General features: G+C 67.6%; 50 protein-coding genes (1 of these 50 running past the window's edge). 29 read left to right on the top strand and 21 right to left on the bottom strand.

Going from position 1 to position 56892, the window contains the following annotated elements; all coding sequences use genetic code 11:
- Positions 1 to 1552 carry the 3' portion of a BCCT family transporter gene (locus tag G578_RS0115780; RefSeq protein ID WP_028795061.1) on the top strand. It extends 71 nt beyond the left edge of the window, so only the last 1552 of its 1623 coding nucleotides appear in the window; its start codon lies beyond the left edge, outside the window; its stop codon occupies positions 1550 to 1552.
- Between the two features lie 85 nt (positions 1553 to 1637).
- Here the strand turns inward: G578_RS0115780 and G578_RS0115775 are convergent, their stop codons facing one another.
- Together G578_RS0115775 and G578_RS0115770 are read right to left on the bottom strand one after the other, a co-directional pair.
- Positions 1638 to 3623, bottom strand: coding sequence for a TRAP transporter permease (locus G578_RS0115775; RefSeq protein ID WP_028795060.1), 1986 nt, complete (start codon positions 3621 to 3623; stop codon positions 1638 to 1640).
- Between the two features lie 33 nt (positions 3624 to 3656).
- Positions 3657 to 4814, bottom strand: a complete 1158-nt coding sequence (locus G578_RS0115770) for a TAXI family TRAP transporter solute-binding subunit (RefSeq protein ID WP_051244913.1) — start codon at positions 4812 to 4814, stop codon at positions 3657 to 3659.
- Positions 4815 to 4936: 122 nt separating this feature from the next.
- Between G578_RS0115770 and G578_RS0115765 the strand changes: the two genes are divergently transcribed.
- Positions 4937 to 5818 (top strand): beta-keto acid cleavage family enzyme, encoded by an 882-nt coding sequence (locus G578_RS0115765; protein WP_028795058.1) that lies wholly within the window; start codon positions 4937 to 4939, stop codon positions 5816 to 5818.
- Here G578_RS0115765 and G578_RS0115760 read toward each other — a convergent pair whose 3' ends face one another.
- Positions 5819 to 6223 carry a RidA family protein gene (locus G578_RS0115760; RefSeq protein ID WP_038015128.1) on the bottom strand — a complete coding sequence of 135 codons (405 nt, stop codon included), beginning with the start codon at positions 6221 to 6223 and terminating at the stop codon, positions 5819 to 5821.
- Positions 6224 to 6387: 164 nt separating this feature from the next.
- On the opposite strand from G578_RS0115760, the gene G578_RS0115755 reads away from it, so the two are divergent.
- The 4 genes from G578_RS0115755 (at position 6388) to G578_RS0115740 (ending at position 10884) form a co-directional block, all read left to right on the top strand.
- Positions 6388 to 6957 (top strand): TetR/AcrR family transcriptional regulator, encoded by a 570-nt coding sequence (locus G578_RS0115755; protein WP_084618951.1) that lies wholly within the window; start codon positions 6388 to 6390, stop codon positions 6955 to 6957.
- 122 nt (positions 6958 to 7079) lie between these two features.
- Complete coding sequence (locus G578_RS0115750; protein WP_028795055.1) at positions 7080 to 8084, top strand: zinc-dependent alcohol dehydrogenase family protein; 1005 nt, start codon at positions 7080 to 7082, stop codon at positions 8082 to 8084.
- A gap of 76 nt (positions 8085 to 8160) precedes the next feature.
- Positions 8161 to 9369: a 3-oxoadipyl-CoA thiolase gene (gene pcaF / locus G578_RS0115745; RefSeq protein ID WP_028795054.1), complete on the top strand. Its 1209-nt coding sequence runs from the start codon at positions 8161 to 8163 to the stop codon at positions 9367 to 9369.
- A gap of 3 nt (positions 9370 to 9372) precedes the next feature.
- The gene (locus G578_RS0115740; protein WP_028795053.1) at positions 9373 to 10884 is read left to right on the top strand and encodes a 3-hydroxyacyl-CoA dehydrogenase; all 1512 of its coding nucleotides are present in this window, start codon (positions 9373 to 9375) and stop codon (positions 10882 to 10884) included.
- Here G578_RS0115740 and G578_RS28565 read toward each other — a convergent pair.
- On the bottom strand, positions 10881 to 12167 hold the full coding sequence (locus G578_RS28565; protein ID WP_051244912.1) for an adenylate/guanylate cyclase domain-containing protein: 1287 nt from the start codon (positions 12165 to 12167) through the stop codon (positions 10881 to 10883). The genes G578_RS0115740 and G578_RS28565 overlap by 4 nt on opposite strands.
- 101 nt (positions 12168 to 12268) lie before the next feature.
- Between G578_RS28565 and G578_RS0115730 the strand changes: the two genes are divergently transcribed.
- From G578_RS0115730 to G578_RS0115675, 12 genes are all read left to right on the top strand, one after another.
- Positions 12269 to 13177: a DMT family transporter gene (locus G578_RS0115730; protein ID WP_028795052.1), complete on the top strand. Its 909-nt coding sequence runs from the start codon at positions 12269 to 12271 to the stop codon at positions 13175 to 13177.
- 23 nt (positions 13178 to 13200) lie between these two features.
- Complete coding sequence (locus tag G578_RS0115725) at positions 13201 to 13530, top strand: hypothetical protein (protein ID WP_028795051.1); 330 nt, start codon at positions 13201 to 13203, stop codon at positions 13528 to 13530.
- Entirely contained in the window at positions 13527 to 14909 is a 1383-nt protein-coding gene (locus G578_RS0115720) for a metallophosphoesterase family protein (RefSeq protein ID WP_028795050.1), read from the top strand. Before G578_RS0115725 ends, G578_RS0115720 begins: the two co-directional genes overlap by 4 nt.
- Positions 14910 to 14948: 39 nt before the next feature.
- Positions 14949 to 15839 carry a phytanoyl-CoA dioxygenase family protein gene (locus tag G578_RS0115715; RefSeq protein ID WP_028795049.1) on the top strand — a complete coding sequence of 297 codons (891 nt, stop codon included), beginning with the start codon at positions 14949 to 14951 and terminating at the stop codon, positions 15837 to 15839.
- 121 nt (positions 15840 to 15960) lie between these two features.
- A complete protein-coding gene (locus G578_RS26635) occupies positions 15961 to 17610 on the top strand; it encodes an FAD/NAD(P)-binding protein (protein WP_051244911.1) in 1650 nt (549 codons plus the stop codon).
- A gap of 96 nt (positions 17611 to 17706) precedes the next feature.
- Positions 17707 to 18837, top strand: a complete 1131-nt coding sequence (locus G578_RS0115705) for a M14 family metallopeptidase (RefSeq protein WP_028795048.1) — start codon at positions 17707 to 17709, stop codon at positions 18835 to 18837.
- Positions 18834 to 19190, top strand: a complete 357-nt coding sequence (locus G578_RS0115700) for a Spx/MgsR family RNA polymerase-binding regulatory protein (protein WP_028795047.1) — start codon at positions 18834 to 18836, stop codon at positions 19188 to 19190. Before G578_RS0115705 ends, G578_RS0115700 begins: the two co-directional genes overlap by 4 nt.
- A 10-nt stretch (positions 19191 to 19200) precedes the next feature.
- The gene (locus G578_RS0115695; RefSeq protein WP_028795046.1) at positions 19201 to 20298 is read left to right on the top strand and encodes an NAD(P)/FAD-dependent oxidoreductase; all 1098 of its coding nucleotides are present in this window, start codon (positions 19201 to 19203) and stop codon (positions 20296 to 20298) included.
- A gap of 10 nt (positions 20299 to 20308) precedes the next feature.
- Positions 20309 to 20953 (top strand): LysE family translocator, encoded by a 645-nt coding sequence (locus G578_RS0115690; protein ID WP_028795045.1) that lies wholly within the window; start codon positions 20309 to 20311, stop codon positions 20951 to 20953.
- Positions 20950 to 21240, top strand: coding sequence for a (2Fe-2S)-binding protein (locus G578_RS0115685; protein WP_028795044.1), 291 nt, complete (start codon positions 20950 to 20952; stop codon positions 21238 to 21240). The genes G578_RS0115690 and G578_RS0115685 overlap by 4 nt, the downstream gene beginning before the upstream one ends.
- Complete coding sequence (locus G578_RS0115680) at positions 21240 to 22631, top strand: NAD(P)/FAD-dependent oxidoreductase (protein ID WP_028795043.1); 1392 nt, start codon at positions 21240 to 21242, stop codon at positions 22629 to 22631. Before G578_RS0115685 ends, G578_RS0115680 begins: the two co-directional genes overlap by 1 nt.
- A gap of 165 nt (positions 22632 to 22796) precedes the next feature.
- Entirely contained in the window at positions 22797 to 23588 is a 792-nt protein-coding gene (locus tag G578_RS0115675) for a DUF1194 domain-containing protein (protein ID WP_028795042.1), read from the top strand.
- Positions 23589 to 23597: 9 nt separating this feature from the next.
- Here the strand turns inward: G578_RS0115675 and G578_RS28560 are convergent, their stop codons facing one another.
- Positions 23598 to 25313 carry a hypothetical protein gene (locus G578_RS28560; protein ID WP_028795041.1) on the bottom strand — a complete coding sequence of 572 codons (1716 nt, stop codon included), beginning with the start codon at positions 25311 to 25313 and terminating at the stop codon, positions 23598 to 23600.
- 151 nt (positions 25314 to 25464) lie between these two features.
- Here G578_RS28560 and G578_RS26625 point away from each other — a divergent pair, with 151 nt between their 5' ends.
- Positions 25465 to 26487, top strand: a complete 1023-nt coding sequence (locus G578_RS26625) for a DUF6635 family protein (protein ID WP_156907354.1) — start codon at positions 25465 to 25467, stop codon at positions 26485 to 26487.
- Positions 26488 to 26569: 82 nt separating this feature from the next.
- Positions 26570 to 27595, top strand: a complete 1026-nt coding sequence (locus tag G578_RS0115660) for an isopenicillin N synthase family dioxygenase (RefSeq protein WP_051244910.1) — start codon at positions 26570 to 26572, stop codon at positions 27593 to 27595.
- Between the two features lie 9 nt (positions 27596 to 27604).
- Here G578_RS0115660 and G578_RS0115655 read toward each other — a convergent pair whose 3' ends face one another.
- Positions 27605 to 28795, bottom strand: coding sequence for a benzoate/H(+) symporter BenE family transporter (locus tag G578_RS0115655; protein ID WP_028795039.1), 1191 nt, complete (start codon positions 28793 to 28795; stop codon positions 27605 to 27607).
- A 97-nt stretch (positions 28796 to 28892) separates the two neighbouring features.
- Between G578_RS0115655 and G578_RS0115650 the strand changes: the two genes are divergently transcribed.
- Positions 28893 to 29576 (top strand): GntR family transcriptional regulator, encoded by a 684-nt coding sequence (locus G578_RS0115650; protein WP_028795038.1) that lies wholly within the window; start codon positions 28893 to 28895, stop codon positions 29574 to 29576.
- 154 nt (positions 29577 to 29730) lie between these two features.
- Positions 29731 to 30270 (top strand): peroxiredoxin, encoded by a 540-nt coding sequence (locus G578_RS0115645; RefSeq protein WP_028795037.1) that lies wholly within the window; start codon positions 29731 to 29733, stop codon positions 30268 to 30270.
- A gap of 72 nt (positions 30271 to 30342) precedes the next feature.
- On the opposite strand, the gene G578_RS0115640 is transcribed toward G578_RS0115645, so the two are convergent.
- From G578_RS0115640 to fliF, 10 genes are all read right to left on the bottom strand, one after another.
- A complete protein-coding gene (locus G578_RS0115640) occupies positions 30343 to 31059 on the bottom strand; it encodes an HAD family hydrolase (protein ID WP_028795036.1) in 717 nt (238 codons plus the stop codon).
- Between the two features lie 24 nt (positions 31060 to 31083).
- Entirely contained in the window at positions 31084 to 32805 is a 1722-nt protein-coding gene (locus tag G578_RS29905; RefSeq protein ID WP_169400866.1) for a hypothetical protein, read from the bottom strand.
- Between the two features lie 276 nt (positions 32806 to 33081).
- On the bottom strand, positions 33082 to 33876 hold the full coding sequence (locus G578_RS0115625; RefSeq protein WP_093152916.1) for a MinD/ParA family protein: 795 nt from the start codon (positions 33874 to 33876) through the stop codon (positions 33082 to 33084).
- A 20-nt stretch (positions 33877 to 33896) separates the two neighbouring features.
- Positions 33897 to 34856, bottom strand: a complete 960-nt coding sequence (locus G578_RS26620; protein WP_051244909.1) for a flagellar biosynthesis protein FlhF — start codon at positions 34854 to 34856, stop codon at positions 33897 to 33899.
- Between the two features lie 80 nt (positions 34857 to 34936).
- The gene (flhA, locus tag G578_RS0115615; RefSeq protein WP_028795032.1) at positions 34937 to 37072 is read right to left on the bottom strand and encodes a flagellar biosynthesis protein FlhA; all 2136 of its coding nucleotides are present in this window, start codon (positions 37070 to 37072) and stop codon (positions 34937 to 34939) included.
- 124 nt (positions 37073 to 37196) lie between these two features.
- Positions 37197 to 38624 (bottom strand): sigma-54-dependent transcriptional regulator FlbD, encoded by a 1428-nt coding sequence (gene flbD / locus G578_RS0115610; protein ID WP_028795031.1) that lies wholly within the window; start codon positions 38622 to 38624, stop codon positions 37197 to 37199.
- Between the two features lie 26 nt (positions 38625 to 38650).
- Entirely contained in the window at positions 38651 to 39508 is an 858-nt protein-coding gene (locus tag G578_RS0115605) for a motility protein A (protein ID WP_028795030.1), read from the bottom strand.
- Between the two features lie 65 nt (positions 39509 to 39573).
- On the bottom strand, positions 39574 to 39945 hold the full coding sequence (gene fliN / locus G578_RS0115600) for a flagellar motor switch protein FliN (RefSeq protein WP_028795029.1): 372 nt from the start codon (positions 39943 to 39945) through the stop codon (positions 39574 to 39576).
- A gap of 12 nt (positions 39946 to 39957) precedes the next feature.
- A complete protein-coding gene (locus tag G578_RS0115595; protein ID WP_028795028.1) occupies positions 39958 to 40815 on the bottom strand; it encodes a FliH/SctL family protein in 858 nt (285 codons plus the stop codon).
- 122 nt (positions 40816 to 40937) lie between these two features.
- On the bottom strand, positions 40938 to 42623 hold the full coding sequence (fliF, locus tag G578_RS0115590; protein ID WP_028795027.1) for a flagellar basal-body MS-ring/collar protein FliF: 1686 nt from the start codon (positions 42621 to 42623) through the stop codon (positions 40938 to 40940).
- Positions 42624 to 42912: 289 nt separating this feature from the next.
- Between fliF and G578_RS0115585 the strand changes: the two genes are divergently transcribed.
- Positions 42913 to 44472: a tetratricopeptide repeat protein gene (locus G578_RS0115585; protein ID WP_028795026.1), complete on the top strand. Its 1560-nt coding sequence runs from the start codon at positions 42913 to 42915 to the stop codon at positions 44470 to 44472.
- Between the two features lie 121 nt (positions 44473 to 44593).
- On the opposite strand, the gene sciP is transcribed toward G578_RS0115585, so the two are convergent.
- From sciP to G578_RS0115565, 4 genes are all read right to left on the bottom strand, one after another.
- Positions 44594 to 44917, bottom strand: coding sequence for a CtrA inhibitor SciP (sciP, locus tag G578_RS26615; RefSeq protein ID WP_084618949.1), 324 nt, complete (start codon positions 44915 to 44917; stop codon positions 44594 to 44596).
- Between the two features lie 269 nt (positions 44918 to 45186).
- Positions 45187 to 46476 carry a flagellar hook protein FlgE gene (locus G578_RS0115575; RefSeq protein ID WP_028795025.1) on the bottom strand — a complete coding sequence of 430 codons (1290 nt, stop codon included), beginning with the start codon at positions 46474 to 46476 and terminating at the stop codon, positions 45187 to 45189.
- A 114-nt stretch (positions 46477 to 46590) separates the two neighbouring features.
- Positions 46591 to 47259, bottom strand: coding sequence for a flagellar hook assembly protein FlgD (locus G578_RS26610; protein ID WP_051244908.1), 669 nt, complete (start codon positions 47257 to 47259; stop codon positions 46591 to 46593).
- Between the two features lie 11 nt (positions 47260 to 47270).
- On the bottom strand, positions 47271 to 49061 hold the full coding sequence (locus tag G578_RS0115565; protein WP_028795024.1) for a flagellar hook-length control protein FliK: 1791 nt from the start codon (positions 49059 to 49061) through the stop codon (positions 47271 to 47273).
- Between the two features lie 454 nt (positions 49062 to 49515).
- Between G578_RS0115565 and G578_RS0115560 the strand changes: the two genes are divergently transcribed.
- Positions 49516 to 50346, top strand: coding sequence for a flagellin (locus G578_RS0115560; RefSeq protein ID WP_028795023.1), 831 nt, complete (start codon positions 49516 to 49518; stop codon positions 50344 to 50346).
- A gap of 298 nt (positions 50347 to 50644) precedes the next feature.
- Positions 50645 to 51475: a flagellin gene (locus G578_RS0115555; protein WP_028795022.1), complete on the top strand. Its 831-nt coding sequence runs from the start codon at positions 50645 to 50647 to the stop codon at positions 51473 to 51475.
- 50 nt (positions 51476 to 51525) lie between these two features.
- Here G578_RS0115555 and G578_RS0115550 read toward each other — a convergent pair whose 3' ends face one another.
- On the bottom strand, positions 51526 to 53289 hold the full coding sequence (locus G578_RS0115550) for a tetratricopeptide repeat protein (protein ID WP_038015126.1): 1764 nt from the start codon (positions 53287 to 53289) through the stop codon (positions 51526 to 51528).
- A 175-nt stretch (positions 53290 to 53464) separates the two neighbouring features.
- On the opposite strand from G578_RS0115550, the gene G578_RS26605 reads away from it, so the two are divergent.
- From G578_RS26605 to G578_RS28550, 4 genes are read left to right on the top strand one after another with little or no spacing between them, the layout of a single operon-like run.
- Positions 53465 to 53902: a flagellar biosynthesis repressor FlbT gene (locus G578_RS26605; protein ID WP_051244907.1), complete on the top strand. Its 438-nt coding sequence runs from the start codon at positions 53465 to 53467 to the stop codon at positions 53900 to 53902.
- 17 nt (positions 53903 to 53919) lie between these two features.
- Positions 53920 to 54363 (top strand): flagellar biosynthesis regulator FlaF, encoded by a 444-nt coding sequence (gene flaF, locus G578_RS0115540; RefSeq protein WP_038015221.1) that lies wholly within the window; start codon positions 53920 to 53922, stop codon positions 54361 to 54363.
- Positions 54364 to 54376: 13 nt separating this feature from the next.
- Positions 54377 to 54802, top strand: coding sequence for a hypothetical protein (locus G578_RS28555; RefSeq protein WP_028795019.1), 426 nt, complete (start codon positions 54377 to 54379; stop codon positions 54800 to 54802).
- Complete coding sequence (locus G578_RS28550) at positions 54802 to 56721, top strand: hypothetical protein (RefSeq protein ID WP_028795018.1); 1920 nt, start codon at positions 54802 to 54804, stop codon at positions 56719 to 56721. Before G578_RS28555 ends, G578_RS28550 begins: the two co-directional genes overlap by 1 nt.
- The last annotated feature ends 171 nt before the right edge of the window (positions 56722 to 56892 follow it).

Below are 56892 nucleotides of genomic sequence, written 5' to 3'. Positions count from 1 at the left end.
GGACAACATTCAGAAGCAGGTTGGGCCGTTCGGCCTGGACATCCACAACCCGGTGTTCCTGATCTCCGGGCTGGTGATCGTTGCCTTCACGTTTCTGACCCTGATCCTGCACGACCAGGCCGCTGCGGCGTTCGGCGCCCTGCGCGAGACACTGACCTCGACCTTCGACTGGTTCTTCATCGGAGCCGCGAACGTCTTCGTGATTCTTTGCGTCGTCCTGATCGTCACCCCGCTCGGCAAGGTGCGGCTCGGAGGGCGGGACGCGAAGCCCGACTACTCCTATAGCGGTTGGTTCGCGATGCTGTTCGCGGCCGGCATGGGCATCGGGCTGATGTTCTATGGCGTCTCAGAGCCGATCTCGCACTTCAACTCGTCGCTCGCGGAAGGGGCCGGCTCCCCGGAGAGCTGGGCGCCGTTGGCCGGTGCGGCTGGCGATGTGGAGGGCGCGAAGGCGCTTGGCATGGCGGCGACGATCTTCCACTGGGGGCTACACCCCTGGGCGATCTACGCGGTCGTCGCCCTGGCCTTGGCCCTGTTCTCCTATAACAAGGGCCTGCCGCTGACGATCCGCAGCGTCTTCCATCCGATCTTCGGCGATGCGGTGTGGGGCTGGACCGGTCACGTCATCGATATCCTGGCGGTGTTCGCCACGCTGTTCGGCCTGGCCACCTCGCTCGGCCTCGGGGCGACCCAGGCCAATGCCGGTCTGGAGTTCCTGTTCGGGACGCCGGTGAGCGATGCCTCTCAGGTCCTGCTGATCTGCGGCATCACCGGCTTGGCGCTGCTTTCGGTACTGGCCGGTCTCGATGCCGGCGTGAAGCGCCTGTCCGAGATCAACATGGTCCTGGCCTTCCTGCTGCTGATGTTCATCATCATCGTCGGGCCGACCATGGCGATCGTGACCGGGTTCTTCTCGAACCTGTTGGCGTATCTCGAGTATCTGCCGGCGCTGTCCAACCCGATCGGCCGCACCGATGCGAATTTCAGCCAGGGCTGGACGTCGTTCTACTGGGCCTGGTGGATCTCCTGGTCGCCGTTCGTGGGCATGTTCATCGCCCGGGTGTCGCGGGGCCGCACGGTGCGGGAGTTCATCACCTGCGTGCTGCTGATCCCGTCGCTGGTGTCGGTGCTTTGGATGACGGCTTTCGGCGGCACGGCGATCAGCTTCGTCGAATCCGGCGTGGTGGCGATCGCCGATGCCGATCTGCCGGTGAAGCTGTTCGTGATGCTCGAGCAGATGCCGTTGGCGCAGATCACGTCCTTCATCGGCATCCTGCTGGTGATCGTGTTCTTCGTGACCTCGTCGGATTCCGGCTCTCTGGTGATCGACACGATCACCGCCGGGGGCAAGACCAACGCCCCGGTGTCGCAGCGGGTGTTCTGGGCCTGCTTCGAGGGGCTGGTGGCGATTGCGCTGCTGCTCGGCGGTGGCCTGACGGCCCTGCAGGCCATGGCGGTCTCGACCGGCTTTCCGTTCACCATCGTCCTGCTGCTGGCGTGCTACGCCATCGTGAAGGGGCTGATGAGCGAGCCGCGGTCGGATACGGCCTGAGGCCGGCGCCCATATCATTGAAAAGGGGAGGCCTCGGCCTCCCCTTTTTTTGTTCAGGGTCTGCTGGAAATGACCGGGGGCCGGTTCACCCCGGAGCCAACTTGCGGGTCAGCAGGCCGAAGCCGAGCCCGATCGCCGCGATGACGGCACCGGCAAGCACCGCGTCCCAATGGCCGATGCCCATGTCCTCGCTGCCGGGAAAAGCGAACAGTACGCCGCCGGCGAAGACGATCACGCGCACGGCCATGGCCATCGCCCCGTCGCCGAAGGTGCCGTAGCCGATCAGGTAGCCCTGGGTGGAGGAGGCGATCAGCAGTACCCCGGCCAGTGCACTCGCCAGCACGACGGCGATCTGCATCGGCGCCCCATTCAGGATCAATGCCGGCTCCAGCACGAAGAAGAACGGGATGAAGTAGATGATCGACCCGAGCCGCATGGCCGAGAATCCGGCCTGCATCGGCGTCGCCCCGGAGATCGTCGCCGCCGCGAAGGCACCGAGCGCCACCGGCGGTGTGATATACGACAGCATTCCCCAGTACAGGATGAACATGTGCACGGCCATCGGGTCCAGGCCCGCCGTCACGAGCGACGGAGCCAGCACGATGGCGAGGAACACATAGGCCGCGGTGACCGTCATCCCCATGCCGAGGATGAAGCTCGTCGCCGCGCCCATCAGCAGCAGGGCATAGACGTTGCCGCCGGCCAGCAGCACCAGATCGGTGGCGATCGAGCCGACCAGGCCCGTCACCGAGAGCGCGCCGATGATCAGACCGATGGCGCCCAGAATTGCCACGAGTTCGGCCAGCACCTGACCGGTCTCGTACAGGAAGTGCTTGAGATCGCTCCAGCCGAGCCGCTTTCCGAAGATCTGATTGGCGATCAGCAGCACCGCTGTCGCGTAGTACGGCGCCAGCGCCTCCTGCTTCATGTAGAGCAGGAGATAGACCAGCAGCACCAGCGCGAAGAGATAATGCCAGCCGCGCCGGAACACGGCGCCGAGCTTCGGCAACTCCTCGCGCGGCAGGCCCTTGAGACTCTTGCGGGCGGCATAGGCGTCGATCTGCAGGAACAGGCCGAGATAATAGAGCAGCGACGGTATCACCGCGGCGACGGCGATCTCGATGTAGGGGACGTTGAGGAACGAGGCCATGACGAAGGCCGTGGCCCCCATCACCGGCGGCATCAGCACGCCGCCCGTGGACGCGCAGGCCTCCACCGCGGCGGCGGTCTCCTTGCCGAAGCCCGTGCGCCGCATCGCCGGAATGGTGAGCCGGCCGGTGGTCAGAACGTTGGTGATCACCGAACCGCTCATCGAACCCAGCAGGCCGGATGAGAAGATCGCGACCTTCGCACCGCCGCCGCGCACGTTGCCGAGCAGGGCGAAGGCGAGGTCGATGAAGAAGCGTCCGGCGCCGGTATGCTGCAGGGCGACGCCGAAGATCACGAAGCCGATCACCAGCTTGCCGAAGGCCCGCATGGGAATGCCGAAGATCGCTTCCGACGAGAACAGGTAATACTGGCTGACCTCCCAGAGCGACTGCTGCGCGCCCTGAAGGGGGCCGGGCATCGATTCCGCGAAAGGCGGGTAGAACGAGAAGATCAGCACGATGATGGTGAGCGCGAGACCGCCGGTGCGGCGCACGGCCTCGATCATCAGCGCCCACAGCACGAAGCCGAGGATGCGGGCAGAGGCGGGCGCGAAATACTCCCAGCCGCCCTCGACCGCGGGCACCGCGATCCAGGCCAGGTAGCATCCCAGCACGAAGGTGCCGGCGAAGAGCGCGAGGTCGTAGATCGGTGGCGTCCGACGGTTCTTGTCGCTCGGGCGCATGGGGAACACCAGGAACACGATCGGCAGCAGCAGCGCCACCATCAGGTCCAGGTAGGACAGGTCCAGGATCACCCAGCCGACCATCGAGCCGATGTTGAACAGCTGGTAGATCGACAGCAGAACGGCGGCGGCTGTCATCGCCATGATCACCACGGTCCAGCCGGGCGTGAGAACGCGGTGACGGATGGTATCCGTCACCGCGTCACCCCCGGCGGAGGTGTTCATGATGGGCTCGCTCATCTGCGAGCCTTTCTCTGTAAGTTGCGCCCTAGATCAGCGGATCACCGGATCGAAGCCGGCGGCTTCGAGTGCGGCGACCCGGGCCTTGGCCCAGCCTTCGACGAAGGCGTCCTCATCGGACGGCGCGTCCTTGCTGTAGGAGGTCCAGGCATCGATCAGGACCTTCTGGCGGGCGACCAGCGTATCGTTGTGCGCCTGCATGGCGTCGGTCCACACGCCGGCACCCTTGAACGCCGCGATTGCGCCGTCGTGATACGGCACGGCCCATTCGAACGTCTGGTTGGCCAGCGCCCAGCCGGCGGCACCCGGCGCGCCGTCCTTGAACATGTCATAGGTCTCGAGCATCGCCTCGGTGATCGATTGCGCCAGTTCATCGGTCATGTCCGAGCGCACGGTCAGAATCGGATACGGATAGGCCTGCCCGTCGATCCCTTCCTTCGGAATGTTCGTGCCGGCCGAGACCGTGTTCTTGGTGTAGTACGGGGCGACGGCCATCATCCGCTTCCAGCCTTCGGTATCGTCGAAGGGCAGGGCCGGCCAGACCAGGCCGCGAGGGCTTGACGCGACCGACTTGGTGGAGCCGGAGACCGTGATCGCGAAGGCGGCATCAACCTGGTCGTTGGTCATGCCTTCCCAGGACGCACCGAAGCCGGCGAACTCGACCTTGGTCACGTCGTCCCAGGTCAGCCCGGCAAAGGCCAGGATCGCGGTGACGTTATGGTTCAGGGCCGGAGCGCTCTTCACCCAGGCAACCCGTTTGCCTTTGAGATCCTTGTATTCCTTGACGCCGGTGTCCTCGGCGACGCCGACCATCAGGCCGGCACTGCCCTTGGAGGACATGAGCAGGCGCAGGGGTTGCGGACCCCAATCCGGCTTGTCGAAGCCGAATACGGCTTCCTGGGCGAAGTAGGTGCCGACGCCGTTGGCGACCGCCTCGACCTTGCCGACCTGCAGCGGGCGCAGACGCGAGACGTCGTTCTTGCCCGGCAAAATCCGGAGATTGACGTCGTACTTCTCCTTGAATGCCTTGCCGATCGCAACCGACTGGGCATGCCCCGAGGAGCCTGTGTCGTAGGCGGTCCAGGTCAGGGTGCTGGGCAGTTTGGTTTCAGCGGCGGCCACACCGGCAAAGGTGAGGGCGGCAACGCCAGCCATCGCGGCGACCGCGCGGGTCCGCAGTGAAATCTCCATCGTTTCCTCCGTCTGTTCTTTGATCGGGTCGGGTTGTTTCCCAACTCCTCCTCGGGGGAGTATGCCGATTGAGAGATGGTATACAAGCGCGCGCATAACAGGCGCCGATTCGGGAGGATGGGATGAACGAGAAGACGGTGATCACCTGCGCGCTCACAGGCGGTTTCGACACGGTGGACAAGAATCCCGCGGTTCCGGTCAGCCCGGAACAGCTCGCCACCTCCGCGCTGGAAGCGGAGCGGGCCGGTGCGGCGATCGCCCATATCCATGTGCGCGATCCGGCCACCGGCAAGCCGTCGATGGACCCGGCCCTGTACCGCGAGACGGTGGAGCGGATCCGCGACGCCGGCTCCAAGCTGGTCCTCAACCTGACCACCGGCCCCGGTGCGCGCTACATCCCAGGTACCCAGGACCCGATGGTGCCGGCCCCTGGCACCACGCTGAAATCGCCGCAGGAACGGGTCGACCACATCGACCAGCTCCGCCCGGAAGTGTGCACTCTGGACATCGCGACGATGAATTTCGGCGAGCACGTGTTCATGAACACACCCGCCCATCTGCGCGAGATGGCGGCCCGCATCCGCGACAGCGGCGTGAAGCCGGAACTGGAAGTGTTCGACGCCGGCCACGCCCGACTGGCGGCCCAACTGGTCAAGGAGGGGCTGGTCGACGCGCCGCCGATGTTCCAACTTTGTCTCGGCATCCCCTGGGGCGCGCCGGCAACGGCGGAGACCATGACCTATCTCGCCAGCCTGCTGCCGGACGGCGCGATCTGGTCCGGCTTCGGCATCAGCCGCATGCAGTTCCCGATGGCCGCCCAGGCGGTGATCCTGGGCGGCCATGTGCGGGTCGGGCTGGAGGACAATCTCTACCTCGACCGCGGCGTGCTGGCCCCGTCCAACGCGGCGCTGGTGGAGCGGGCGGTGACCATCGTCGAGGCGCTCGGCTCCAAGGTCGCCACGCCGGACGAGGCGCGGGAGATCTTCTCCATCAAGGGGCGGTGATCAGGAGGCCCGGGCACTCTCGGGCAGGCGGGCGATGACCTTGATCTCGAAATCGAAACCCGCCAGCCAGGTCACACCGACTGCCGTCCAGGCCGGGAAGGGTGCTTCGGGAAAGACGCGCGCCTTAGCGGCCATGACGTCGTCGAACTGCGTCTCCGGGTCGGTGTGGAACGTCGTCACGTCGATCACGTCGTCGAAGGTGCAGCCGGCGGCTTGCAATACGGCGCCGAGATTGTCGAAGGCCTGACGGAGTTGCTGTTTGAACTCCGGCTCGGGCGTGCCGTCCGACCGACTGCCGACCTGGCCGGAGACGAAGAGCAGATCTCCGGATCGGATCGCGGCGGAATATCCGTGATTGTCGTACAGGGCGTGGCGATCGGCGGGGAAGATGGCATCGCGGGGCATGGCAGACGTCCTTTGCAAGGTGGAGGAAAGGCGTTCCCGGTGGCTTGGAATTTGGGATACGCTTCGTATGTGAATTGGTGATATACGTACCGTATGTCAATTGAAATACGCAACGTATGTGAAAATGGAGGCACAGATCCGTGGCTACTCGTCGGATCGAGACGATGGAGAAGAATCGGGCGGCGCTGATTGCGGCGGCCCGCAAGGCCTTTGCCGAGAAGGGATACGCCGCCGCGTCGATGGACGATCTGACGGCGGCGGCGGGCCTGACGCGGGGCGCGCTCTATCACAATTTCGGTGATAAGCGCGGGCTGCTCGCGGCGGTGGTCAGCCAGATCGATACGGAGATGGCGACCCGGGCGAAGGACATCGGCGCCCGCGAGGCGACCGGGTGGAATGCGCTGCTCGCCGAGGCCGAAGCCTATATAGAGATGGCGCTCAACCCGGAGGTCCGGCGGATCGTCCTCCTCGACGGACCAGCGGTTTTGGGCGATCCCTCCCAGTGGCCGAGCCAGGACACGTGTCTGCAGGTGACACTGACGGCAGTGGAGCAACTCATCGCCGAGGGCGTGATGAAACCCGTGGATCCGGAAGCGGCGGCCCGGCTCCTCAGTGGCGCTGCACTCAACGCGGCGCTGTGGATTGCGGCCAGCGAGGACCCGCCGGCAGTCCTGCCGCGAGCCGTCGACACGTTCCGCCACCTCGCCACCGGGCTGCTGGCCGATCCGACGTGAGGGCCGCGGGTGCGTTGACGGCTGCAGGGTGAATGCTGAATGCTCGCGCCAAACTGAACTGACGGCTCGTATGGCCGCCGCCCTGTTCAGGGGCGGATCTCCCCCACTGAAGGATAGTGATCATGAAAGCCTGGCAGATCGTTTCAGACGGCGGCGTCGACGCGCTCAACCTCGCCGACGTCGCCACGCCGGAGCCCGGCCCGGGCGAGGTGCGGGTGAAGATCGCGGCCTCTTCGATCAACTTCCGCGACCTGATGACGATCAAGGATCCCAAGGCCCGCAACCTGCCCTATCCGCGCATCCCGAATTCCGACGGCGCCGGCACGATCACCGCCGTCGGCGCGGGCGTGACCAAGCTCAAGGTGGGGGATCGGGTCGCCTCCTGCTTCTTCCAGGACTGGCCGGCCGGGCCGTGCTCGGTGGATGTGATGAACAGCGCGCTGGGCGGCGCCCTGGACGGGGTGCTGGCCGAAGAGGTGGTGCTGAAGGCCGGCGGCGTGATCCCGGTTCCGGCGCATTTCTCGCTGGAACAGGCGGCGACGCTGCCCTGCGCGGCGCTGACCGCGTGGCACGCCCTGGCCGAGGTCGCCGCGGTGAAGGCGGGCGAGACCGTGCTGCTGCTCGGCACCGGCGGGGTGTCGATCTTCGCGCTGCAGTTCGCCAAGATCATGGGCGCGCGGGTGATCCTGACTTCGTCCAGCGACGAGAAGCTGGAGCGGGCCAGGGCCATGGGCGCCGACGAGACGGTCAACTACCGCTCCACGCCGGACTGGCAGGACGCGGTGCTGGACCTGACCGGCGGTGTCGGCGCCGACACCACGGTGGAGGTCGGCGGGGCCGGCACCCTGGCGCGCTCGATCGCGGCGACCCGGGTCGGCGGGTCCATCGGCCTGATCGGCGTGCTGACCGGCGGCGAGATCAACCCCACCCTGATCATGCGCAAGTCCCTGAAGGTACAGGGCATCTATGTCGGCTCGTCGAAGATGTTCGCCGACATGAACGCGGCGATCTCCCTGCACAGGCTGGAGCCGGTGATCGACCAGACCTTCGCCTTCGACGATGCGAAATCCGCCTATCGCGCCATGGAGGCGGCCGGTCATTTCGGCAAGATCGTCATCACTGCGTGAATCCCCGGTCAATTGACCGTCCCCCACCTGCATGGCACATCAAGGGTCGAAAAAAGACCCGCTCCCGGAGGAAACCATGACCGAGGCCTTCATCTGTGACGCCGTCCGCACGCCGATCGGGCGTTACGGCGGCGTGCTCGCCCAGGTTCGTACCGATGATCTGGCGACCGTCCCGCTGAAGGCTCTGATGGAGCGCAATCCGTCGGCGGATTGGGAAGCGCTGGACGAGGTGTTCTACGGCTGCGTCAACCAGGCCGGCGAGGACAACCGCAACGTCGCCCGCATGGCGCTGCTGCTGGCCGGCATCCCGGCCAGCGTGCCGGGCGTCACCGTGAACCGGCTCTGCGCCTCGGGCATGATGGCCGTCGCCGACGCGGCGCGGCAGATCAAGACGGGTGAGGGCGACTTCGCCATCGCCGGCGGGGTGGAGAGCATGACCCGCTCGCCCTTCGTGATGGCCAAGGCCGGCACCGCCTTCGCCCGCACCGCCGAGATGCACGACACGACCATCGGCTGGCGCTTCGTCAATCCGGAGATGGAAAAGCGCTTCGGCACCGACAGCATGCCGGAGACCGGCGAGAACGTGGCCGAGAAGTATCAGGTCCGCCGCGAGGATCAGGATCTCTTCGCCTATCACAGCCAGCGCAAGGCCGGTGAAGCCATCGCCCGCGGCCGGATGGCCAAGGAGATCGTCCCGGTCGAGATCAAGGGCCGCAAGGGCGATGTCACGGTGGTCGATACCGACGAGCATCCGCGCCCGGACACCACCCTGGAGAAGCTGGCCAAGCTCGGGACGCCGTTCCGCAAGGAAGGCGGTTCGGTGACCGCCGGCAATGCCAGCGGCGTCAACGACGGGTCGGCCGCCATGCTGATCGCCAGCGAGGCCGCCGCCAAGAAGCACGGCCTGACCCCGCGCGCCCGGATCATCGCCGCGGCGGCTGCCGGCGTGGAGCCGCGGATCATGGGCATTGGCCCCGCCCCGGCCTCGCAGAAGGCGCTGCGCATCGCCGGCCTGTCGATCGACGACATGGACGTGATGGAGTTCAACGAGGCCTTTGCCAGCCAGGTGCTCGCCAGCATGCGCGAACTGGGCCTGAAGGACGACGATCCCCGGGTGAACGTGAACGGCGGCGCCATCGCGCTGGGCCATCCGCTGGGCGCCAGCGGCACCCGGCTGATCCAGACCGCGACCGAGACGCTGGTGGAGACCGGTGGCCGCTACGCCCTGTGCACCATGTGCGTCGGCGTCGGTCAGGGTATGGCCGTGATCATCGAGAGGGTCTGACCGATGGTGGATGTGACCTCCCGCGACCTCGTCATCGGCGTCGTCGGCTGCGGCGCCATGGGCCAGGGCATCATCCAGGTCGCGCTCCAGGGCGGCATGAAGGTGGTCGCCCATGACGCCATGGTGGGCGGCGCCGAGGCCGGCGCGAAGAAGGTGATCGCCCGGCTCGACCGGCTGGTGGAGAAGGGCACGCTGGAGGCCGATGCCGCCGCCGCGATGAAGGACAAGCTGGTGGTGTCGAACGGCATCGAGGACCTCGCCCCCTGCGGCGTGGTGGTGGAAGCCGTGTTCGAGGACATCGAGGTCAAGCGCGACCTGTTCACCGCCATCGAAGGCGTGGTGGCCGAGGATGCGATCATCGCGTCGAACACCTCGTCCCTGCCGATCGGTTCGATCGCCCGGGTGTGCAAGCATCCCGGGCGCATCGCCGGCCTGCATTTCTTCAATCCGGTGCCGCTGATGCGGCTGGTGGAGATCATCCAGGGTCCGGCGACCGACGACGCGGTGATCGAGAAGCTGGTCACCGTCGGCGAGCGCTTCGGCCGCACGCCGGTGGTGGTTAAGGACAGCCCCGGCTTCCTGGTCAACCTCGGCGGCCGGGCCTTCACCACCGAGGGCCTGCATCTGGAGCACGAGGCCGTCGCGACCCCGGCCCAGGTCGATGCGGTCATGCGCGACTGCGGCCATTTCCGCATGGGGCCGTTCCAGCTCATGGACCTGACCGGGATCGACGTGAACTATCCGGTCTCGATGATCGTGTTCGAGCAGTTCCTCAACGACCCGCGCCTGCGCACCACGCCGTTGCACCGCGCGCTGGCCGAGGCCGGGCGGTTCGGCCGCAAGACCGGCCAGGGCCATTTCCGCTACGACGACAAGGGCCAGGTGATCGACCCGCCGAGCCCCGACCACGTCACCGATGCGGCCCCAGCGACCACCGTCGCCGTCGCCACCGAAGGCGACGAGGCGCTGGCCGAACTGCTGGAACGCGCCGGGCTCAACGTGCGTAACGACGACGGCACGATGCCCGTCGTCGCCGCGCTGTACGGCGAGGACGCCACCGGCTTCGCCGCGCGCACCGGCACCGACCACACCCGCCTGGTGGCGATCGACACCACCGGCGACACCTCCAAGCGCATCACGCTGATGACCGCGCCGGCGGCCGATCCGGCGCATCGCGACGCGGTGGCGGCGGCGTTCGCCAAGGCCGGTGTCGCGCCGACGGTGATCCAGGACAGCCCCGGCTTCATCCTGCAGCGGATGCGGGCGATGATCGCCAATCTCGGTTGCGAGATGGCGCAGATCGCGCTGGCCACGCCGTCGGATATCGACACGGCGATGAAGCTCGGCCTGAACTACCCGCTCGGCCCGCTGGAGATCGCCGAGCAGATGGGGGTGAAGCGGACCTACGAGATCCTCTCGGCGATCCACGACGCGACCCGGGACCCGCGCTATCGTCCGTCCCTATGGCTGCGCCGCCGGGCGCTGCTGGGACTGGGAGCGCATCAGACGGCTTAGAGGCCGCCGAACACCCGAACGCCGGCCGCATGGCCGCGGACGGAAACCTCGCCCAGATCCCGAAGGCCGCCGGCACCCCCGGCGGCCTTCGCCGTCTCGGCGCTGACCATCAGCCGGGTGTCGTGCTCCTTGTTGAGTTCCTCCAGCCGGGCGGCAACGTTCACCGTGTCGCCGTAGACCGTGTAGGTCTGGCGCTCGCGGCTACCGGCGATGCCGGCAACGACCTCGCCGGTATGGACGCCGATGCGGATGCCGATGCGCTCGCCGTTGAAGGTTTCCGTCTCGATCGCCGCCAGCAGCGCGGTCGCAGTTTCCAGCGCCGCCGCCGCGTGGTCCGGCACGTCGGCCGGCGCGTTGAAGGCGATCAGCAGCCCGTCTCCGTGGAAGTTGACGATAACCCCACCGCGCTGGGCGGCGATGGCGCCGACCCGCTCGAAATAGGTGTTCAGCAGGGCGAGCACCACGTCCGGCGTCCGGCTCTCCGACAGGCTGGTGAACCCTTCGATGTCGGTGAACAGCACCGTCGCCTCGCGCTTGCTCGGCTCCAGGGTGGCGCCGCTCTCGGCCAGTCGGGCGACCACCTCCGGCGGGGCGAAGCGGCCGAACAGGCCGGTGATCCGCTGTCGCCCGGTTTCCGAGCGGATCCAGAGCGCCACCACCCGACGCGCCCGGTGCACGGCGAAGGCCATCAGCGCGGTCAGGATGAGGATCGCGATGGACTCCTCCACCCGCCCGCCGGTGTTGACGAAATCCGGGTTCAGCAGCAGCTCGCTATAGGAATGGGGCGCGCCGAGATCGCTCCATTGCAGCGGGTTCTCCAGGCTCGCCGTGATCCAGTAGAACGCCGCCGCCCAGGTCGCCACGATGGCGCCGCCGCACCACAGGATGAGCTTCGGCGACAGGGACAGCGCGGCTGCCCCGAGGACCGGCAGGAAATAGTGGATGCCGTAGGACCGGAAGGCGAAGTGCTGGGGTACCGCCTCGCTGAGGCTGAGCGGCAGGAAGACGAAGATCGCGCCGACCATCAGGATGTCGGCGGTGAAGATCAGGTAGCGGTAGATCGGATGGTCGTATTCCGAGCCGATCAGCCGCCGGTAGCCGAGTCCGGCCAACGCGGACAGGGCCATCAGGGCGCTGATCAGGATCGCCTGGGTGGAGAAGACCAGCGGCCAGGCGGCGGCGATGGCGAGCGCGATGCCGCGTCCCAGCATCGCCAGGCGCAGCCCCTGGTTGGCCGCCTGACGCAGCCGCTCGCCCCCCACACCCTCGTCGCGCGATTTCATGGCGGTGAGCCTATAGCGCTTAAACCGCAATCCAGCATGGCGAATTTCGCGGCTTCCCCGATGGATGCGGGCCGCTAGGCTCGCGGGTGGGAGGACCAGCCATGCCAATCTGGGCGATCATCGCCGCGCTCGCCGCCTTCGCGCAGACGGCCCGCAACGCCGGACAGAAGCATCTGGCGGGCTCCATGTCCGCCTGGAGCGCAAGCTGGGTCCGGTTCCTGTTCGGTGTGCCGTTCGCGATCGGCTACATGGCCTACGCGCTCGGCCAGCGCACCACGCCGGCACCGGAGGTCCATCTGGAGTTCTTCGTGTGGTGCGCCGGCACGGCGGTGGCGCAGATCCTGGCGACCGTGCTGCTGGTCATGCTGTTCGGCCTGCGAAACTTCGCCGTCGGCTCGTCCTATGCCCGCACCGAGACGATCCCGACCGCCATACTCGGCTCCACCCTGTTCGGCGAGGCGATCGACGCGGCCGGATGGACCGCCATTCTGGTCAGCGGCGCCGGTGTGATGCTGATCAGCCTGGCGCGGCAGGGCGTTGGGCTGGGCTCGCTGCTGGCCTCCGCCTTCAACCGGGCGGCAGGGATCGGTCTGCTCTCCGGACTGTTCTTCGCCCTGGCCTCGCTGTTCCTGCGCCAGGCCAGCCTGTCGCTCGGCGATTCCGACGTGATGACGACAGCGTCGATGACCCTGGTCGCGGTGATCGTGCTGCAGACCCTGGGGCTCGGGACCTACGTGGCTGTCACCCGGCCCTGGGAGATCGGGGCCATCGCAAAGGCGTGGAAGGCGGCCGTATTCGTCGGCTTCACCAGTGCGCTCGGATCGGCGGGATGGTTCACGGCGATGACCATCGAACGGGCCTCCTATGTGAAGGCCGTGGGGCAGATCGAGTTCGTGCTGGCGATCGCGGTCTCGATCCTGGTGTTCAAGGAGCGGCCCAGTCTGCGCGAGATGATCGGCATGAGCCTGGTCGCTGTCGGCATCGTCGTGCTGCTGGTCTTTGCCAGATGAGCATTGCCGACTAAAGTGCCGTCATGAGCGACGCACAGAACAACGACACTCCGCCGCCGACTTTCTGGCAACGCCCCGCCGTCCGGGGCGTCGTGAACGGCATCGTCTTCGCCGGGCTGCTATTGGTGATGCAGCTCAACGGCGTGTTTCAGCCGCCGCGCGAGCTGAGCGAGGAACTGATCACCCAGGACCTCTTCGCCGGGGTGATCTTCGGCTTCCTGATGTACGTGATCGAGTTGTGGAAGCGACAGCGCCGGATCAAGGCGGAAACCGCGGCCCGGGAAACGGTCGAACGGCGCCTGGAACGGGAGTCCGATGACGACGAGGACGACGACGACCGCCCGTCGCGATGACCTCCGATCCGGCGATCCCTGCCCTGGAGCCACGGGGTGAGGGCTATCGCTTCGTGATCTACGGCGATGCCTGCGCCGGCGAGCCCGGCGGACGGCACGAGGCGAATTTCGAGCGGGTGAATTCGGTGGTGCGCCGGTTCTCGCCCGCGCCCGAGTTCATCGTCTTTCCGGGCGACGAGATCATCGGCCTGACGCGCGACGAGGCGGCCCTGCGCGCGCAATGGCGGCACTGGTTCGAGGTCGAGATGGCCTGGCTCGACCGCGACCGCATCCCGATGTTCCACACCACCGCAAACCACACGACCTACGACCCCATGAGCGAGCGGGTCTTCGCCGAGGTGATGGCGCATCTGCCGCGCAACGGCCCGCCGGGTCAGGACGGGCTGTCCTATTTCGTGCGGCGCGGCGATCTGCTGATGGTCTTCGTGCACACCCTGTGGTCGGGCCTCGGCGGCGAGGGGCATGTGGAGACCGCCTGGCTGGACGCCACCCTCGCCGACCATGCCGATGCCCGGCACAAGCTCGTCATCGGCCATCATCCCGTATTCCCCGTGAACGGGTTCGAAGGTCCCTTCCAGCGCGAGATCGGCCCGCCCCATGCCGAGGCGTTCTGGCGGATCCTGGTGCGCCATGAGGTGGTCGCCTATCTGTGCAGCCATATCCTGGCCTTCGACGTTCAGGTGCATCAGGGCGTGCTGCAGGTGACGACCGCCGGTGCTGGAACCGCCCACCGCATGCCGGAGGGCGTGGAGTATCTGCATGCGCTGCAGGCGGCGCTGGACGACCGGGGCTTCCGGTTCCGGGCGGTCGACGACAGCGGCACCCTGCGCGAGGCGCTGTCCTGGCCTCCCATCCTGCCGCCGGTCGTCTGGTGGCAGGAGATGACGGCGGGGCCGGTGGCGGACACTCGGATCGCCGATGGGCCGCTGGACGCCTCCGTTCGGTGCTGGCGGATCTGCGGGCACGCGTCCGGCGGCGCGGCCCGGGCCCAGACACTGGTGGAGGGCAGCGCCGGGGACGACGCCGTGCCGCCGCTGTGGATCGGTCTGGCCGGTCCGGACCAGCGCCTGCTGGTGGTGCTGGGCTCGGCGCCGGGCCGCAGTCCCCATACCTGGTACGGCCCGCCGCTGCCGCCGGGCCAGCCCTTCGACATTCAGATCGCCCTGCACGGCGCGATGGGACCCGGCGGCCTGCTCTGGCGGTGGGACGAGGCCGCACCCTGGACCTCCCTGCGCGGGGCCTCGGCCCAGGGACTGGAGCGCGTCGCGCCCGTCACCGCCTGGACGGTCGGCCACACCGCGGTCTCCGCCGCCGACCGCCCGTTCCTCGGCTCCGAACTTCGGGTCTGGACGGCCCACGCGCCGCAGGGTGAAATCTAGGCAACGGACGAAGAGCCGACCCAGCCTGGAGGAAGCGAGATGATCAGCGAGGCGGATGCCGCGTTCTACCGCGAGAACGGATATCTGGTAGTCGAGAACGTCTATGCGCCCGAGGAGGTCAAGGCGATGCGCGACGCGCTGTCCGGCCTGATCGACAAGGCGCGCGGCCTGACCGACCATGACAGCATCTACGACCTTGAGCCGGGCCACACGCCGGAGAACCCGCGGGTACGCCGGATCAAGAAGCCGTTCGAGGCAGACCCGGTGTTCCGCGACATGGTCGAGCACCCCAACCTGATCTCGGTCCTGTCGAAGATCGTGTCGCCCGACCTGCGGCTGCATGGCGGCAAGATCAACATCAAGGCGGCCGAGTACGGCTCGCCGGTGGAGTGGCACCAGGACTGGGCGTTCTATCCGCACACCAACGACGACGTGCTGGCCGTCGGCGTGCTGCTGGACGACACGACCGAGGAGAACGGCCCGCTGATGGTCATCCCCGGCAGCCACAAGGGTCCGACCTACGACCACCACGTGGACGGCTGCTTCGCCGGCGCCATGGATCCCGGCGCCTGCGATATCGACTTCTCCAAGGCGGTGGCGCTGACCGGCAAGGCCGGGTCCTGCACATTCCACCATGTCCGGGCGGTGCACGGCTCGGCGCAGAACACCTCCGGGCGCGACCGGCAGTTGCTGCTTTACCAGATCGCCGCGGCCGATGCCTGGGATCTGCGCGGCGTGCCGGGCGGCTGGGAGGAGAACGAGAGCCGGATGATCGCCGGCACCTCGACCCTGACCCCGCGGGTGGTCGACTGCCCCGTGCGCCTGCCGTACCCCAAGGCGAAGCGCGAGGGCTCGATCTACGAGAATCAGACGGCGCTGAAGAACCGCTACTTCGCCTTCGACCCGAAAGTGGGCACGGCGGCGGAGTAGGGGCGTGCACAACCGGCCGAACTTGCGTCTGTGACGCCGTCGGCCAACGGGAACCTCCGGTCGGGGCCGGCGTTTATCGGTCGGCTTCGATCGGTCGATGCGAGGCTTCTCCGGAGGTCTCGTGTCCAGGAAAATCGCCATCATCGGGTCCGGCCCTACGGCCACCTACACCCTGAAATACATGATCGGCGCCGAGCCCGGTCTTGAGATCCTCATCTTCGAGGCGGGCCGACGCGCCGGGCCGGGCATGCCCTACAGCCGGCGGTTCAACACCCCGCAGGTTCTGGCCAACATCGCGTCGATCGAGATCCCGCCGCTGACCCGGACTCTGGTCGACTGGCTCGGTTCGCTTTCCGACAACCGGCTCGAAACGCTCGGGATCGACCGCCCGGAGATCGCCGACCGGGCTTTCTATCCCCGGGTCGTGCTGGGCGACTACTTCGCCGCCGAGTTCTCCGCCCTGTGCCGGGACGCCGTGGGACGGGGACATCGGGTGACGGTTCTCACCGAGCACCGGGTCGCCGATATCGTCCCCCGCAGGACCGGCTTCCAGATCGTTGCGGACACGGCGGCGGGCCGAAAGCGCTGCCGGGTCGATGCCGTGGTGGTCGCCACCGGTCATCGCCAGAAGACCACCCAGGAGGCGCCCTATCTCTATCGTTCGCCCTATCCGCTGAAGACTCTGGCTCTGGGGGAGGAGAGATCGGCGGCGATCGTCGGCTCCTCGCTCAGCGCCATCGATGCCGCCCTGACCCTCGCGGCCCGGTATGGGTACTTCGACACCTGCAACGGGCGGGTGACCTATACGACGCTCTCCGAGCGGTCCCTGCGGATCGCTCTGCTGTCGCGCAAGGGACTGCTGCCGGAGGCCGACTTCTACTACCCGATCCCCGAGGAGCCGCTGGACATCTTCAGCGAGGCGGCGATCGAGGCGCTGATCGCCAAGGGCAAGACGGGTCTGCTGTCCCGGGCCATGCGGCTGTTTCGCGCCCAGTTGCTGCAGGACGATCCGGCGTTCTTTGCCGAACTCGGGATCAAGCGCTTCACGCCCGAGGGATTGAACCGGGCGTATTTCGGCCGGCGGGAACAGAGCGACCTGTTCACCGCCACCATCGCCAATCTCGCGGAGGCCAGGCGCAATCACCGCGCCCGCAGGACCGTGATGTGGCGCTATACCCTCATGCGCGCCCATGAGATGTTCTCCCTGGTGCTTCCCTATCTCGCCGACCGGGATCTGCGACGGTTTCACGACACGCTGAAGCCGGTCTTTGCCGATGCCTATGGCTGCGTGCCCCATGCCTCCATCGCCCGGCTTCTGGCGATCAGACGCAGCGGCGTTCTGTCGGTCGTCGTCCTGGGCGAGCGCGGCCGTCTGGTACGCCGGGACGGCAGGTTCGCTATCGACGGGGCCGGCGATGGCGAAACCTACGAAACGCTGATCGACGCCCGGGGCCAGCAGGCGATGACGCTGCATGATCTCGGCTTCGCCAGCCTGGCCGACGCGTCGGACGAGAGCGACCCCTTCCGCAAGAACCGGCGCAGCCGATCGGTCGACGATTTCCGCCTGCACCTCAGGCCCGGCCTGGCGCAGCAGATCTTCTGCGTGTCGCTGCCTCTGCTGCTGAAGCGGCATCCCTTCGCCCAGGGGCTGGTGTCGTCGGAGAATTTCGGGAAGGCGGTTGCCGCCGGTCTGTTGGGGACCCGCCCGATCCGTGCCCTCGGCGCCAGCGGGCGAAGCAAGATGGCGCAGGAGACGCGGCTGGCGGGATAGCGCGCGACCCGGAGCCGGACACCCGCACGTTCACGGTCTTTTCAATCCCCCACCCCCGGACTACGTTCTGAGGCCACCCGGCGCCCAGGAGAAACCGTGATCCATATCTCGAGCCAGTTCGACGGCGGCAACATCGAGGTTGTCGACGCCTCCGACCCCAGCGACATACGCCTCACCATCCGCAAGGACGGCAATTCCGACTTCTTCCAGTGGTTCTATTTCCGGGTCTCCGGCGCCAGAGGCGTGCCGCTGACCATGACCATCGAGAATGCCGGCGCGTCCAGCTACCCCAAGGGCTGGGAGGACTACCGGGCGGTGGTGTCCGAGGACCGCGCCAACTGGTGGCGCACCGAGACCCGATACGACGGCAGCCGGCTGACCATCACCCATACGCCGGAAACCGATTTCGCCTGGTTCGCGTATCTGGCCCCCTACACCCTGGAGCAGCATGCCGATCTGGTTGCCTTCGCCCAGGCGTGCGGGGCCGCGCGGGCGGAGCGGTTGGGCTCGACCCTGGACGGCCGCGATCTCGACCTGCTGACCTTCGGCTCCGGCGAGAAGCCGCTGTGGATCATCGCCCGCCAGCATCCGGGCGAGAGCATGGCCGGCTGGTTCGTCGAGGGGATCGTGGAGAAGCTCTGCGACGCCCAGGACCCGGTCTCCCGCGCCCTGCTGTCGGCGGCGACCATTCATCTGATGCCGAACATGAACCCGGATGGCGTCTATCGCGGCAACCTGCGGGTCAACGCCGCCGGCACCAACCTGAACCGCGAATGGCGCGCGCCGAGCCTGGAGAAGAGCCCCGAGGTCTACCACGTCGTCCGCAAGATGGAGCAGACCGGGGTCGCCATGTGCCTGGACGCCCATGGAGACGAGGGGCTGCCGTACAACTTCATCGCCGGCTACGAGGGCGTGCCCGACGCGACCGAGGCGCATCTGGCGCCGCTCAACCGGTTCCGCGCCGAGTTGGCGCGCCTGACGCCGGATTTCCAGACCGAGCACGGTTATCCCAAGGCGTCGCCCGGCAAGGGCAACCTGACCACGTCGACCGGGCATATCGCCAACACCTTCCGCTGCCCGGCGATGACGCTGGAGATGCCGTTCAAGGACACCGCGAACAACCCGATGCCGGAGGTCGGCTGGTCGCCGGACCGCTGCAAGCACCTCGCCGGGAAGTGCCTTGAGGCGATGCTGCTGATGATCGACGACTGGGGGAGTGGGCTTTGATCACCGTCTGGGGACTGAAGAACTGCGATACCTGCAAGAAGGCGCGCACCTGGCTCGAGGGCAAGGGGGCGAGCTTCGCCTTCAAGGATGTCCGCGCCGACGGGCTGACCGCGGACCGGATCAGCGAGTGGCTGGCGGCGGTTGGCGCCGACACGCTGATCAACCGGCGCGGCACCACCTGGCGCGGCCTCCCGGCGGAAGTTCAGGCGGCGGCCGAGGACGACGACAGCGCCATCGCCCTGATGCAGGCCAACCCGGCCCTGATCAAGCGGCCGATCTTCGAGATGGCGGATGGCTCGGTGATCGTCGGCTTCGCCAAGGCCCAGCAGGACGCGGTGGAGGCGGGGCTGTGAGGCGCCGGCCGTGAGCGACGTTGCCGTCATCGGCGGCGGGTTGGTCGGCTCCGCCGTCGCCTGGGGCCTGGCGCGTGCCGGGGCCAAGGTCACCGTGCTGGACGAGGGCGATGACGCCTTCCGGGCCAGCCGGGGCAATTTCGGCCTGGTCTGGGTCCAGGGCAAGGGCGACGGGATGCACGACTACGCGTCCTGGACACGCCGGAGTGCCGAGGTCTGGCCGGAACTCGCCGCCGCCATCGCCGAGGAGGAGGGGGTCGATGTCGGCCTACGTCAGCCCGGCGGGATCGAGGCCTGCCTGGACGAGGAGGAATACGACGAGCGCGCCCTCTCGGTGAAACGGATGCACAACCAGCCGGGCGTCGGCGGCAACGACGTGCGGATGATCTCCGCCGCCGAGGCGCGGGAGCTGGAACCGTCCCTGAGCCCCGATATCGCCGGGGCGAGCTACTGTCCCCATGACGGCCATGTCAGCCCGCTCTACCTGTTGCGCGGCCTGCATGCCGGGCTGGCGCGGAACAAGGTGGATCACCGCCTCGACCACAAGGTGGATCGGATCAGCCATACGGGCGACGGCTTCGCGCTGGAGACGGCGCGCGGCACCGTCCACGCCGACAAGGTGGTGCTCGCCGCCGGCCTGGGAAACGGCCGTCTTGGGCCGATGGTCGGGCTCGACGTCCCGACGGTGCCGGATCACGGCCAGATCCTGGTGACCCAGCGTCTGCCGCAGATGTTCAGCCATCCGATCGGTCGCCTGCGCCAGACCGAGGAGGGCTCGGTCATGATCGGCGCCAGCCACGCGCGGGTCGGCTACAGCACCGAACTGGACATCGCCACCTCGGCCAGGCTCGCCGACCGGGCGCGGCGTCTGGTGCCGGCCCTGGGCAAGGCGCGGATCGTGCGGACCTGGGCGGCGCTGCGGATCATGTCGCCGGACGGCTTTCCGATCTACGCGGAAAGCGAGAGCTGTCCCGGCGCCTTCGTCGTCACCTGCCACAGCGGCGTCACCCTGGCCGGCGCCCACGCGCTGGACCTGGCCCCGACGATCCTGGACGGGACGTTCGCCGAGCGTTTCGATCCTTTCCATTTCCGGCGTTTCGTCACCTGAGGAGCCTGGGATGCCGTCGCTCGACACGCTGATCGTCTTCACCGTGGCCGCCGTGCTGCTGAACCTGTCGCCCGGGCCGTCGAACCTCTACATCATGGCCCGCAGCGTCAGCCAGGGGCCGCGCGCCGGGGTGGTCGCGGCCGCGGGACTGTTCACCGGCTCCTTCGCCCATGTCGCCGCCGCGACCCTCGGGGTGTCGGCGATCGTCATGGCCTCGGCCGAGGCGTTCACCGTGCTGAAATGGGCCGGGGCGGCCTACCTGATCTGGCTCGGCATCCAGCATTTCCGCGAGGCCGGCGGCCTGATCGTGCCGGTGGGCCGGGTGCCGGCGAAATCCATGGGGAAGATCTACCGGGAGAGCATTCTGGTGGAGGTGCTGAACCCGAAGACCGCGCTGTTCTTTCTCGCCCTGCTGCCGCAGTTCGTGGACCCGGCCGCCGGTTCGGTGACGGCGCAGAGCCTGATCCTGGGCCTGATCGTGGTGTTCACTGCCATTCCCTCCGACGTCCTGATTGCCTTCGCCGCCGGCGGCGTCGCCCGCAGACTGTCCGCCAACCCCTGGTTCGCCCGCTGGATGGACAAGGTGTCGGGGGCGGTGCTGATCGGCCTCGGGGCGCTCGTCGCCGCCGGCGAGGCTCCTGAGAGTGCGAAATGACCTTTGCCCGATTTGCCGGTCCGACCAAGGCCGCCGCCGTCACCCTGACCGTCGATGGCCAGCGGATCGCCGCCCGCGACGGCGACACCGTTGCCACGGCCCTGCTCGCAGCCGGCCGGCAGGCGATCCGATGCTCGGCCGTTACCGGGGAGCCGCGCGCACCCTATTGCCAGATGGGCGTCTGCTTCGAATGCCTGGTGGAGATCGACGGCGTTGCCGACCGCCAGGCCTGTCTGGTGCCCGTCCGTAACGGCATGGTCGTCGCCACCCAGCAGGGAGAGGGGTGATGCGCGACCTCGTCATCATCGGCGCCGGCCCGGCCGGGCTCAGTGCCGCCGCGACGGCCCATGCGCTGGGGCTCGATACGCTGATCCTGGACGAACAGCCGTCGGCGGGCGGGCAGATCTACCGTAATGTGGAGCGGGTGACCGACCAGCGGCCGGCCGATCTCGCCTTCCTCGGCCGCGACTACGCGCACGGCCGGACGCTGGCCCGGGCCGCGTCGGCCGTCGACCGGCGCCAGGGGGCGACCGTCTGGCATATCGGTCCGATGACGCGGACCGAGGGGCGCCAGGTCGTCTGGTCGGAAGAGGGAAAGGCGCAGAAGGTCAATGCCCGCGCCGTGATGCTGGCGACCGGGGCGATGGAACGTCCGGTGCCGATCCCCGGCTGGACCCTGCCCGGCGTGACCACGGTCGGCGCGTTGCAGACCGTGCTGAAACAGTCCGGGATCTTTCCGCGCGGCCGGGTCGTTCTGGCCGGGAGCGGACCGCTGTTGATGCTGCTCGCCAGCCAGTATTTTGCCGCCGGCATCCGGATCGAGGCGATCCTCGACACCACTCCGCCGGGCGGGCTGAACCGGGCGATGCTGTGGCTGCCGCTGGCGACGGTCGGCGCCCGTCGGGCCATCCTGAAAGGCCGCAGGCTGCGTGCCGTCTATGGCCGGGCCGCCCGCGAGGTCTGGCGTGGCGTGACCGGTATCCGGGCCGAGGGCGAGGGCGCACTGCGGACGGTCCGCTTCACCGATGCGAGCGGCGTCGCCCGCGAGATCGCGGCGGATGCGCTGGCCCTGCATGAGGGCGTCATCCCCAACCCGCAGCTTCCCCGGCTGGTCGAGGCGGTCCATGACTGGGATCCCCGACAGCGCTGCTTCCGGCCGGTGCTGGATGCCTATGGCGCGAGTTCGGCGCCCGGCGTGTATGTCGCCGGCGACGGCGGCGGCATCCTCGGGGCCGAGGCGGCCGAGGCGTCGGGCCGGGTGGCGGCGGCGACGGTGGCCCTGGCCCTGGGACGGATCGCCGAGGCCGAACGCGACCTGCGCGCGGCACCGGATCTCAACCGGCTGACCGGCCAGCGCTGGCTGCGCCGCTTCCTCGACGCCATGTTTCCGCCGCCGGACTGGATCGGCCGCATGGCCGATGCGACCACCGTGTGCCGCTGCGAGGAGGTCCGGGCCGCCGATATCCGCAAGGTCGCGGATCACGCCCAGGGACCGAACCAGCTCAAGGCCTATACCCGTGCGGGCATGGGGCCTTGCCAGGGCCGGATGTGCGGGCACACCGTCACCGAGGTGCTGGCCGAGGCCAAGGCCATGGCGCCGGGCGCTGTCGGCTACTACCACATCCGCCCGCCGGCCAAGCCGGTCACCGTGGAGGAAATGGCGGCGCTGGTGGAGTAGGCCTGCCGGGCCGAAGGTCTTGTTTCCAGTGTCGTCGTTGGCCCGGTAGACCCGCGGGTCGGGCCAGGGGGCTCGCCGGGATGACGGTCGGTTCGCAAGGAGCACCGGTTCCGGTGGCACCAGCTTCCGCTGGACAGGCCCTGTGGCTTCCCCTGCAATGGAGACATGGTCCGTGCGTTGCTCATCCTGGCGATGCTGTGTGCCGCCGTGTCGGCGCGGGCGGAGGAGGCCGTCGATCTCGAACTGGTGCTTGCCGTCGATGTCTCCGGCTCGATCGACACCTCCGAGGCGATGCTCCAGCGCCAGGGATACGTCGCCGCCCTGTCCAGCGACGAGGTGATCGCCGCGGTCACCTCGGGACCGCTGGGACGGATCGCGCTCGCCTATGTGGAATGGGCCGGCCTCGGGACGGCGCGCACGGTCGTCGACTGGCGGATCATCGACGGCGCGGCTGCGGCGGCCGGGTTCCTGGCCGAGCTGGAGGTCAGGTGGCCCCATACCGGACGCCGCACCTCCATCAGCGGGGTGATCGAGCACGTCCTGCCGATGTTCGACGGGAACGGCTATTCGGGTCGCCGGCGCATCATCGACATCTCCGGAGACGGGCCGAACAACAACGGCATGCCCATCCTGACCGCCCGCGGCCGCGCGGCGGAGCGAGGGGTGGGCATCAACGGTCTGGTGATCCTGAACTACGACCCCGGCCCGCTCGGCTTTCCGGTTCTGGAGGACCTGGACATCTATTTCGAGGAATGCGTCATCACCGGCCAGGCGGCTTTCGTGCTCGCCGCGGACGGCTTCGCCGATTTCGGCCGGGCGATCCGCCGCAAGCTGGTGCTCGAGATCGCCGGGCTGGCGCCGCGCCGGCCATGGGTCCAGCGGGTGCAGGGCTACGACTGCATGATCGGCGAGAAGCAGCTCCGCGAGTGGCTGCGCCGCTATCCGTTCGACCCCTGAAGGCCGCCCCTACTGCATGAAGCCGCAGCGGTAGAGCTGGACGTGGAAGTCGCGGAGCACGCGTTCCCTTTCCGGTCCCGGGACGTGCGCCACGAGTTCGGACTCGAAGTTCTTGCGGCGCAGGTGCTTCACCACGATGGCACGGGCCAGCTTCGAGGCTTCGCCCTCGGGCAGCATGTCGGGGCTGCACATGGACAGCAGCATGAAGGCCCGCACATGCAGCGGCCGGCTCGGATCGTCCAGCTTGTCGAGGATCTTGTCCTCGGTGATGTAGCGGGCCAGCAGATGATCGAGCCGGTTGATGATCCGCGTCTTCAGCGTGTCGTCCAGCGAGGAGTTCCGGAACTTGTGATAGACGGCGGTGACCGTCTGCATCTTCTTGTTGGGGGGACGGTTGTCGCGGATGATCTGTTTCACCGAGTCCGGTCGCACGAACAGCCCCTCGAGCTGCGTCGCGATCTCGTCCCCGATGATCTGCGCCAGCGAACTCTCCGACAGGGAGATCAGGTAGGCCGCCTTGCGCACCGGGTCCCCGAAGGTCGGGAGCAGGCGGCCCGTCGCCTCCCGCAGCCCGTTCACCCCACCACGGTTGATGATCCGCGACTGCCGGTGGGTCAGCGCCTCGGCCATCTGGCCGCCGCCCAGCAGGGAGTCCACGGGCATCAGGCGGTCGATCAGTCCCTTCAGCGCCTCCTCCTCCCCGCCGTCCTCGCGGGAGAGGGTCGACTTGCCTTCCATCTGGCGGCGGATCCGGTCCACCAGAACGATCTTGCTCTCGGGCAACGCGCCGGAGGCGAACAGCTCGGTCAGTCGGCCCGCCGTGGCTTCGGGCGCGTCATCGGGCTTGCCCTCGGCAGCCGCATCGAAGGATCCGTGGGCCAGCTCGATCAGCGCGCCGAGCGCGTCGGCGAGATTGTTCTGGGGGCCGAGCAGATCCTGCAGGGTCTCGCCGTTGCACAGCGTGTCGGAGATATAGATGTCCGCCGCTTCCCGGCCGAGCCTGCTCTCGCTCGGGGTCGCCCAGGCCACCGCCTGGCTCAGCTTGCCGAAATACGAGCGCTGCTGGACCAGTTCCCGGGCGATTGCGACGCGGATCAGATAGGCGCAGTCCTCGTCGCTCGTGAGAGCCGAGAGCTTGTCGACCACGGCCTCGTAGCCGTCCCTGGCGATGGTCGGCAGGGTCTTTGCCGCCGCCGTGTGGGCCCGGTCGGACAGGGCGTCCAGGAAGCCGAACAGCGCGTCGCGCCGGGCCGCCGCGTCGCCGGCCTGCGGGTACGCCTTGGCCTGCAGGGAGGCGACCTTCCCGACGCCGGACATGATCAGGGTGTCGGCGTCCATCAGCCGGCGCAGCTCGCGGAATTCGTGCATCACCTCGCTGGCGGTGACGCCGTTCTTGTCGAGATAGCTGCGGAACAGGCGGTTCAGGACCAGGCGCCCGTCGGAGCCGAACAGCGCGTCCGCATCCTCGCAGAGCGGCGCGCTGTCCACCTCTCCGACCAGGATCTTGTCGCTGCCGCCGCTCTTGGTCTTTTCGAAGATGACCTGCTCGCGGGCGGTGCTGCCCCGCGTCGTCTCCTTGATCACACGGACGCCCGTCACGCCCTGACGGTTCAGGACTTTCTTGGCGAGGTCTTCGGCTTCGGGCTGGCTATGCGCGCTGGAATCGATGCGCCACTGCCCGTCGCGCTCAAGATGGATTTCGAATATCTCGACTTTCGTAGCCATGTCCCACTCCGCGTGTCCCGCGGATCTCCCATGCAAAGCTTACGCCACGGTGGAAAAATAGCAATTGCCTGGAATTGTTCGCATTTTACGAAATAGCGCTCTAAACGTCGGCGCTTATTGACCCGCGCCCCGGAATTGCCATCTACACATCATGCAGGACTTGCCGAGCTCACCGCTGGCCATACCGAACGCCGCAGGGTTGCCCTTCGACCCGTCGACGGCCCGATCCGTCGTAGACGACGCGATCACCCGGTATGTGGAGAGCCGCCGCGCGCGGGTGAAGGACTTCATCGACGTTCATTACGGCTGGAAGGGGTCGGCCCGGCTGCACCGCAACGCGTTCGGCTACGACCTCCTGCGCGCGCCGCTGAACGTGGCGCTGGTGCCGCCGCAGCTGGCGATCAACGTGTCCGGCATGGTCGCCGAGCGGGTCGGTGCACGGCGGGCGGGCCATTGGATGAAGACCCGCCGTCTGCTGCTGCGCACCTCTGTCGATCGCGAGCTGGAATGGCGGCTTTGGACGGAGTTCCTGGAACTGCCCTATACCGACGGCGAGCGCGTCTCCACCCGCGACGCTCTGGCGGAGGCGATGTTCGCCGATCCCCGGCTGCACCACGCCCTGGGCGAGCCTCTGGCGGAGATCGCCCGCCATGCGGAGGATCCCGACGTGCGGCACCGGGTGGAGGAGACGCTGGCCGCCTATACCGGCACCCGGGCGGCCGCCTCCGATCTGGTCGGCGCGATGATGTCCACCGGGGTCGGCTATGCCGCCGCCCATCAGATCACGCCGAGCGTGTGGACTCTCGGCCCGGTGCTGGCAGGCATGCTGGCGCAGCACATGGCGGTTTCCACATTCCCCCTGGGCGCGACCCTGGGCGGGGCTTGGTACGGCGCCTTTCCGGCGGCGGCGAGTTCGATGCTGGTCGGCACGACCGTGGCGTCCCTGGCGGCGGTCGGGGCCATCGTCGCCGCCTTCGCCGGCATCCTGGCCGATCCGCTGCAGCGCTCCTTCGGCATGCACCGGCGCCGGATGAACCGGATGCTGGACACGATCGAGAAGAACTTCCGCGGCGAGGGCCCCGCCGCCTTCTCGCCCCGCGACCACTACGTTGCCCGCCTCGTGGACGCGGTCGACGTGGTGCGCATCGCCCATCGGATCGCCACCGGCTCCTGAGGCCGGAGCGCGGATTGCCCCTGGCGCCGCATCCCTCGCGGGTGTGTACTGAACGACAGCGTCGGTCGGCCGGAGGTGTGCCATGGGTTCGGGTGCGTTGGCGGAAGTTGAGCTTTCCGAGGATCTGCAGGGGCGGGAGGTCGCGTTCGACAGCATCCCCGTCATCGACATCTCCACGCTGGTGGACGGCAGCGACGAGGCCGCAGTGGCCGCGAAGCTGCGCGACGCCGCGGAGCGGGTCGGCTTCCTCTACGTGACCGGCCACGGCATCCCCCAGGCGATGATCGACGGCATGTTCGCCCAGGCCCGGGCGTTCTTCGACCGCCCGCAGGACGAGAAGATGGCGGTGCATATCGGCAAATGGCCGGTGCATCGCGGCTACTTCCCGCTGTTCGAGGAGAATACCGACCCCGCCATGACGGCGGACCTCAAGGAAGGCTTCGACATCGGCCGGGATCTCGGCCCCGACGATCCGGAGGTGCTGGCCGGGCTGCCGCTGCACGGCGCCAACCAGTGGCCGCAGGGCGATCCGTCCTTCAGGGCGGCAGCGGACGGATATTTCAACGCGTTGTGCCGGCTCGGCGCGCGGCTGATGCGCGGCTTCGCCATCGCCCTGGATCTGGAGCCGGACTTCTTCGCAGATAAGATCGACCGGCCGCTGGCCCAGCTCCGCCTGCTGCACTACCCGCCCCAGAGCGGGCATGTGGCGGCGAAGACCATCGGCTGCGGCGCCCATACCGACTACGGCTGCGTGACCATCCTGGCCCAGGACGCCAATGGGGGGCTGCAGGTGCGCAACACCGAGGGCGAGTGGATCTCCGCACCGCCGGTGCCGGGCGCCTTCGTGGTCAATCTCGGCGACCAGATGGCGCGCTGGACCAACGGCCGGTTCCAGGCCACGCCGCACCGGGTGATCAACGTGTCGGGCAAGGAGCGGTATTCGATGCCGTTCTTTTTCGATCCGAACTGGGAAGCGGAGATCGCCTGTCTGCCGAGCTGCGAGATCCCGGGCGAGGCGCCGAAATTCGCCCCCGTCCTGGCCGGGCCGTATCTGCAGTCGCGGTTCGACGCGACCTTTACCTACCGACAGGACAAGGCGGCGCTCTAGCTGCGACGGCTACGCGCTCTTTCCCAACTTGAGCAGCGCCAGCATCGCCCCGCCGGCTAGCAGGCCCCAGAAGGCCGCGCCGATCCCGAGGATCGACAGGCCTGACGCGGTCGTCACGAAGGTGACGATGGCGGGGACGTGCTCGTCCGGTTTGGACAGGGCAGAGGCTGCGGCACCGGCGAGACTGGCGAGCAGGGCCAGCCCGGCCACCGTCTGGATCAGCAGCGGCGGCGACGCCGTGGCGAAGGCTGCGGCGATGCCGGCCAGCAGGGCGATGACGATGTAGGACCCGCCGGCGGTCAGCGAGGCGATGTAGCGCTTCTTCGGGTCGGGATGGGCGTCGGGCCCCGCGCACAGGGCCGCGGTGATCGCCGCCAGGTTCAGCATATGCCCGCCGAAGAAGGCGGTGACGGCGCTGGCCACCCCGGTGGTCACGAAGAGAGGCGAGGCGGCCGGCCGGTATCCGTTGGCGTTCAGCACGGCGAGGCCGGGGATGTTCTGCGACGCCATGGTGACCAGGAAAAGCGGCAGGGAGATGCCGATGATCGAGTCCAGGCTGAAGGTCGGCATCACCAGGACCGGAACCGGCCATGCCGTCTCGACTATGCCCTCGGGCAGCGGCGTGGAGAGCGGGATCACCACCGCCGCGACCACCACCGCCGCCAGCACCGCGTAGAGCCGGGCGAAACGCAGGGTCACCGCCCAGGCGACGATGATCGCCGCCGCCTGCCAGGGGAAAGCCTCGATCGCCTCGATCGGCGCCAGGCAGAGGTTCAGCAGAACGCCGGCCAGCATGGCGCTGGCCAGGCTGGTCGGGATCGCTTCCACCGCCTGGCCGAACCGCCGCCACAGGCCCGCCGCCACGATCAGGCCTGCCGCCACCAGGAAGGCGCCGACCGCTTCGGCGAACCCCGCATGGGGCATGCCGGTGGAGACCAGCAGAGCCGCCCCCGGCGTCGACCATGCGAAGCTGAGCGGCAGCTTGCTGCGCCAGGCCAGCACGATCATCAGCAGGCCCTGTCCCGCCGACAGGGCGATCAGGCCCGAGGCGGCCTGTTCCGGCGTCGCCCCCACGGCCTGCAGGCCGGCCAACACGACCGCGAACGAACTGGCGAACCCGACGATGGCCGTAAGCAGACCGGCCGAGATCGGCACGGCGGCGGACGCGCGGGGTGGGGGAGCGGTGGGCGTGTCGGACATGAGCGGTCCCCGGAGGACGTGGCGGCGCGGGATTTGACAACGGTCCCGCGGAGCGTAGACTTAACATTGGATCCAATCAACAGATGGATATAGCCGCATGAGTACCGAGGACGGGTTCGACTTCGCCGCCCTGGTCGCCGGCGGTGGCGACCGCCCGCGCACCGCCTCGGAATTCGTTCAGCGGGCGCTGCGCACCGCCATCCTGGATGGGCGCATTCCGCCGGGCACGCCGCTGCGCCAGGAGGCGCTGGCCGCCGCCTTCGATGTCAGCCGGATGCCGGTGCGCGAGGCGCTGCGCCAGCTCGAGGCGCAGGCCCTGTTGGAATTCACGCCCCACAAGGGTGCGGTGGTGGCGGAACTCTCGGCCCAGGACCAGGCGGACACGTACCTGATCCGCCGGGCGCTGGAGCCGGTCGCTCTCGCCCGGTCGATTCCGCATCTGACGCGCGATGATCTCGACCGGGCGGAGGATCTGATCGCCGACATGGACCGCGAGTCGGACCACGGGCGCCTGGGTGAACTGAACCGGCGCTTCCATCTCTCGCTCTATGCCCATGCCGGCAGTCCGAAACTGCTTCGCCTGGTGGAGCGGCAACTGACGGAGCACGACCGTTATCTGCGGTTTCACCTGGCGATGATGGGCCGGGACCGCATGTCCCAGGACGATCATCTCGCCATGGTGGCCGCGGCGGCGGCCCGCGACATCGAGGCCGCGACAGTCGTGCTGCAGCGCCACATCGATGTCGCCGCCGAAGACAGCGCCCGCTTCTTTGATCGGTGAAATCAGATGCTTCACATTATCTTACAAGGGCCTGTTCAATTTTTTGCAGTGCGACATTTCCGCCCTCGACGGAGCGGATCGTAGAGGTTAGACACGTTCCAATCTGGTAGTGCCTGACATTACCTGTCCAGATTACGATCCAATGGAGGGATATATGATCGGCCGTAAGGTTCCGTCGGTGACGTTCAGGACCCGCGTGCGTGACGAGTCCATCGAGGGCCCGAATCCGTATCGCTGGCAGGACGTGTCGAGCGACGATTACTTTAAGGGCAAGCGCGTTGTGCTGTTCTCGCTGCCCGGCGCCTTCACCCCGACCTGCTCGACCTACCAGCTTCCGGACTTCGAGAAGCTGTACGACGACTTCAAGGCCGCCGGCATCGACGCGATCTACTGCCTGTCGGTCAACGACGCCTTCGTCATGAACGCCTGGGGCAAGTCCCAGGGCGTGGAGAAGGTCGGTCTGATCCCCGACGGCTCCGGCGAGTTCACCCGCAAGATGGGCATGCTGGTCGCCAAGGACAATCTGGGCTTCGGCATGCGGTCCTGGCGCTACGGCGCGGTGGTCAATGACGGCGTCGTCGAGATGTGGTTCGAGGAGCCGGGTCACTCCGACCTGTGCGAGACCGACCCGTACGGCGAGAGCTCGCCGCAGACCATCCTGAAGGCCGTTCAGGAAAAGGCCGCCGCCGCCTGATTGGCGCGACGCGACCGGCTCAAGATCGACGGGGGCGCTTCGGCGCCCCCGTTTGCATGTCGGGCGGCCGTATCAGTCTTCCAGCAGTTCTGCCAGCCGCGTGACGATGCGGTCCGGCTTCGCTTCGCTGCCGTCGGGCAGGCCCTTGCCGATGGGATCGCGCCAGATCGAATAGAAGCCCAGGCGCTGGGGAACGACGACCTCCCAGTCCAGGTTGTCGCCGATGATCCAGGTCTCCTCAACCGGGGTTCCCAGCTTCTCCAGGGCATGGGCGTAGGCCCGTTCCTCCGGCTTGCCGAAGCCGACCTCTCCTTCGATCTGAATATGGTGGAAATGCCGGGCCAGTTCGAAACGGTCGACCTTGGCGCGCTGCTCGATGGCATTGCCGTTGGTGATCAGGCCGAGCCGCACGCCGCGCTGGGCGAGGCCGTCCAGAGTCTCGACCGCATCGGGAAACAGCTTGGTGTCGTTGGTTCGCTGCTCGGTGAAATGGCGGCCTAGTCGGTCGATCAGATCTTCGTCCTCGGCCCAGCCGATCTCCTTGAACGCCCTGGTCAGGATGGTCTTGCGGGCGGTGAGAATGTCGAGGCGCCCGACACGATGACGCTCGGCATCGGACCAGTACCATTTTGCCGATGTATGGATCGCCGTGGCCGCGTCTTCCGCCATGGGGTCGCCGGGCAACCCGTCCAGGCTCTGCAGCGCCTTCGTCCAGGCCTTGCGCGGGTGCAGGTGGGCGGAGATCAGCGTGTCGTCCAGGTCGAACAGAATGGCGGTCGGCAGGCCCATGGAGGATCCTTCGTCACAGGTCGGTCAGGCGAACAGCGACTCCGTGTCGCCCGCGGCCCCGGCCTGGAGATCGGCGATCGGCAGCGGCGGCAGGACGGGGGTCGCCTTGAAGGCGAGGCGGCCCTGAATGCCGGTGCGGTCCAGGGTTCCGTCGAACAGCGCCTTGATGTCATGGCGCACCAGGGGGGGCAACGGTTTCGTGGTGCGGATCCACAGGTCGATCAGGTCGTTGCGGACCAGCCCGTCGAGCCGGAACGGGCCGAGCCGCGACAGCTCCAGATCGACCAGGAAGGCCGTGCCGTCGTCGCCGGCACCGCCGTCCTTGCCCCGGTCGCCGCGTCTGCGGCCCCGGGTCAGTACCCGGATCGGCCGCTTCTCCTCGCCGAGGACGGGGACGAGAAACGCGCGCCAGCCGTTGTCGCCGGGTTCGGTCGCGCGCTGCAGCGTCTGGAAATCCTCGGCCAGCGTCGACAGCAGGCCGCCGCGGCCCGCACTCTCCAGCGCCCTGGACGCCTCATTGCCGAACCAGGACCGCATGTCGCCGGCCTTCAGGGCGTTCATGAAGAACAGCATGGCGGCGGTCATCTGCGGCGAGGGGCGGACCATCGCCTGGGTCATCTGCGCGGCAGCCTGCGGACCCAGGGCCTCCTGCAGGGCACGCATGGCGCCTTCCAGGGCTGGCCATTCGCGGGCCAGGACCGACAGGGGGGCCGGGCGCTCGGCCGTGGGCATTTCGCCGACACGGCTGGCGAGCACGTCCAATGCGACGCGGTCGCCGATCCGCAGGTCGCTGGTGGCGTTGATCGCCAGATGCCCGAACGGCGTGGCGATCACCGGACGTCCCGACTGGGTCACGCCGGAAACGGTGCCCGAGAGCAGGGTGGACGCGCCGCCACCGCTTGCGGACGGGGTCGGGCCGTCGCTGCGTGCGCCGACGAAACGAGCGGCGTCCTGGCCGGTGGCGAGCACGCGGACCGTCACCACCGCACCGACCGGAAGCTGCGAGCCGCCCGGCGCGCTCGGCACCGTCGCCGCGGCGAGGCCGGCGCCCGAGGAAGCGCCCGCCGGCGCCCCCGCGGCTGCAGGCGCGCCGCGCGCTGTCGATGCGGGCGGGGCCTGGTCCGCCCGGCCGGTGAGTCCCAGGGCGTTGCGATAGGCCGACTGGACGGCGAGGGCGTTCGGCGTGGTCGAGGTCGCTGGGGAAGAGGTTGCCGGGGAAGAGGCTGGCGGTATGCCCTGCCCGCTCGGCGGTTGCGCGGAGGGTTGGGCCGGAGGCTGGGTTGGCGATTGCGCCGGGGTCTGTGCCGGCGCCTGTGCCGGGATCTGCCCCGGCGTCGGCGCGGCACCCTGACCGGCCGCAGCGGCGGCGCCCGCGCCGGGCGCCGGGGGCGCGGTGGCAGCCGGTGTGCCGGCCGGGGCGGGAGCCTGGCCTTGGGGCGCGGTCGGCACCTGTCCCGCCGGGCTCGCGGCGGGGCCCGGGACCGTGACGGCCTGGAGAATGCGACCGACGGTCAGCGGCACTGTCGGCGACGGCGTGCTGGCGCCGGTTGAGACCGCCGGTTGGGCGACGCCCCCGGGGCGGACGGTCACGACGAGCTGCGGCGGCGCGGCGGTGGGGTTGCGCAACTCCACCGTGACCCGGCCGCCGTTGCGAAGAAGCTCGGCCACCTGGGCGCGGGCGAGGTCGGCGCGGATGTCGCCCTGCGCGGTACGCAGGGTGACGCTGCCGTCGGCGTTGCGCGTCACTGCCTCGGCCTCGATCACGGTGCCCGGCTGGGCGCGGGCGAGATCGGGCGGCAGCGGCTGCTGTGCCTGGGCGTTGCTGCTGGCGGGTTGCGGTGCGGCGCCTTGGCCCTGCTGCGCTGAAGGGTTCTGGGTCGCCGGGTTCTGGGTCGCCGGGTTCTGGGTCGGCTGACCCTGGGCGGGCGTATTCGTGGCCGCCGGTGTCGAGCCGGAGCCCGGCGGGAGGGGAGGGGGCGCGGATGCCCCGTCGGTCATGGTGCCGGGCTCATCGCTGCGCGGTCAGTCGTCGCCGTGGATCAGGCCGTCGGCGATGCGCTCCACATCGCTGCCGGCGTCGGAGGTCGGCGCGCGGGTCAGCAGCGGCACCTGGGCGCGGATGGCGTCGGACACCTTGCGGTCGCGGCGGATCACCCCGGCCATCGGCGGCGTGACATGCAGGAAGTTCTGGCAGGCCTTGCGCAGCGTCTCGTAGGTCTTCAGACCCTCGCCGCGGGTATCGGCGTTGTTGACCACGATGCGCACGTCGGCCGTGCTGTCGGCGCCGAGGACCACCTTCACGAAGGCATAGGCGTCGGTGAGGGAGGTCGGCTCCGGCGTGGTGACCACCAGGCAGGTGCCGGCCCGCGCGGCCAGCATGCGCACGGTGCGGTCGAGCCCGGCGCCCAGGTCCATCACCACGGTGTCGTAGCCGGTGCAGAGCTGCACCAACTCGGTGCCGAGGCTGGCGAGCTTGGCCGAGGGGAGCTGGGCGAGGTTTCCGGACCCAGAGCGCCCGGCGATGATGTCGAACTTGCCGTCGTCGTAGCGCACCTTGGCCTGGGCCAGGGTGAGGCGGCCGGACAGCACGCCGCCCAGATCGCGCTGCGGCATCAGCCCGAGCTGGATGTCCACGTTGGCGAGGCCGAGATCGGCGTCGAACAGCAGGACCTTGCGACCCATCCGCGCCAGGGCGTGGCACAGCGTGACGGAGAACCATGTCTTGCCGACGCCGCCCTTGCCGGAGGCCACCGCAATCAGGTTAGTCGCCTTCTGAAGCTTGCCACCCGTTACCGCGGGGGCGTCACTGGGAACCATCGCAGGTCCTTTCCTAACCGTCATTCTGCCGCTTCCTCGCGGGCCGAGTGTTCATTGGGAAGCAAGAGTCGCGCCAAAGAGACCGGGTTGAGCGGACCAAGGCCGTCGGCGACCCCGGAACCGATGCCGACCTCGGCGAAGGCAAGGCGGCCGGCATCGGCCGCCGCCAGGACCGAGCCCAGGCGCCGGGCGATGTCGAGCCGGGTGGCGATCAGCCGCCGCGCGCCGATGCGGGCATAGGCACGGGCCTGGTCGATCGCGTCCAGCGGGTCGGTGCCGGCGGCCATGACCAGCACCATCTCGGCGTCCAGCCCTTCCACCAAGCGGCGCTGGTGCTCCAGATCCTCCGGGTCGAACGGGTTGCCGCCGGCGCAGTCCACCAGGGTCAGGGTGCCGGGCGCGCTGGCGGCGACCGCGTCGCTGAGCTCGTCGCAGGTGCCGGCCGTCAGCAGGTCGATCTTCAGCAGCCGGGTGAAGGCCTCCAACTGGTCGTATCCGCCGGCGCGCACCATGTCGGTGGTGATCACGTTGACCGGCTTCTTCTTCATCACCTGACGGGTGGCGAGCTTCGCCGTGGTCACCGTCTTGCCGGCACCGGGCAGGCCGACCAGGACGATCGGCCGGGTGCCGGTGACCGGCAGGGGCTGGAACTTGAAGTGCTGGTCCAGCGCCCCGGCCAGCGCCAGCTTGGCGTCGTCGGCATCCAGCGAGCCGGCGATGCGGGTCAGCTTCTCCGACAGCTCGGCGATGACGTTGTGATGGGTCAGAGCCTCGACGATCTCGTCGATCGGGTCGATATGATCCTCGTCGTAGTCCCAGGCGTCCTCCTCCTCCGGCGCCTCGATCGCGGCGGTCAGGCGCACGCCGATCCCGCCTTCGCCCTTCTGGGTCGACACGATGATCGCGTCCGGACCCAGATGGGTTTTGACGAGCTGCATGGCCTCGTTCATCGAGGCTGCGGTGAAGGTCTTTAGACGCATGCGTTAGTCGTTGCCCCGCTCATTCCTTGTACCGCCCGCTTCTGTCGCGGATCTCGATATTGGTACGGTTCCGGACGATGTCAGATCTGCCCCAGGGTGCGGATCTTCGCCTTCGGATGAATTTCGTTCTGCGATATTATCACGGTCTGCGGCCTGAACCGCTCGATGATCGACCGGACATAGGGCCGGATCGCCGGCGAGGTCAGCAGCGCCGGCTGCTCGCCCATCGCGGTGTACTTGTCGAACTGGTGGCGGATCGTGGTGATGAACTGCTGCAGCCGGCTCGGCGCCATGGAGAGCTGGCGGTCGTCGCCCTGTCCGACCATGGATTCTGCGAAGGCCTGCTCCCATTCCGGCGACAGGGACACCAGCGGGATCACTCCGTCGTCGCCGGCCTGGGATTCGCTGATCTGGCGCGCCAGCCGCGAGCGCACGTGCTCGGTGATGGTGGAGACGTTGCGGCTGTAGCCGGCGGCCTCGCCGACCCCTTCCAGGATCGTCGGCAGGTCGCGGATCGACACCCGCTCGTTCAGCAGGCTCTGCAGGACCCGCTGCAGCCCGCCCAGCGAGATCTGCCCCGGGACGATGTCGGCGACCAGCTTCTGGTGCTCCGGCGCCAGCTCGTCCAGCAGCTTCTGTGTCTCGCCGTAGGACAGCAGCTCCGACATGTGGTCGCGGATCGTCTCCGTGAGATGGGTGGTGATCACCGTCGACGGATCGACCACCGTATAGCCCTTGAACAGGGCCTCCTCGCGGTTCTCCGGCGCCACCCACATGGCCGGCAGGCCGAAGGTCGGCTCCCGCGTCGCGGTTCCCGGCAGGTCGATCTGACCGCCGCCCGGATCCATCACCAGCAGCCGGTTCGGGCGCAGCTCGCCGGTGCCGACCTCGATCTCCTTGATCCGGATGACATAGGCGTTGGCGCCGAGCTGCAGGTTATCCTGGATGCGGACCTGCGGCATGATGAAGCCGCTCTCGATCGCGAGCTGCCGGCGCAGCGCCTTGATCTGGTCGGTCAAGCGCTGACCTTCCGTCGCCTCGTTGATCAGCGGCAGCAGTCCGTAACCCAGCTCCAGACGGATCAGGTCGATATGCAGGGCGGAACCGATCGGCTCCTCCGGCGGCGGCGCGGAGGCTTCGACCTCGGCTTCGTCCAGCACCCTCTGGGCGGCGTTCTCGGTCTTGCGCCACAGGTAGTAGGAGGCGGCGCCCGTCGCGGCCGCGATCATCAGGAAGGGCAGCATCGGGATGCCGGGCAGGGTCGACATGATCACCATCAGCCCGGAACTCATCGCCATGGCCTTGGGATAGCCGCCGAGCTGGCCGAACACCGCCTTGTCGGCCGACCCCACGGTGCCCGCCTTGGTGACCAGCATGCCGGCGGCGGTCGAGACGATCAGGGCCGGGATCTGGCTGACCAGTCCGTCGCCGACGGTCAGGACGGTGTAGGTGTTGGCCGCGTCGGCGAAGGACAGGTCGTTCTGCGCCATGCCGATGATCATGCCGCCGATCACGTTGATGAAGGTGATCAGCAGGCCGGCGATGGCATCGCCGCGCACGAACTTCGACGCACCGTCCATGGAGCCGTAGAAGCTGCTCTCCGAGGTCAGTTCCTCGCGCCGGCTCCGGGCCTCGTCCTCGTTGATCAGGCCGCTCGACAGGTCGGCGTCGATCGCCATCTGCTTGCCGGGCATGGCATCCAGGCTGAAGCGCGCCGAGACTTCGGCGATACGCCCGGAACCCTTGGTGATGACGATGAAGTTCACCAGCACCAGGATGGCGAACACGATCACGCCGATGACCGGATTGCCGGACATCATGAAGTTGCCGAACGCCTCGATGACCTGTCCGGCGGCGTCGGGGCCGGTATGGCCTTCGCCCAGGATCAGCCGGGTGGACGCCAGGTTCAGCGACAGCCGCAGCATGGTGGCGATCAGCAGGATCGTCGGGAAGGCGCTGAACTGCAGCGGCTTCTCGATGAACATCACCGTCATCAGGATCAGCACCGAGAACACCAGGCTGATCGCCAGGCTGAAATCCAGCAGCCAGGTCGGCATCGGCAGGATCAGCACCGACAGGATGGCGATGACGCCACCGGCCAGCAGGATGTCGCCGCGCTTGGACAGGCTCTCCAGGCTCAGGGATTGCATGGAGAAACCGCCGCCTCCGCCGCCCTGATTACCGCCGCCGCCCGCCTGGTTCGAGGTATCCGCCATGGCTCAGCCCATCATCCCGGTCGAGGGGACGGTTGATCAATGATCCCACGACCATTCCCCGGCACAAGGACCGGGAGTGCCGGACGGGAAAGGAGGAGGCGAGGAGGTTGCATCATCCGTGGCCTCAACCGGCCACCCGGTCGCCGTCGCCCGGCGACGGAACCTCGAAACCTTCGTCGGTGTACTGCTTGACCTTGTTGCGCAGCGTGCGGATCGAGATCCCCAGGATGTTCGCCGCGTGAGTCCGGTTGCCGAGGCAATGGGACAGCGTGTCGATGATCAGGTGCCGCTCCACATCGGCGACGGTACGCCCGACGAGGCCGCCGGTATCGGCTCCGGCGGCGGAGCCCGTGTCGCTCGGTGCCTGAGGCGCCGGTGCTGTGGGCGGCGGGGCCGCCGCTTCCGTGCGCGGCGCGCTGGAGAAGGCCGGCGTCGGCGAGGCGGGCGTCATGCCCTCGCCGGTCAGGATGATGGCGTCGAGGTCGATCGCGTCGCCATGGGCGAGCAGCACGGCACGGTGCATGGTGTTTTCCAGCTCGCGCACGTTGCCGCGCCAGGTATGGCTCTCCAGCCGGGCCAGGGCCCCCTCGGTCAGCGAGCGTTCGGGCGTGTCGTTGGCCTCGGCGTATTTCTTGACGAAATGGTTGGCGAGCGCGCGGATGTCGCCTGGCCGGTCGCGCAGGGCAGGAAGCTGCAGGTTGAACACGTTCAGCCGGAAATACAGATCCTCGCGGAAGTGCCCGTTCTGGACGTGGCGCTCCAGGTCGCGGTTCGAGGTGGCGATCAGGCGGATGTCCACCTTCACCGGCGTGCTGCCGCCGACCCGGTCGATCTCGCGTTCCTGGATCGCGCGCAGCAGCTTGGCCTGCAGGCGGATGTCCATCTCGCTGATTTCGTCGAGCAGCAGGGTGCCGCCATGGGCCTCTTCGAACTTGCCGATGCGCTTGGCGACGGCGCCGGTAAAGGCGCCCTTCTCGTGGCCGAACAGTTCCGACTCGAGGAGATTGTCCGGGATCGCCGCGCAGTTCACGGAGACGAACTTCTCGTTCGTGCGGCGCGACTTGGCGTGGACGTAGCGGGCCAGGACCTCCTTACCGGTGCCGGACTCGCCGGTGATCAGCACGCTGGCGTCGGACGGCGCGATCTGGTCGGCGAGTTTCAGCACGCCGGCCATGATCGGATCGCGGAAGATGACCGCGGTCTGCTCCTCCGCCACGGCGGCGAGAATGGCGGCGATCAGCTCCGCGTTCGGCGGCAGCGGCATGTATTCCTTGGCACCGGCGCGGATCGCGGCGACGGCGGCATCGGGATCGGACTGCACGCCGCAGGCGACGACAGGGCAGTTGATCCGCTCCTGCTTCATCTGCTTCAGCATCTTGGCGACGGGCTGGCGGATATCGACCATGGTCAGGTCGGCGCCCGGCCCCTCGCGCAGAATCTTCAGCCCGGCCTCGATGCCGTCCACATGGCTGACCTTCGCTCCGCGCTGGAGCGCGATTTGGCCGGCGGCGCTGATATGGCCTTCCAGGGTTCCGACGATCAACAGACGCATTTATCAGTCTCCGACGGGCTATTCGGTCAAGTGTAAGAGGTCAGCCGCTGCGAGGGCGGCAGGACCGTGTTGAGCATGGTTTCGAGCTGGCGCGGGTTTTCCTGACGGGCGATGGAGGTCGCGCAGACCATGTAGATCTGCTGGATCAGCCGCTCGTCGGCCGCGTTGCGGTCCACCTTCGCCGCCACCGGCGCGAAGATCATGTAGGCCATCACCGCGCCGTAGAAGGTCGTCAGCAGCGCCACCGCCATCGCCGGTCCGATGCTGTTCGGGTCGTTCAGGGTCGACAGCATCTGGATCAGGCCGACCAGGGTGCCGATCAGGCCCATGGCCGGGGCGACTTCGGCCGCCCGGCGCAGCACGTTGGCCGACCGGGTCATGCGCTCGGTGGTCGCCTCGATCTCGGTGTGCAGCACTTCCTCGATCTGGTCCGGGTTGGCGCCGTCCACCGCCATGGCGACGGCGCGCTGCAGGAACGGCTCGTTTTCGAGCTGCGGCAGGATCGCGTCGAGGGCGAGCACGCCGGCCCGCCGTCCGATCTCGGCCAGGCTCATCGCCCGCTCGCAGGCCCGGCGGCCGTCGCGCTGGGGCGGGAAGATGGTACGGAAGATCAGCGGAACGACGCCGAACGCCTCGCCGATGGAGAACGAGACCGTGGTCACCGCCATGGTGCCCAGCAGCACGATCAGGATGCTCGGCAGGTTCCAGAACGCCGCCAGCGAGCCGCTCCACATCATCGCCGCGGCGACCAGGACGAAGGCGGTGATCAGGCCGAGAAGCAGCGCGCCGTCAACCGTCGTGCCGGTCGACGGCACGTCATAGGACACCGTTCCCCCGCCGGCCTGCGGGGCAGCGCGGGAAGGCACGTAATCCGCATCCGCCATGCGTCGTTCTCCGTCATCCGGCACGGTGTGGCCCTCTCCGGTCCGTCACTGCCCGCGATCGGCCATCAGGCCGGCCGGTCGGACTTGATGATTTCCGTCATGGTCACGCCGAGCCGTTCGTCGACGATCACCACTTCACCGCGGGCGACGAGGCGGTTGTTCACGTAGATGTCGATGGCCTCGCCGACCTTGCGGTCGAGTTCGACCACGGCGCCGCGGCCGAGCTTCAGCAACTGGCTGACCTGCATGCTGGTCTTGCCGAGCACGGCGGAGACCTGAACCGGGATGTCGTAGACCGCCTCCAGTTCGCGCGCCGTGATCTGGCCCTTGCCGTCGTCGCCGAACACCTCTTCGGGTTCCTCGGCGTCCTGCTGGGCCATGGCCGCCGCCATGTCGTCGTCGTCCAGGTCGTCGAGATTGAGATCGTCGTCGGACATGGCGTCCTCCTATCAGGCGGGAATGGATTGCGGGTCGGCCGCGGATTGCTCCGCGCCCATCTCGTCGGATTCGGCCCCGGAGGCCTCCGCAGGCCTCTCGTCGACGCTCTCCTGCTCGGCGGCGCTCTCCTGCTCGTCGGCGCTGTCCGGCGCCGGCGTCGGGACGGAGATCTCGGCCGGGGCTTCCGTCTTCGACCGCGTCGGCGCGCCGGTGAGCACCCGCTCGGTGATCTGTTCGATCTGGCCCCAGACATCGTCCAGGGACCGTTCCACGGCGCCGGCCTGCCAGGAGACGCGGCAGTCGTCGATCGGCAGGTCCGGATCGCCCACCAGCACCACCTGGCCCTCGTAGCCGACGCGCGAGGCCATCAGTTCGACCTTGCCGGACAGCGGCTCCTCCAGTTCCTTGGCGACGCGGATCATCACCTTGGGCTGCTCGGTCAGGAAGCCGAACGCCTCGCGGATGACCGCCTCCACCTCCGGCAGTTCCCGCTCCCGGGCCAGCTCCGGCGCCAGACGGCCGATCACCGCCAGGCCGAGCCGGGCCGCATCGCTCTCCATCTGCTTGGTCCAGTCGCTATGCTGCTCGAACACCTTGGAGATGCGCGAGAATACCGCGTCGAGGGTGCGCGCGACCTGCTGCTCGATGCCGGCCATGGCATCGTCCATGCCTTGCTGACGGCCCTGGGCATAGGCTTCGGCCTTGGCGGTCTCGAGTTCCTCCACGGTGAAGGTCGGCGGCCTGTTCGCCTCCGCCTGCTCCGCCGCGTTCCGGGCGGCCTGCTCGGCGGCCAGACGCGCCTCGTCGGCTCCGTCGTCGAAGCTGTAGTCGAACATGAATGGCTTCGGCTTGGTCTTAGGCTTGGCCATGCACAGTCGCTCCCCATTCCGGCGGCATCCGCGCCACCGTCAACGCGCCCACCCTAACAGTCCCGTTGCGCTCCATGCGACCCGCCGCGGCGGCCGTCCCGGAGAACGCCCGGCGGTGCCGATCAGGTCTGGGCCCCTTCCTGGTACATCCAGTTCCGGATGATGGCCACGGCCTCTTCCGGGTGCTTGTCGACGATTTCGCCGATCTTGCGCAGGGACGAGGCACGCACGCGGCCCTCCACCTGATTGATGTCGATCATCTGGTCGAGCAGGCTTTCCTCGGCATCCTCCTCGCCCTCCAGCAGTTCGGCCATGTCGGCGGTGGCGCCGGGGCCGGCCAGCTGCGCCATCTCGCCGCCGCCCATCAGGCTGCCGGCGCCGCCGGCGCCGCCGGCCAAGGTCGTCGGCATGCTCTCGAACAGACGGGTGAGGACCGGCCGGACCACCAGCAGGATGACCAGCAGACCGACCACCGCCAGCACCAGCACCTCGGCGAGCTGCAGCAGCTCCTCCTTGGAGATGCCGAACAGCAGCGATCCGTCGTCCAGTTCGCCGGGATCGAGCTTCACGAACTCCATATTCACGACTTCGACCACGTCGTTGCGGTCGTCGTTGAAACCGATGGCCGACTTCACCAGCGTCTCGATCGCGTCGAGCTGCTCCTGGCTGCGCGGCTCATAGACCCGGTCGCCGTCGTCGTTGCGCGTATAGTTGCCATCGACCAGCACCGCGACCGACAGCCGCTGCACCTCGCCGCCTTCCTTCACCCGCTCGGTGACGGTGCGGGAGATCTCGTAGTTGGTGGTCTCCTCGGTGCGGTTCTGCTGGCGGTTCGAGGTGTTGGTGTTGCCGCCGTTGTTGACGTCGGCTTCCGGCAGATTGTTCTGGACCGTGACCGTGTCCTCGCCGGCGCGCTCGGACTCGTTGCTGGTCTCTTCGATCGCCTGGGTCGAGCGGGCGACCACTTCGTCCGGATTATAGCGCTCCCGGCTTTCGGTCAGCCGGTCGTAGTCGATCTCCGCCGTCACCTCGGCGCGGACGCGACCGAGGCCGACGGTCTGTTCGACCAGTTCCTCGATCTGCTGGCGCAGCCGGTTCTCGAAGGCGGTGCGCATCTCCTCGGCGTTCTGCAGCGCCAGGGCGGCGGAGCCTTCCTCGCCGAAGCCGCGGGCCAGAAGCTGGCCGCGGTCGTCCAGGATCGACACGCCCTCCGGCGTCAACTGGGGGACGGCGGCCGCGACCAGGTGCTGGATCGCCAGGATCTCTTCCTTGCCCGGTCGCAGCGTGCCGTTGGTCTGCAGCACCACCGACGCGCTCGGCTCCTGCTGCTGGCGCGAGAACAGCTCGCGGCGCGGCAGCACCAGGTGGACGCGGGCGGCGCGGACGTTGCGGATCGACGCGATGGTGCGGCCGAGCTCGCCTTCCAGGGCGCGGACCAGGTTGACGTTCTGGACGAAGCTGGTGGTGCCGAGGCCCTGGCTCTCGTCGAAGACCTCGTAGCCGACGCCACCGCCGCCGGGAATGCCCTGCTCGGCCAGGCTGACGCGCAGGTTCAGCATCTGATCGGACGGCACGAACACCTGGGTGCCGCCGGCCTTGAGCTGGTAGGGCACGCTCCGGCTCTCCAGCTCGCGCACGATGGCGCCGCTATCGGCCGGATCGAGGTCCGAATAGAGCAGCGACATGCTGCCGCTCGAAAGGCGCGAGACCAGGAAGATGAAAAACCCGACAACGGCGAGCGCCGTTCCGGCGAGTGCCGCCAGACGGACCGGCCCGAGGTTTCGAACGAGATCGGCAAACGGATTCATGATCGGTCACTTCCCCCAAAGCGGGCCCGAAGGCGGACCTCGAAACGGGCGCTGGCACGAACGGTGTCTCCGTCGGCCTGGCCGGCGTCTCCGACGTTGTGCGGCTGTGATGCTGCCGTTAATTTCTGTAAAATTTTATACAAAACCCTGGCACCATTGTCCATGGCTATGTGGGCAAAATTTTCCTACCCAAGCTATCATTGTTTTCTGTAAAAGTTAACAGGTAATTAGAGGCGATCGTTTGAGTGCCAACTGAACCAGTTGGCTCCAGTTAGCGGGGGAGTGTGCAATGGCGCGAGGCGCTAAGACGCCTGGATCACGGCAGCCGCCGCCGCGTTGGGCCGATCCGCGCAATCCACTGGCGCAGCAGCATGCGGCCCTGGTCCAGGCCGGAATCGCGGCCTATGAGGCGGGGGATATCGACGGCGCCCGGGCGCGCTTTCGCGCGGTGCTGGATCAGGATATCGAGCACCCGGACGCCCTGATGGGGATGGGGATCGTCGCCCGGGCGATGCGCCAGCACCAGACGGCGGCGGAACTGCTGCGCCGCTCGGTCGCCGTGAACCCAAAATCCTCGACGGCCTGGTCGAACCTGGGCAACGCGCTGCAGGATCTCGACCTGTGGGACGATGCGGTGCGCGCCAACGAGGAGGCGGTGAAGCTTGAACCCGGCCACCCCGGCATCCGCCAGAATCTCGGCAGCGTCCTCAACTCGATCGACCGGCCCTATCAGGCGTTGCCGCATTTCCGCGAGGCGCTGAAGCGCAGCGGTGGGCCGATCGACGCGGTGATCAACTATGCCACCGTGCTGTCCCGGGTCGGTGAGTACGGGGCGGCCGATCGCAATTTCAAGCGCGCGCTTAAAGAGGTTCCGGCCCATCCGGTGGCGAATTTCCACTACGGCATGAACCAGCTCTGGCAGGGCAACTGGTCGGAGGGCTGGCCGCTGCACGAGTGGCGCTTCCTGTCGGGCACCTATGCCGGCTCGCTGCGGCAGATCGCGGTGACCGCCCCGCTGCCCGACTCGCTTGCGGGCAAGCGCGTGTTCCTGTTCCGCGAGCAGGGCATCGGCGACGAGCTGCGCTTCGCCACAATGGTCCAGGATATCGCGGCGCGCGGCGGCGACATCACCCTGGAATGCTCGGCCAAGCTGATGCCGCTCTTCGCGCGCAGTTTTCCCGGCCTGACGCTCGTCGAGGCCCGCCATCTGGCGGTCGATCGCGGCGAGGAGGTGTTCGACGTCACCCTGCCGACCGGCAGTCTGGGCCAGTATGTCCGCCGCACGCGCACGGATTTCCCCCGGGACCGCACGCTGCTGAAGACCGATCCCCGGCGCGTCGCGGCCTTCGCCGACCGCCTGGCGGCGCTCGGTCCGGGACCGAAGGTCGGCCTGTCCTGGCGCAGCGGCCTGCGCGGCCGCCTGCGCTCCGACATGTATGCGGCGATCGAGGATCTGGCGCCGCTGTTCCGGCTGAAGGATATCGTGTTCGTCAACCTTCAGTACGACGACGCGCGTGAGGAGCTGGCCCAGGTGAAGGACAGGTTCGGCGTGACGGTCCATGCGGTCGAGGATCTCGACCTGTTCGATGATCTGGACGGGTCGGCCGCCCTGACCCGGGCGCTCGATTTCGTCGTCAGCGCCAATACCTCGGTGGCGACGATCGCCGGCGGTGTGTCGACGCCCGGCATCGAGTTCTTCGGCCGACCGATCCCGAAAGGTTATCCGATCGACGGCACCGATCCCTGGTTTCCGTCCATCCGGCCCATGGGAAAGCGTCCCAGCGAACCATGGAGCGGGCTGATGCGGGAGATCGCGAAGGTCGTGGGTGATTTGACCCGAAAACAATAAGAGAGAGATGATTCACGCACGCTGACGCGATCACAAGTGATCCCATCACCGTACGATCTTCTCTATAAACGGCGGCCTCACACCGCTCGGCGCCGCATCGGCGACGCGGAGCGGAGTGCGGTCAGCTCGACTTGCGGCGATACTGCTGAATGCGGGTCGCCCGCAGGCCGCGGACGCCATGGCGATCGATCAGGCGCTGCCAGGAGGCGAACTCCTCCTCGCTCAGATTCCACCGTTCACAGGCTTCCTCCACGGTGAGCATGCGGCCGCGAACGGCCGCCACCACTTCCGCCTTGCGTCGCATGACCCATCGCTGGGTGTCCCGCGGGGGAAGATCCTCCAGGCTGAGGAGGGTCCCGTCCGGCCCGACGACCTCTGTGGCCCGGTCATCCTGGGCAAGGTCCGAGTTGGCGGGTGCATAGTCAAATGTCGAATGTGCGGTCATGGTCCGGTACGTGTGTTGGTATCGGTGACCTGAAGATGCCATCGTCGGCTTAACAAAAGGCTAAGCTGAGGGACGGTTGGCGCAATTTATATGCCGTCACGCGAAAGCGCCGCCGCCGGCGGACCGGGGCGGGGACGAAACGACAAAAAAGCTGGTACGGGGCGGAGCTTTCCGGGAAACGGGCTTTCCGGGAAACTGGTTCATCGGGAAAAGGGCCCCGGCCCGAAGGCCGGGGCTAAGGAAAGCGGTATCGTTAGCGGGGGCTCCGATTACCGCTTAACGCGGATGATCTCGTCGAGCAGCTCGTCACCGGTCGTGATGACCCGGGTGGCGGCCGAGTAGGCGCGCTGGGTGATGATCAGGTCGGTGAATTCCGCGGAGATGTCGACCGTCGAGCGTTCCAGCGCCTCCGATTGGACGAAGCCCAATCCTTGTGTGCCGGGTCTGCCCAGGACGAGTTCGCCGGAGTCGTTGGACAGGGCGTAAGCGTTGCCGCTCTCCTGACGCAACTCGGTGGCGGCGGGGACCGATGCCAGGGCCAACTGGTACAGCGCACGCGATTCGCCGTTTCGGAACTGTCCGGTGACCAGGCCATCGTCATCGATATCGACCTGCAGCAGGTCCGACGGGCCGGAACCGTCCTGGTTCAGCAGAGTCGCTTCATAGATATCGTCGAACTGCCCGAGACCGGTGGAGCTGTCAAACGTGCCCCAGATGACCGTGGGCGTGGAGGCATTCGCACCAGTGGAGAACAGGTTGGCCGGGATCGTCAACGTCGTGGAAGCGGTCGCGCCCGATGCGCCCGCAGTGCCGTCGACACTCTCCAGCGTACCGTCGCCGTTGAACAGCACGGTCTGGGCAGCAGCGACCTGGTTGGTGTTGCCGTTGGAGTTCGTGAGGTCGACCGTATAGGTCCAGGTGTTGGCCACTGCCGACTTGGTCCAGTTGACGGTCAGCAGGTGGTCGGTGCCCAGCGAGTCGAAGATCGTCAGGTTGGTCGTCGCCGTGGTGCCGGTGGCCGAGGCGGCCGGCAGGTTGGCAGCAATGTTCATCCGCGTGGTCGGATTGGCGATCGCGCTGAAGCCCGTCAGGTTCACGGTCTCCAGGCTGGTGAGCAGGTCCTGGGTGGTGGCATTGACGATGTTGCCGGAGGTGTCGGTGCGCCAGCCCTGCAGATAATAGCCTGCGGTGTTCACCAGATTGCCGTCCTCGTCCTGGTTGAAGGACCCGGCGCGGGTGAACAGGAACTCGCCGTCGGAGCCGTCGTTCTGGTTGACGACGAAGAAGCCTTCGCCGATCAGCGCCAGGTCGGTGTCCGACGTGGTGCCCTGGATCTGGCCCTGCTTTTCGGGGTCGGTGAAGGGACGGGCGATGACGCCGCCCGGCGCGAACTGGGTGTCGCTGGCCGACTCGGTCACCAGGGTCTGGAAGCGGACCCGGGTCTCCTTGTAGCCGACCGTGTTCACGTTCGCGATGTTGTCTGAAATGGCCGCGAAGGCAGTGGACTGGGCGCTGATGGCCGCCACGCCAGCGAACAAGCCGCCGTAAATACCGCTCATTTTTCTTATCCTCCATGGGATGCGCGCGGTCTGGACCGCCGTCCGCATCGGGAAGCTTGATCTGGCGCCTTCTGGCTAGGGAGATCGGCCGCCTTCTGGGGCCGGATATTCAGGTCAGGCGTTGCCGGCCCCGCGGACCGCCATGACTTCGCCCAGTGAGTATTCGGCATCGCCGATCATCAGGGTCGGGCCGCTGTCGGAGGTTCCGGTTCCGGTGACCCGGCCGGTGATATCGACAGTCCCGTGAACCGTATCGCCTTCGGAATTCTCGGCAGCGATGGCGAAGTAATAGAGGCCGGGCTCGGTCGGATCGCCGTTCTGATCGGTGCCGTCCCAGGTGACCGTGTGTCGCTGGCTGCTCGTGCTGCCTTCGAACTCGCGGATCACCTTGCCCGCACTGTCGTAGATCTTGACGGCGAGTTCCTGGGTGTCCTTCGGCGGCGTGTAGCCGAAGGTGACCGGGTTCTCGCCATCGTAATGGGTGATGTCGCCTTCGACCTGCACGTCCTTGCCGATATAGGACAAGGCGGCAGCGTCGGCGCTCGAGTTCAGCAGTCCGATCAGGGACTCGAGATTGTCGTTCTGCTTGATCTGCTGTTCCACCGACGCGAAGTTGACCAGCTGGTTCACCATGTCCTTGTTGTCCATGGGATTCAGCGGATCCTGGTTCTGCAGCTGGGTGGTCAGCAGGGTCAGGAACTGATCGTACTGATCCGCCAGTCCGGTCATCGAGGTTGGTGCGGCCGAGCTGCTGCTGGTGCCGGTCGTGCTTGAGACGTCCATGTCCTTACCTCCTAGGCGACGAGATCGAGGCTGCCGTCGGCCTTGATGCCGCCGGACCCCTCATCGCCCTGTTGGTCTGCGGCGACCCCGTCGCCATCGATGCTCTGGGAGGCAAGCTCCCCGTCAGCCGGTCCATTGCCGCCGGCTCCGTCATCGGCGTCGTCGGCATGGTCACTGCCGCCGCGCAGATCGAATTCGAGGGACTCACCGTCGGTCTGCAGCCCGGCGTCCTGGAGGACCCGTTCCAGACCCTTGGCGTCCCTCTGGAGCAGTTCCAGGGTTTCCGGTCGGTCCACGGCAACCACCGCTCGGACCAGACCGTCCTTGGAGATCTCCATCTTGATGTCGACCTTGCCCAGTTCTTCCGGACTCAGTCGGATCGTCACCTTGCCGCCACCATCCTTGGCCGTGGCGGACATCTTCATGGCGACCTGGTCGGCCGGGGTGCCCAGATTGGCACCCGGCCGGCCATGAGCGGTTGCGGCCGCCCGGTCGGCCGGAGAGGCGGAGGTATGCGTGCTCTGGGGTCCGCCAACCCCGGCCATGGTCATGGGTGTCGATGAGGAGGAGGCGCCCGTCGGGCGTCCGGCCTCGCCGCCGGCAAGAGACACGGGCTGGGCCCGCGCGGTCCGGGTGGCGAGAATTTCCTGGAACTGGGCCCGCGAGGCGTCGCCACCGAAACCGCGCTGGCCGATCGTCGCGCCGAAGCTGATCCCGACCTGCTGCGGGTTGGGCTGACCGCCCTGACCCTGGTTCTGAGACTGGTTGTTGGCGCCGCCGTTCTGGCCGCCGGCATTGTTGCCGTTGGCGCCCTGGCCGTTCGCCGAGTTCGCCGCGGATCCGTCGGCGCCGACGAAGGTGGGCTGGTTGCCGCCCACGTGCAGCGTCCCGGCCCCGCCATTGGCGTTCGACGTCTGGACCTGACCGCCGGCCGCCGCCTGCTGAGCCTGGACGAGGACCGCGGACGACACGCCCTGCGACCGCGCCACCGGAACCGGCGTCTCCACCGTTACCTTCGCTCCCATCAGGGAGTCGGCACGGCCGGACGCGGTGTTGGGCTTCTGGGCGTCTCCGGCGGTCTGGGTGTCGCCGGTCTTCTGGGTGCCGGTCGAGCTGGCGGCCGGATCGATCCGGTCGCGCTGGCCCATCGCCTGGCGGGCCAGGGCGGCAACATCATCCGTCGGCGGTGCCACCGGAGCCTGCGTCGACTGCGCGGCCGGTTGGGCCGCGGCGGACTGAGGAGGGGCGGACTGAGGAGGGGCGGATGCCGGCTGCGCCGCTGCTGCGGCGACCGCTGCCGGGTCTTGCGGTTTTCCTGGCTCTGCCGGCGTGGCGGGCTCTGCAGCCTTCGCGGCGGCCTCTGCCGGCTGTTCGGTCGTTTCAGCGACAACATCGACTTCGGCGTCGCCTGGCGTGCCCGGTGCGACGGCCTGATCCGTGCCTGCGGTCCGGACCGGGGCCGGCGGGGGCATGTCGACGACTGCCGGTGCTCCGACCGGTTCGGCGGCGGCGGTGGTCTTTTCCGTCGGCGCGTCCTTCTCGGTCTCGGCCTCGGTCTGGGTGGCCTCGTCCTTACGCGTCGCCTTTTCCTTGCGATCCGCGCGGGGCTCACGCTCCGTCCGGTCGGCCTGCGACGGGCGCGTCGGCTCGTTGCGCTCCCGCGCCTGGTTCTCGCTTCGGTTCTCGTCAATCTTCGCCATCATCTGCATCACGCCCTGGAAGGCGTCGCCGGTCGACGACTTGGATTTGCGGCTGTCCGCCGCCAGGGACGATGCCCGTGGATCGATCGCGTTGAGGTCCATGATCCCACCTGCCTGATCATTGTCGCTAAGGGCTTTGCAAGGGCCGGGCCAGTTTCGATCGGGCCTCTCGGTGGAGAAAATCCGCGGATTTCGAGGATTTTCCGCCCGAGCGCCCGGAGGCGGCGATCCGGCGCGCTCGGTGGGTGGCAGAACTTGCCGGGTCAGGGGGCGAGGGACGGCAAGCCTTGCCGCCCTGACCTGAAACTGTGCGGGGAGGGGCCGTGGTTTCGGCCGACCGGATGCCGGCAGGTCCCGATATTCCGTCCCGGCACGATGCATGCAGGGTGCCGTTCGCGAATTCGGCGGTCTGTCATTATATAAAATACATCTTTTTTTTATCTAAAATGCTTGACGATAGGGTTGGGGATGTGATTTAAGGGTTCACGAGACGGAGTGATCCGTTTTCGGTCCGGCAAAAAGCCGGTCAATCCATCCTTAGAACGAGGACAGAACCATGGCTGTGCAGAACTCTATCAATACGAACCCGGCCTCCTTCGTGGCCCTGCGTAACCTCAACTCCGTCAACCGGACCCTCGACACCATCCAGAACCGTGTGTCGACCGGCTTGAAGGTCACTGGTGCTCTTGACGATGCGTCGAACTTCGCCATCGCCCAGGGCATCCGCGGTGAGCTCAAGGCAATCGGAGCGGTCACCCAGGGTCTGAACAACGCGAAGGGCATCGGAAAGGTGGCTATCGCCGGCACAACCGGCATTTCAGATCTGCTGCAGACAGTGCGTCAGAAGCTGACCGAGCTCTCGAACGAAGGTATCACCACTCAGCAGCGTGATATCCTGACCACGGACTTCAACCAGCTTCTGTCTCAGGCGGCGAACTTCATCGACAACGCGGTGTTCAACGGCGTCAACCTGCTGGACACCACGAACGCCTCGCCGGATGTGAACACACTGTCGAACCTGACGGGCGGCACGCTGACCCTGACGGGACAGGATCTGCGGACCACGACCCTGTCTCTGGCGGCTGGCGATGTCAGCTCGGCGACCAACGCACAGGGCGTCATCGCCAACGAGTACGCCAACCTGGAGTCGGTCGTGAATGCGGCCCTGGGTTCGCTGGGTGCGGAGGTTCGGGCTCTTGAGCTGCAGACCTCCTTCCTGGAGCAGATCTCGGACGCGACCGAGGAAGGCCTGGGCAACATCGTCGATGCCGATCTGGCACGCGAGTCGGCCCGACTGACCTCCAAGCAGGTGCAGCAGCAGCTGTCGATCCAGACGCTCGGCATTGCCAACCAGCGTCCGCAGACCCTGCTGGGGCTGTTCGGGTAAGCCACCCGAAGCGCGAAAGCGACAACATCACGTGGGGTGGAGCCGCCGGCTCCACCCCCACCCCGAAAAAAAATCGAGGAGAGCGTAGCGACGTCATAGTTCGAGAATTTCAAAAGAATCCATTCTCTTAGCTGTTTTTCAGCCCAACGCGATGTGGCCTCGGCCCCTGCGGCGTCGTCGTCGACCGAAGAATCCGGTTGACTGGATGATGCGCGCGGGGCAAACGTGTTGGTGCTCTGGGGTCCGTTGACCCCCTTTTCGGACAAAATGTCCGTGTCCTTAGAACGAGGAGGCCACAATGGCTGTTCAGAACTCCATTAATACCAATCCGTCCATCTTCGCCGCTCTCCGGACCCTGAACTCGGTCAACCGGAACCTCGACACCACGCAGAATCGCGTGTCGACGGGCCTGAAGGTTGCCGGTGCTCTCGATGACGCGTCCAACTTCTCCATCGCCCAGGGTATCCGCGGCGAGCTGAAGGGGCTGTCCGCCGTCACCCAGGGTCTGAATAACGCCAAGGGTATCGGCCAGGTGGCCGTCGCCGGTGCGACCGGTGTTTCCAACCTGCTGACCGACATCCGCTCGAAGCTGACCGAGCTGTCCAACGAGGGCATCACCACCGCTCAGCGTGAAATCCTGACGAGCGACTTCAACCAGTTGCTCTCTCAGGCCGCCAACTTCATCGACAACTCGGTGTTCAACGGCGTCAACCTGCTGGATACCGGTGGTAGTTCGGTTGACATCAACACCCTGTCGAACCTGGAAGGCGGTACGCTCACGCTGTCGGCTCAGGATCTTCGGACCACGACGCTGTCCCTGGCTGCCGGTGACGTTACCTCGGCGACGAACGCGCAGGGCGTGCTTGCCAACGAGTTCTCCAACCTGGAATCGGTGGTCAACTCCGCGCTGGGCTCGCTGGGTGCCGAGGTTCGCGCTCTGAATCTGCAGACCACCTTCCTGGAGCAGATCTCTGACGCGACCGAAGAAGGTCTGGGCAACATCGTCGACGCCGATCTGGCGCGCGAGTCCGCGGCTCTGACGTCGCTGCAGGTTCAGCAGCAGCTGTCGATCCAGACGCTGGGCATCGCCAACCAGCGGCCGCAGTCCCTGCTGGGTCTGTTCCGTTAATCGGATCGCCGATACAAAAGTCAGGGCCGGACGAAAGTCCGGCCCTTTTTTTATGTCCGATCCGAAAGTACCCGCTCCACCGTCCGCGCCACCTCGCTCATGGCCTCCGGCCACGGCATGTCCGGCGGTCGGAAGACCCGCTCTATTCTGGGGAACCAGGGCTGGCGGCCCTGGCCCAGGGCGACCCATCCAGGGTGCAGGGAGAAGCCGACCGCCGGCACGCCGAGGGCTCCGGCGAGCGCCAGCACGGCTGTATCGGCGCTGACCACCAGATCCAGGGCCGCCATCAAGGCGGCAACCCCTTCCTGGTCGTCGTGCCGGTCGAGATCGGGCGGCAGGACGATCTCCGTGCCGGTGCCGAGCGCCAGCCCTTCAAGGTCAGAGCGACAGTCATCATATTGAAGAACAACAAAGAACCGGTTCGTGAGGCTCAGAAGAGCCGCACAGTCGCCGAGGGTCGGATAGTGACGGCGACGATGGCCGGCCCGGCTGCCCGACCGCCAGCAGAGGCCGATCGCGGGCCGCCGGCGGGTCTCCCGATCCAACCAGCCGTGCCATTCCGCCACCCGGTTCGGGTCCGGCGCCAGGCCGGGTTTCGCCGCCGCGAAGCTTGCGATGTCGGGGCGCAGCAGCTCCATGAGATCGCCGGCCAGACACCAATGGGTGAAAGGCCCGTCGGCCGGGTTGGGGCGCAGACGCCGCCGCCAGGCGAGGCGGGGCAGGGCCCGGGCGCCGAGCGGGATCAGCCGTTCGTCCGCCTCGACCGTCACCGCCGCGAGACGTCCCTGTGCCAGCTGTCGGTCGAGGTCGCTCCACAGCGTTGAGAACAGAAGCTCGTCGCCCAGTCCCTGTTCGGTGAGGACCAGCAGACGGACCCCGGCCTCGCCGGACCAGCGTGGCAGATCGGGACCGGGTATCCCCCGCCGGGCCGGTCTGTTCCGGAAGATCGGCCAGCCTCCGGCAAGATCTCCCGTGGCCAGCCGGTATGCCGCCAGATTCGCCAGTACCTCCGGATCGGTCGGGGCCGTCACACGGGCCCGGCTCCCGCATGTCACGGCGGCCTCATACCGCGCCAGCCGGTAGAGCGTTTCGGCCCTGTTGCCCCAGGCCGCCGTATGCGCCGGGTCCAGCAGGGCCGCGCGGTGTGTGTCGGCGAGGGCCGGGGACACGGCATCCAGTTCGATCGCCGATGCGGCTCGATCGGCGAGGGCGCGCGGGTCGGCCGGCAGAACCACGAGCGCCCGGTCGGCCAGCATGAGAGCCGTTTCCGGTCTCAGTATGCGTCGCTCCACCTCGGCAAGGTCCAGCCCAATCCACGGGTCCGCCGGCGCAAGACAGAGCGCGCGTCGAAAATCGGTCGCGGCAAAGGCAGGGGTCCGACGGGCTCTTGCAAGACCCGCCCGGCGCCAGACCGTGGCGTCGCCGGGGGCGAGGGCAAGCAGCCAACGCAGGGCCCGATCCTCGCCGGATCGGTGGCGCACCAGGACATCGAGGGCTTCCTGGCCACCCGGCTGCAGAAGGACCGCCCGGCGTGCCGTCTGTGTCGCAGACTGGCCGAGCCGGTCGAGACAGACGGAGAGGTGCATCCAGGCGTTGCCGTTGGTCGGCGCTGCCCGAACGGCCGCCTGCAGGTCGAGGCGGGCATCGGCAATCCGCCCGCTCTGGAGCAGCGCGAAGCCGCGCAGGTGCCGGGCCGTCGGATGATCGGGCGCCAGATCCAGGACCGCGCCGTAGACCGCGATCGCCTTGTTCAGGTCCCCCAACCGGTGGGCATGCAGACCGGCGCTCAAGGCGGTGGTAACGGCGACGGTCATCCTAGTGGAAAGCGAATCGGAGTCGGCCGCCGGCGCCCGCCGACCGCACGGCGCCGGGCAGGGCATCATTCGGCCACGTGCGAAAATCCGCATGGAGGCTGTGATGCCGAGCGCGTTTCATTGGTCGATTCCCAGCTTAGCTTGACAGTCGGAAAATGAATGCGACATTTAAGGCATGCCACTAAAGGTCAACATCAAGCCTGGGGAAAAGTTCGTCGTCAACGGCGCCGTCATGGTCGCCGGCAACAAGGGCGCGTCCCTGGTGTTGCAGAATGAGGCGACGATCCTGCTGGGCAAGGACATCATGCAGGAGCATGAGGCCGATACCCCGGCCAAGCGGATCTATTTCACGCTTCTGCTGATGTATCTGGATGAGACTGGCCGTCAGGACTACTACCCGACCTTCATGAGATTGATCGAGGATTTCATGGAGGCGACGACGTTCAACGAGGTGCGCAAGACGCTGCTGCACATCGTTCAGGACGCCAATGCCGCCCGCTACTATCGCGCGTTAAAGACTTGTAAAGCATTGATCAGCTATGAAGATCAGGTGCTGGCATTTGGCCGTGGAGAAACGACCGAACGCCCGAGCATCGCTCTGGAAACGCCTTAGTGGACGGTGAAGTCCGAATGTCCAGCTACGACGCCTACAACAGAGCCATCAAGAATACCGCGTCTCCGCGAGACGTAGAGTATCGGCTTCTCGGGCAGGTTACCTCTGCCCTCATGAAAGCCCAGCAGCGGATGTCCGACGCGCGCACCAAGCCCACGGCGATGGCCGAGGTCATGGATGCGCTGAACTGGAACAATCAGGTCTGGGACACGTTCGTTCAGGATGTCGGCACCGAAGGCAATATGTTGCCGCGCGAATTGCGGGCAGCGATCGTCAGCCTCGGAATATGGGTGTCGCGCGAGACCGGCCTGGTGACGTCGGGTGAGGGCGACATCGAAGCGCTCATTTCGGTGAACAAGGCGATCATGCGGGGTCTAAACCCCGGTCGCGCCGAACAGGACGACAAGGCCGAGAAACCGGCGACGGATCCGGGCATTTCGGCGTCCCTCGACTCATTCTGATCGGCACCGGTCCATGACCGGGCAGTCGCTCACGACCGAACGCAAGACAACCCTCACAACTTTGTTCAATCAGTCGATTCATCGGCATACCGGGGGCCATGTGCTCGCCGCCGCGCAGGCCTATGAGCGGGTTCTCAGAGATCTGCCGACCCATGCCGATGTATTGGATCTCTACGGCACGGCGCTGTTTCAGCGAGGTGCCGCGGCGACCGGCCGCGCTCATGTGACGGCGTCGCTCAAGCGGCGGCCGGTTTGCGGAGCTGCCTGGAACCATCTGGGCGCTCTCGACCGCGGTCTGCGGGACGACGGCCCGGCGCAGCGTGCGTTCCAACGTTCGGCCGTCTTCGGCGACCGGGACGAGACCGACCGGGGCTTGCGGCTGAACCGCCGCGCGGCGACGATGCTTGCCACGTTGACGTCGACGGCGGCCGACGCCTGATGCGGCCGCTCGACCCGATCGCGCAACAGGCCCTGCGCCGAGGCCTTGCCGACCGCGCGGCCCAGCGCTCTGCGGCGGCCCAGGACTGGTTCCGGGCGGCGATCTGCGCCGCTCCGGGGGATCCCCGGCTCGTCACCCTGGTGATCGGCGGCGATGCCCGCACCCAGATCCGGTTGTGCGGCCGGGCCCTGTGCCTCGATCCGCTGCAGCCGCAGATTCTGGAACTGGCGGGACAGGCCAGGGCGGAACTCGGCGATGGACCGGGATCGGAGAAACTCCTTCGCCGGGCCTTGGTGGTCGACCCGCAGGGAACACGGCGCGCGGCCTTCGCCATGGCCGACACGCTGACCCGGGCGGGCCGGAGTGCGGCGGCCGTACCCTTCGCGTGGTGGGCGGCGGTTTCGGAGCCGAACCAGCCGACGACGCTGGTGCGTCTGGCTATGGTGGCCGGGCAGGCGGAACGGTGGGCGCTGGCGGCGACCGCGGCGCTGAAGGCCTGCAGGCTGTTGCCGCTGCTGCCCGAACTGGCGGTGACGGCCGTCGTCGCCGCCCGCGAGGCGGATCGCGGCCAGGAAGCCTGGGCCTGGGCCAGACGGGCCGTCGCGGCCGCCCCGCAGAACGCCGACGGGGCAAGGCTCCTGAGTGAATCGGCCAACCGGCCCGCCGGCTTGGCCTCGCGTCGCCGATGGGCGAGGCGGGCCACGATGATCCAGCCGCTTTCCGCCGCGGCCTGGGAGCAGCGGGCCTTGGCCGAGCGGGCCGAGGGCGATTTCTCCGCGAGCCAGTCCGCCGCCCGGCGCGGTCTGCTGGTCACGCCCGACGATCGGGGCGGTGCCTGGTCGATGGCCCAGGCGGCGATCAGCCGAGCGCAGTACGATCTCGCCGGCCGGGTCGCCCGGACCGGCTGGACGGCGCATCCGCAGGACAGCGAACTCGCTTATCTGTGGGGCCAGGTGGAGAAGGCGGTCGGCGATCTCGGACGCGGCTGGGATCTGGAGGCGGCGCGGACGACCGGGCCGCGGTTCCACCGGACCGTAGGTCTGCCGCCGCGGGTGGACGGTCCGGATCTGCCCGCAGAAGGCATGCTGGTCGCGGCGGAGCAGGGGATCGGCGACGAACTGCTGTTCATGTCGTGTCTGCCGGATCTGCTGGCGGACTGTCCGGCCCCGGTGGTGGAAGCGGATCCGCGGTTCCATCCGCTGTTCCGCCGCTCATTCCCCGACCTCAGGCTGATCGACCGCCAGGTCCGGGCCGAGGGAAAGGGTGCGATCTACGACTATACCGGTGTCGTTCCGGCCCTCGGCCTTACCTCGCACATCCATGCCGGCGACCTGCCGGCGCGCTATCGCCGCGACCGCGCCCGTCCGTCGACACAGGGCGGCTATCTCACGGCCGATCCGGCGAAGGTGGCGGCATGGCGCGCGAGAGTGGCCGGCCTCGGGGGAGAAGGACCGCTGATCGGCCTGTGTTGGCGCAGCATGATGGGCGGCGGACTGCGGTCCGCCTATTATGCCGAGCTGCCGGAGATGTTGCCGATCCTGCGGGTTCCTGGCTATCGCTTCGTCTGTCTCCAATATGACGAGTGCCGGGACGAGCTCGATTCCCTGCGCCGAGAGCACGGGATCGAGCTGTGGCGGCCGGAGGATCTGGACCAGCTCGAGGATCTCGACGGCGTGGCCGCGCTGATCTCCGCATTGGACGGCGTGGTGTCGACGGCGACCAGCGTGTGCGTGCTCGCCGCCGCCCTTGGATGCCCGACGATCCGGTTGGCCTCCTCGTTCTACAGCATCCTCGACGACCGCGATTTCTTCTTCGCCAACGTCACGCCGACCCTGCGGCGGGATGAGGCGATGGACATCTCGCTCGCGGTCGAGCGTACCGCCGGACTGCTCCGGACCCGCGCCCAACCCCGGAATTGACGCTTCTTACCGGGACGTTTTTTCCCGATCAGCCGGTGAGTTTCTGCCGCCATACCCGATTTCATCGGGCATGCAGAATCTGCCCTTTTTCCTAACTATATAAAATTAAAGAAAAATTCTGTTCCAAGCCGTTTTGGCCCGCCCCTTGCGGGGGTGGGAACGGACGGACCC

The organism is Thalassobaculum salexigens DSM 19539 (assembly GCF_000423805.1).
GTDB lineage: Bacteria > Pseudomonadota > Alphaproteobacteria > Thalassobaculales > Thalassobaculaceae > Thalassobaculum > Thalassobaculum litoreum.
Note: the sequence above shows the minus strand (reverse complement) of the source record. Positions and strands in the feature narration are given on the sequence as shown.

Coding starts and splice junctions, on each gene's coding strand:
- G578_RS0115775 (WP_028795060.1), bottom strand. CDS start 3,623: ATGAGCGAGCCCATCATGAACACCTCCGCCGGGGGTGACGCGGTGACG.
- G578_RS0115770 (WP_051244913.1), bottom strand. CDS start 4,814: ATGGAGATTTCACTGCGGACCCGCGCGGTCGCCGCGATGGCTGGCGTT.
- G578_RS0115765 (WP_028795058.1), top strand. CDS start 4,937: ATGAACGAGAAGACGGTGATCACCTGCGCGCTCACAGGCGGTTTCGAC.
- G578_RS0115760 (WP_038015128.1), bottom strand. CDS start 6,223: ATGCCCCGCGATGCCATCTTCCCCGCCGATCGCCACGCCCTGTACGAC.
- G578_RS0115755 (WP_084618951.1), top strand. CDS start 6,388: ATGGAGAAGAATCGGGCGGCGCTGATTGCGGCGGCCCGCAAGGCCTTT.
- G578_RS0115750 (WP_028795055.1), top strand. CDS start 7,080: ATGAAAGCCTGGCAGATCGTTTCAGACGGCGGCGTCGACGCGCTCAAC.
- pcaF (WP_028795054.1), top strand. CDS start 8,161: ATGACCGAGGCCTTCATCTGTGACGCCGTCCGCACGCCGATCGGGCGT.
- G578_RS0115740 (WP_028795053.1), top strand. CDS start 9,373: ATGGTGGATGTGACCTCCCGCGACCTCGTCATCGGCGTCGTCGGCTGC.
- G578_RS28565 (WP_051244912.1), bottom strand. CDS start 12,167: ATGAAATCGCGCGACGAGGGTGTGGGGGGCGAGCGGCTGCGTCAGGCG.
- G578_RS0115730 (WP_028795052.1), top strand. CDS start 12,269: ATGCCAATCTGGGCGATCATCGCCGCGCTCGCCGCCTTCGCGCAGACG.
- G578_RS0115725 (WP_028795051.1), top strand. CDS start 13,201: ATGAGCGACGCACAGAACAACGACACTCCGCCGCCGACTTTCTGGCAA.
- G578_RS0115720 (WP_028795050.1), top strand. CDS start 13,527: ATGACCTCCGATCCGGCGATCCCTGCCCTGGAGCCACGGGGTGAGGGC.
- G578_RS0115715 (WP_028795049.1), top strand. CDS start 14,949: ATGATCAGCGAGGCGGATGCCGCGTTCTACCGCGAGAACGGATATCTG.
- G578_RS0115690 (WP_028795045.1), top strand. CDS start 20,309: ATGCCGTCGCTCGACACGCTGATCGTCTTCACCGTGGCCGCCGTGCTG.
- G578_RS0115685 (WP_028795044.1), top strand. CDS start 20,950: ATGACCTTTGCCCGATTTGCCGGTCCGACCAAGGCCGCCGCCGTCACC.
- G578_RS0115680 (WP_028795043.1), top strand. CDS start 21,240: ATGCGCGACCTCGTCATCATCGGCGCCGGCCCGGCCGGGCTCAGTGCC.
- G578_RS0115675 (WP_028795042.1), top strand. CDS start 22,797: ATGGTCCGTGCGTTGCTCATCCTGGCGATGCTGTGTGCCGCCGTGTCG.
- G578_RS28560 (WP_028795041.1), bottom strand. CDS start 25,313: ATGGCTACGAAAGTCGAGATATTCGAAATCCATCTTGAGCGCGACGGG.
- G578_RS26625 (WP_156907354.1), top strand. CDS start 25,465: ATGCAGGACTTGCCGAGCTCACCGCTGGCCATACCGAACGCCGCAGGG.
- G578_RS0115660 (WP_051244910.1), top strand. CDS start 26,570: ATGGGTTCGGGTGCGTTGGCGGAAGTTGAGCTTTCCGAGGATCTGCAG.
- G578_RS0115655 (WP_028795039.1), bottom strand. CDS start 28,795: ATGTCCGACACGCCCACCGCTCCCCCACCCCGCGCGTCCGCCGCCGTG.
- G578_RS0115650 (WP_028795038.1), top strand. CDS start 28,893: ATGAGTACCGAGGACGGGTTCGACTTCGCCGCCCTGGTCGCCGGCGGT.
- G578_RS0115645 (WP_028795037.1), top strand. CDS start 29,731: ATGATCGGCCGTAAGGTTCCGTCGGTGACGTTCAGGACCCGCGTGCGT.
- G578_RS0115640 (WP_028795036.1), bottom strand. CDS start 31,059: ATGGGCCTGCCGACCGCCATTCTGTTCGACCTGGACGACACGCTGATC.
- G578_RS0115625 (WP_093152916.1), bottom strand. CDS start 33,876: ATGGTTCCCAGTGACGCCCCCGCGGTAACGGGTGGCAAGCTTCAGAAG.
- G578_RS26620 (WP_051244909.1), bottom strand. CDS start 34,856: ATGCGTCTAAAGACCTTCACCGCAGCCTCGATGAACGAGGCCATGCAG.
- flhA (WP_028795032.1), bottom strand. CDS start 37,072: ATGGCGGATACCTCGAACCAGGCGGGCGGCGGCGGTAATCAGGGCGGC.
- flbD (WP_028795031.1), bottom strand. CDS start 38,624: ATGCGTCTGTTGATCGTCGGAACCCTGGAAGGCCATATCAGCGCCGCC.
- G578_RS0115605 (WP_028795030.1), bottom strand. CDS start 39,508: ATGGCGGATGCGGATTACGTGCCTTCCCGCGCTGCCCCGCAGGCCGGC.
- fliN (WP_028795029.1), bottom strand. CDS start 39,945: ATGTCCGACGACGATCTCAATCTCGACGACCTGGACGACGACGACATG.
- G578_RS0115595 (WP_028795028.1), bottom strand. CDS start 40,815: ATGGCCAAGCCTAAGACCAAGCCGAAGCCATTCATGTTCGACTACAGC.
- fliF (WP_028795027.1), bottom strand. CDS start 42,623: ATGAATCCGTTTGCCGATCTCGTTCGAAACCTCGGGCCGGTCCGTCTG.
- G578_RS0115585 (WP_028795026.1), top strand. CDS start 42,913: ATGGCGCGAGGCGCTAAGACGCCTGGATCACGGCAGCCGCCGCCGCGT.
- sciP (WP_084618949.1), bottom strand. CDS start 44,917: ATGACCGCACATTCGACATTTGACTATGCACCCGCCAACTCGGACCTT.
- G578_RS0115575 (WP_028795025.1), bottom strand. CDS start 46,476: ATGAGCGGTATTTACGGCGGCTTGTTCGCTGGCGTGGCGGCCATCAGC.
- G578_RS26610 (WP_051244908.1), bottom strand. CDS start 47,259: ATGGACGTCTCAAGCACGACCGGCACCAGCAGCAGCTCGGCCGCACCA.
- G578_RS0115565 (WP_028795024.1), bottom strand. CDS start 49,061: ATGGACCTCAACGCGATCGATCCACGGGCATCGTCCCTGGCGGCGGAC.
- G578_RS0115560 (WP_028795023.1), top strand. CDS start 49,516: ATGGCTGTGCAGAACTCTATCAATACGAACCCGGCCTCCTTCGTGGCC.
- G578_RS0115555 (WP_028795022.1), top strand. CDS start 50,645: ATGGCTGTTCAGAACTCCATTAATACCAATCCGTCCATCTTCGCCGCT.
- G578_RS0115550 (WP_038015126.1), bottom strand. CDS start 53,289: ATGACCGTCGCCGTTACCACCGCCTTGAGCGCCGGTCTGCATGCCCAC.
- G578_RS26605 (WP_051244907.1), top strand. CDS start 53,465: ATGCCACTAAAGGTCAACATCAAGCCTGGGGAAAAGTTCGTCGTCAAC.
- flaF (WP_038015221.1), top strand. CDS start 53,920: ATGTCCAGCTACGACGCCTACAACAGAGCCATCAAGAATACCGCGTCT.
- G578_RS28555 (WP_028795019.1), top strand. CDS start 54,377: ATGACCGGGCAGTCGCTCACGACCGAACGCAAGACAACCCTCACAACT.
- G578_RS28550 (WP_028795018.1), top strand. CDS start 54,802: ATGCGGCCGCTCGACCCGATCGCGCAACAGGCCCTGCGCCGAGGCCTT.